The sequence below is a fragment of the Bradyrhizobium sp. HKCCYLRH1030 genome (assembly GCF_051168395.1).
GTDB lineage: Bacteria > Pseudomonadota > Alphaproteobacteria > Rhizobiales > Xanthobacteraceae > Bradyrhizobium.
Genome location: NZ_JBNPUY010000007.1, coordinates 56664 through 112944 on the forward strand (window position 1 = coordinate 56664; position 56281 = coordinate 112944).

Annotated in this window: 54 protein-coding genes (2 of these 54 only partly in view); 11 read left to right on the forward strand and 43 right to left on the reverse strand. The window is 65.8% G+C overall.

All coding sequences use genetic code 11. From position 1 onward, the window contains the following. The 10 genes from ACQR1E_RS20905 to ACQR1E_RS20950 form a co-directional block, all read right to left on the reverse strand. Window positions 1–39: the 5' end (the start) of a Gfo/Idh/MocA family oxidoreductase gene (locus ACQR1E_RS20905; RefSeq protein ID WP_315751989.1), read on the reverse strand. Its footprint begins 921 nt before the window's first position; 39 of the gene's 960 nt are visible here — the first part of the coding sequence; the start codon lies at window positions 37–39; the stop codon falls past the left edge of the window. A 1-nt stretch (window position 40) separates the two neighbouring features. Beyond that, the gene (locus ACQR1E_RS20910; protein WP_315715633.1) at window positions 41–904 is read right to left on the reverse strand and encodes a class III extradiol dioxygenase subunit beta; all 864 of its coding nucleotides are present in this window, start codon (window positions 902–904) and stop codon (window positions 41–43) included. After that, window positions 905–1294, reverse strand: a complete 390-nt coding sequence (ligA, locus tag ACQR1E_RS20915) for a protocatechuate 4,5-dioxygenase subunit alpha (RefSeq protein WP_257168873.1) — start codon at window positions 1292–1294, stop codon at window positions 905–907. A 12-nt stretch (window positions 1295–1306) separates the two neighbouring features. After that, window positions 1307–2221, reverse strand: coding sequence for an amidohydrolase family protein (locus tag ACQR1E_RS20920; protein WP_434897518.1), 915 nt, complete (start codon window positions 2219–2221; stop codon window positions 1307–1309). A gap of 8 nt (window positions 2222–2229) precedes the next feature. Beyond that, on the reverse strand, window positions 2230–3168 hold the full coding sequence (locus tag ACQR1E_RS20925; protein WP_315715630.1) for an NAD(P)-dependent oxidoreductase: 939 nt from the start codon (window positions 3166–3168) through the stop codon (window positions 2230–2232). A gap of 2 nt (window positions 3169–3170) precedes the next feature. Continuing rightward, entirely contained in the window at window positions 3171–3866 is a 696-nt protein-coding gene (gene ligK / locus ACQR1E_RS20930; protein WP_011925385.1) for a 4-carboxy-4-hydroxy-2-oxoadipate aldolase/oxaloacetate decarboxylase, read from the reverse strand. Window positions 3867–3883: 17 nt separating this feature from the next. After that, window positions 3884–4909 carry an amidohydrolase family protein gene (locus ACQR1E_RS20935; protein ID WP_008971778.1) on the reverse strand — a complete coding sequence of 342 codons (1026 nt, stop codon included), beginning with the start codon at window positions 4907–4909 and terminating at the stop codon, window positions 3884–3886. Between the two features lie 48 nt (window positions 4910–4957). Next, a complete protein-coding gene (locus tag ACQR1E_RS20940) occupies window positions 4958–6334 on the reverse strand; it encodes an MFS transporter (protein WP_434863314.1) in 1377 nt (458 codons plus the stop codon). A 443-nt stretch (window positions 6335–6777) separates the two neighbouring features. Further along, complete coding sequence (locus ACQR1E_RS20945) at window positions 6778–7677, reverse strand: LysR family transcriptional regulator (protein ID WP_315751993.1); 900 nt, start codon at window positions 7675–7677, stop codon at window positions 6778–6780. A 246-nt stretch (window positions 7678–7923) separates the two neighbouring features. Beyond that, a complete protein-coding gene (locus ACQR1E_RS20950) occupies window positions 7924–8337 on the reverse strand; it encodes a TspO/MBR family protein (RefSeq protein ID WP_315752142.1) in 414 nt (137 codons plus the stop codon). 276 nt (window positions 8338–8613) lie between these two features. On the opposite strand from ACQR1E_RS20950, the gene ACQR1E_RS20955 reads away from it, so the two are divergent. Beyond that, the gene (locus ACQR1E_RS20955) at window positions 8614–9573 is read left to right on the forward strand and encodes an AAA family ATPase (protein ID WP_315751994.1); all 960 of its coding nucleotides are present in this window, start codon (window positions 8614–8616) and stop codon (window positions 9571–9573) included. Window positions 9574–9580: 7 nt separating this feature from the next. Continuing rightward, window positions 9581–10954 (forward strand): vWA domain-containing protein, encoded by a 1374-nt coding sequence (locus ACQR1E_RS20960; protein ID WP_434872219.1) that lies wholly within the window; start codon window positions 9581–9583, stop codon window positions 10952–10954. A gap of 302 nt (window positions 10955–11256) precedes the next feature. Here ACQR1E_RS20960 and ACQR1E_RS20965 read toward each other — a convergent pair whose 3' ends face one another. The 4 genes from ACQR1E_RS20965 to ACQR1E_RS20980 form a co-directional block, all read right to left on the reverse strand. Then, a complete protein-coding gene (locus tag ACQR1E_RS20965; protein WP_315715622.1) occupies window positions 11257–11532 on the reverse strand; it encodes a hypothetical protein in 276 nt (91 codons plus the stop codon). Window positions 11533–12232: 700 nt separating this feature from the next. Further along, window positions 12233–12679 (reverse strand): RidA family protein, encoded by a 447-nt coding sequence (locus ACQR1E_RS20970; protein ID WP_315751996.1) that lies wholly within the window; start codon window positions 12677–12679, stop codon window positions 12233–12235. A gap of 21 nt (window positions 12680–12700) precedes the next feature. After that, a complete protein-coding gene (locus ACQR1E_RS20975) occupies window positions 12701–14392 on the reverse strand; it encodes a benzoate-CoA ligase family protein (RefSeq protein ID WP_315751997.1) in 1692 nt (563 codons plus the stop codon). Window positions 14393–14557: 165 nt separating this feature from the next. Further along, window positions 14558–15052: a MarR family winged helix-turn-helix transcriptional regulator gene (locus tag ACQR1E_RS20980; protein WP_315751998.1), complete on the reverse strand. Its 495-nt coding sequence runs from the start codon at window positions 15050–15052 to the stop codon at window positions 14558–14560. A gap of 305 nt (window positions 15053–15357) precedes the next feature. On the opposite strand from ACQR1E_RS20980, the gene ACQR1E_RS20985 reads away from it, so the two are divergent. Beyond that, on the forward strand, window positions 15358–16542 hold the full coding sequence (locus tag ACQR1E_RS20985) for an ABC transporter substrate-binding protein (RefSeq protein ID WP_315715618.1): 1185 nt from the start codon (window positions 15358–15360) through the stop codon (window positions 16540–16542). Window positions 16543–16562: 20 nt separating this feature from the next. Beyond that, on the forward strand, window positions 16563–17021 hold the full coding sequence (locus ACQR1E_RS20990; RefSeq protein WP_315751999.1) for a cupin domain-containing protein: 459 nt from the start codon (window positions 16563–16565) through the stop codon (window positions 17019–17021). Window positions 17022–17138: 117 nt separating this feature from the next. Here the strand turns inward: ACQR1E_RS20990 and ACQR1E_RS20995 are convergent, their stop codons facing one another. From ACQR1E_RS20995 to ACQR1E_RS21010, 4 genes are all read right to left on the reverse strand, one after another. Then, window positions 17139–18386, reverse strand: coding sequence for a flavin-dependent oxidoreductase (locus ACQR1E_RS20995; protein ID WP_434897519.1), 1248 nt, complete (start codon window positions 18384–18386; stop codon window positions 17139–17141). 53 nt (window positions 18387–18439) lie between these two features. Further along, window positions 18440–20788: a bifunctional salicylyl-CoA 5-hydroxylase/oxidoreductase gene (locus ACQR1E_RS21000; RefSeq protein ID WP_434897520.1), complete on the reverse strand. Its 2349-nt coding sequence runs from the start codon at window positions 20786–20788 to the stop codon at window positions 18440–18442. Between the two features lie 87 nt (window positions 20789–20875). Next, entirely contained in the window at window positions 20876–21712 is an 837-nt protein-coding gene (locus tag ACQR1E_RS21005) for an enoyl-CoA hydratase family protein (protein ID WP_315715614.1), read from the reverse strand. Window positions 21713–21760: 48 nt separating this feature from the next. Further along, window positions 21761–22522 carry an SDR family NAD(P)-dependent oxidoreductase gene (locus tag ACQR1E_RS21010; protein WP_315715613.1) on the reverse strand — a complete coding sequence of 254 codons (762 nt, stop codon included), beginning with the start codon at window positions 22520–22522 and terminating at the stop codon, window positions 21761–21763. 170 nt (window positions 22523–22692) lie between these two features. On the opposite strand from ACQR1E_RS21010, the gene ACQR1E_RS21015 reads away from it, so the two are divergent. The 5 genes from ACQR1E_RS21015 to ACQR1E_RS21035 are packed head-to-tail and all read left to right on the forward strand — an operon-like array spanning window position 22693 to window position 28420. Then, entirely contained in the window at window positions 22693–23520 is an 828-nt protein-coding gene (locus tag ACQR1E_RS21015) for an alpha/beta fold hydrolase (protein ID WP_316174704.1), read from the forward strand. Further along, the gene (locus ACQR1E_RS21020) at window positions 23520–24806 is read left to right on the forward strand and encodes an acyl-CoA dehydrogenase family protein (RefSeq protein WP_316193351.1); all 1287 of its coding nucleotides are present in this window, start codon (window positions 23520–23522) and stop codon (window positions 24804–24806) included. Before ACQR1E_RS21015 ends, ACQR1E_RS21020 begins: the two co-directional genes overlap by 1 nt. Window positions 24807–24808: 2 nt before the next feature. Then, window positions 24809–26323 carry a class I adenylate-forming enzyme family protein gene (locus tag ACQR1E_RS21025; protein WP_315752004.1) on the forward strand — a complete coding sequence of 505 codons (1515 nt, stop codon included), beginning with the start codon at window positions 24809–24811 and terminating at the stop codon, window positions 26321–26323. Window positions 26324–26342: 19 nt separating this feature from the next. Further along, window positions 26343–27437: an NAD/NADP-dependent octopine/nopaline dehydrogenase family protein gene (locus ACQR1E_RS21030; protein ID WP_315752005.1), complete on the forward strand. Its 1095-nt coding sequence runs from the start codon at window positions 26343–26345 to the stop codon at window positions 27435–27437. Next, entirely contained in the window at window positions 27434–28420 is a 987-nt protein-coding gene (locus ACQR1E_RS21035; RefSeq protein ID WP_315752006.1) for a 3-hydroxybutyryl-CoA dehydrogenase, read from the forward strand. Before ACQR1E_RS21030 ends, ACQR1E_RS21035 begins: the two co-directional genes overlap by 4 nt. 1105 nt (window positions 28421–29525) lie before the next feature. On the opposite strand, the gene ACQR1E_RS21040 is transcribed toward ACQR1E_RS21035, so the two are convergent. The 6 genes from ACQR1E_RS21040 to ACQR1E_RS21065 form a co-directional block, all read right to left on the reverse strand. Further along, window positions 29526–30572: a peptidase M29 gene (locus ACQR1E_RS21040; protein ID WP_315752007.1), complete on the reverse strand. Its 1047-nt coding sequence runs from the start codon at window positions 30570–30572 to the stop codon at window positions 29526–29528. Window positions 30573–30603: 31 nt separating this feature from the next. Continuing rightward, the gene (locus ACQR1E_RS21045) at window positions 30604–31365 is read right to left on the reverse strand and encodes an ABC transporter permease (RefSeq protein ID WP_315752008.1); all 762 of its coding nucleotides are present in this window, start codon (window positions 31363–31365) and stop codon (window positions 30604–30606) included. Further along, the gene (locus ACQR1E_RS21050) at window positions 31362–32138 is read right to left on the reverse strand and encodes an ABC transporter permease (protein ID WP_315715605.1); all 777 of its coding nucleotides are present in this window, start codon (window positions 32136–32138) and stop codon (window positions 31362–31364) included. The genes ACQR1E_RS21045 and ACQR1E_RS21050 overlap by 4 nt, the downstream gene beginning before the upstream one ends. Continuing rightward, window positions 32135–32980 carry an ABC transporter ATP-binding protein gene (locus ACQR1E_RS21055; protein WP_315715604.1) on the reverse strand — a complete coding sequence of 282 codons (846 nt, stop codon included), beginning with the start codon at window positions 32978–32980 and terminating at the stop codon, window positions 32135–32137. Before ACQR1E_RS21055 ends, ACQR1E_RS21050 begins: the two co-directional genes overlap by 4 nt. Window positions 32981–33146: 166 nt before the next feature. Continuing rightward, window positions 33147–34853 carry a dihydroxy-acid dehydratase gene (ilvD, locus tag ACQR1E_RS21060; protein WP_434897521.1) on the reverse strand — a complete coding sequence of 569 codons (1707 nt, stop codon included), beginning with the start codon at window positions 34851–34853 and terminating at the stop codon, window positions 33147–33149. Between the two features lie 23 nt (window positions 34854–34876). After that, the gene (locus tag ACQR1E_RS21065) at window positions 34877–35854 is read right to left on the reverse strand and encodes an ABC transporter substrate-binding protein (RefSeq protein WP_316170664.1); all 978 of its coding nucleotides are present in this window, start codon (window positions 35852–35854) and stop codon (window positions 34877–34879) included. A gap of 289 nt (window positions 35855–36143) precedes the next feature. Between ACQR1E_RS21065 and ACQR1E_RS21070 the strand changes: the two genes are divergently transcribed. After that, the gene (locus ACQR1E_RS21070) at window positions 36144–36494 is read left to right on the forward strand and encodes a RidA family protein (protein ID WP_315715601.1); all 351 of its coding nucleotides are present in this window, start codon (window positions 36144–36146) and stop codon (window positions 36492–36494) included. An 18-nt stretch (window positions 36495–36512) separates the two neighbouring features. Here ACQR1E_RS21070 and ACQR1E_RS21075 read toward each other — a convergent pair whose 3' ends face one another. The 10 genes from ACQR1E_RS21075 to ACQR1E_RS21120 form a co-directional block, all read right to left on the reverse strand. Then, window positions 36513–36749 (reverse strand): hypothetical protein, encoded by a 237-nt coding sequence (locus ACQR1E_RS21075; RefSeq protein ID WP_315715600.1) that lies wholly within the window; start codon window positions 36747–36749, stop codon window positions 36513–36515. Between the two features lie 187 nt (window positions 36750–36936). Next, complete coding sequence (locus ACQR1E_RS21080; RefSeq protein ID WP_434897522.1) at window positions 36937–38313, reverse strand: sigma-54-dependent transcriptional regulator; 1377 nt, start codon at window positions 38311–38313, stop codon at window positions 36937–36939. 12 nt (window positions 38314–38325) lie between these two features. Then, entirely contained in the window at window positions 38326–40161 is a 1836-nt protein-coding gene (locus ACQR1E_RS21085; RefSeq protein ID WP_409999234.1) for a sensor histidine kinase, read from the reverse strand. Window positions 40162–40282: 121 nt separating this feature from the next. Next, entirely contained in the window at window positions 40283–41605 is a 1323-nt protein-coding gene (locus tag ACQR1E_RS21090) for an NAD(P)/FAD-dependent oxidoreductase (RefSeq protein ID WP_434897598.1), read from the reverse strand. A 300-nt stretch (window positions 41606–41905) separates the two neighbouring features. Next, on the reverse strand, window positions 41906–43228 hold the full coding sequence (locus ACQR1E_RS21095; protein ID WP_315715597.1) for a dicarboxylate/amino acid:cation symporter: 1323 nt from the start codon (window positions 43226–43228) through the stop codon (window positions 41906–41908). 888 nt (window positions 43229–44116) lie between these two features. Continuing rightward, the gene (locus ACQR1E_RS21100) at window positions 44117–44332 is read right to left on the reverse strand and encodes a helix-turn-helix domain-containing protein (RefSeq protein ID WP_315715805.1); all 216 of its coding nucleotides are present in this window, start codon (window positions 44330–44332) and stop codon (window positions 44117–44119) included. Between the two features lie 132 nt (window positions 44333–44464). After that, on the reverse strand, window positions 44465–44995 hold the full coding sequence (locus tag ACQR1E_RS21105; protein WP_315715596.1) for a hypothetical protein: 531 nt from the start codon (window positions 44993–44995) through the stop codon (window positions 44465–44467). Further along, the gene (locus ACQR1E_RS21110; RefSeq protein ID WP_315715595.1) at window positions 44985–45875 is read right to left on the reverse strand and encodes an FAD:protein FMN transferase; all 891 of its coding nucleotides are present in this window, start codon (window positions 45873–45875) and stop codon (window positions 44985–44987) included. Before ACQR1E_RS21110 ends, ACQR1E_RS21105 begins: the two co-directional genes overlap by 11 nt. Further along, the gene (locus ACQR1E_RS21115) at window positions 45856–46314 is read right to left on the reverse strand and encodes an FMN-binding protein (RefSeq protein WP_315715594.1); all 459 of its coding nucleotides are present in this window, start codon (window positions 46312–46314) and stop codon (window positions 45856–45858) included. The genes ACQR1E_RS21110 and ACQR1E_RS21115 overlap by 20 nt, the downstream gene beginning before the upstream one ends. 628 nt (window positions 46315–46942) lie before the next feature. Next, entirely contained in the window at window positions 46943–48937 is a 1995-nt protein-coding gene (locus ACQR1E_RS21120; RefSeq protein ID WP_315828131.1) for a multicopper oxidase domain-containing protein, read from the reverse strand. Between the two features lie 574 nt (window positions 48938–49511). Between ACQR1E_RS21120 and ACQR1E_RS21125 the strand changes: the two genes are divergently transcribed. Next, window positions 49512–49814, forward strand: a complete 303-nt coding sequence (locus tag ACQR1E_RS21125) for a hypothetical protein (RefSeq protein WP_316170669.1) — start codon at window positions 49512–49514, stop codon at window positions 49812–49814. Window positions 49815–49900: 86 nt separating this feature from the next. Here the strand turns inward: ACQR1E_RS21125 and ACQR1E_RS21130 are convergent, their stop codons facing one another. The 9 genes in view from ACQR1E_RS21130 to ACQR1E_RS21170 are tightly spaced (at most 18 nt apart) and all read right to left on the reverse strand, a layout consistent with a single transcriptional unit that may run on beyond the window. Next, window positions 49901–50587: a hypothetical protein gene (locus ACQR1E_RS21130; RefSeq protein ID WP_434897523.1), complete on the reverse strand. Its 687-nt coding sequence runs from the start codon at window positions 50585–50587 to the stop codon at window positions 49901–49903. Continuing rightward, the gene (gene gspM / locus ACQR1E_RS21135; protein WP_315828119.1) at window positions 50584–51141 is read right to left on the reverse strand and encodes a type II secretion system protein GspM; all 558 of its coding nucleotides are present in this window, start codon (window positions 51139–51141) and stop codon (window positions 50584–50586) included. The genes ACQR1E_RS21130 and gspM overlap by 4 nt, the downstream gene beginning before the upstream one ends. Next, window positions 51138–52241, reverse strand: a complete 1104-nt coding sequence (locus tag ACQR1E_RS21140; RefSeq protein ID WP_434897524.1) for a PilN domain-containing protein — start codon at window positions 52239–52241, stop codon at window positions 51138–51140. The genes gspM and ACQR1E_RS21140 overlap by 4 nt, the downstream gene beginning before the upstream one ends. Next, window positions 52238–53185: a general secretion pathway protein GspK gene (locus tag ACQR1E_RS21145; protein ID WP_434897525.1), complete on the reverse strand. Its 948-nt coding sequence runs from the start codon at window positions 53183–53185 to the stop codon at window positions 52238–52240. The genes ACQR1E_RS21140 and ACQR1E_RS21145 overlap by 4 nt, the downstream gene beginning before the upstream one ends. After that, window positions 53182–53883 (reverse strand): PulJ/GspJ family protein, encoded by a 702-nt coding sequence (locus tag ACQR1E_RS21150; RefSeq protein ID WP_315828117.1) that lies wholly within the window; start codon window positions 53881–53883, stop codon window positions 53182–53184. The genes ACQR1E_RS21145 and ACQR1E_RS21150 overlap by 4 nt, the downstream gene beginning before the upstream one ends. Then, on the reverse strand, window positions 53883–54296 hold the full coding sequence (locus ACQR1E_RS21155) for a PulJ/GspJ family protein (protein WP_315828116.1): 414 nt from the start codon (window positions 54294–54296) through the stop codon (window positions 53883–53885). The genes ACQR1E_RS21150 and ACQR1E_RS21155 overlap by 1 nt, the downstream gene beginning before the upstream one ends. Next, complete coding sequence (locus ACQR1E_RS21160; RefSeq protein ID WP_315828115.1) at window positions 54265–54738, reverse strand: prepilin-type N-terminal cleavage/methylation domain-containing protein; 474 nt, start codon at window positions 54736–54738, stop codon at window positions 54265–54267. The genes ACQR1E_RS21155 and ACQR1E_RS21160 overlap by 32 nt, the downstream gene beginning before the upstream one ends. Window positions 54739–54740: 2 nt before the next feature. Continuing rightward, entirely contained in the window at window positions 54741–55220 is a 480-nt protein-coding gene (gene gspG, locus ACQR1E_RS21165) for a type II secretion system major pseudopilin GspG (protein ID WP_434897526.1), read from the reverse strand. An 18-nt stretch (window positions 55221–55238) separates the two neighbouring features. Beyond that, a protein-coding gene (locus ACQR1E_RS21170; protein ID WP_316170673.1) for a type II secretion system F family protein crosses the window boundary here: on the reverse strand, window positions 55239–56281 show its 3' portion. 172 nt of this gene lie beyond the right edge of the window; 1043 of the gene's 1215 nt are visible here — the last part of the coding sequence; its start codon lies beyond the right edge, outside the window; the stop codon is at window positions 55239–55241.

Below are 56281 nucleotides of genomic sequence, written 5' to 3' on the forward strand. Positions count from 1 at the left end.
GCCGGCGCCGGCGAGCGCGACCTTGATGGTCTTGGCCATATCAGTTGTTCTCCAGGATCAGATGGCCGACGGCCGTGTTGCTCGCCGGCACATGATAGAAGCGGTGACGCACGGTCGGCGCGTTGCCCTTCTTGGTCTCGTTGACGTCGCTCATGGCGCCGCGCGCGATCAGCCACATCACGAGCTCGATGCCCTCGCTGCCGGCCTCGCGGACGTACTCGATATGCGGCACCTTGGACAGGCCTTCCGGATCGTTGATCAGCTTGTCCAGGAACATGTTGTCCCATTCGCGATTGATCAGGCCGGCGCGCGGCCCCTGCAGCTGGTGGCTCATGCCGCCGGTGCCCCAGATCTGCACGTTGAGCGGCTCGTCATAGCTCTCGATCGCCTTGCGGATCGCCTTGCCGAGCATGAAGCAGCGGCGGCCGGACGGCACCGGATATTGCACGACGTTGACGGCGAACGGGATCACCGGGCACGGCCAGGCATCGACCTGGCCGAAGATCAGGCTGAGCGGCACGGTGAGGCCGTGATCGACGTCCATCTTGTTGACGATGGTGAGGTCGAAATCGTCCTGGATCACCGACTGCGCAATGTGCGCGGCGAGCTTCGGATGCCCGATCACCTTGGGGACCGGGCGCGGGCCCCAGCCCTCGTCGGCCGGCTGATATTCAGCCGCGGTGCCGATCGCGAACGTGGGAATCATGTCCAGGCTGAAGGCGGTCGCATGGTCGTTGAAGACCAGGAATACGACGTCCGGCTTCTGCTCCTTCTCCCACTGCTTGGCGAAGTCGTAGCCGGCGAAGACCGGCTTCCAATAATCCTCGCCGGTCTTGCCGAGGTCGAGGGCTGCGCCGATCGCCGGGACGTGCGAGGTGAAGACGCTTGCGGAGATATGGGCCATTTACTTCTTCTCCCCGGTGTAGCGGTTGCCCTCGACCGAGCGGCCGCCCTTGATCATCATCTCGCGGTACTGGTCTTCGGTCATGCCGGTCATGCTGCCGGCCATCTGCTGAAAGCTCTTGCCGTCAGTCGCGCCGATCTTGGCGAGAAAGTAGATGTTGCCGCCGAGCGCAATGCAGCGGTTGAGGTCGCGGTCGAGCACCGCCTGCTTCTGCTCCTCGCTCATCGGCCATTCGTCGAGATAGGCGCGCTCATTGGCCTTGAAGCGGGCGCGGTTCTCCGCCTTCATCAGCGACATGCAGAACTGGTTGAGGTGATAGCCCATCCGCGACATGTCCGCGTCGAAGATGGTCGTGCCGGGAACGTCGGTATAGGGTTTGTCGAGCGACATCGCTTCCCTCCTTCAGGATTCGTCGGGCCAGTACAGCCGCATCGGGTTGTCGACCAGGAGCTTGTGCTGCAGCTCCGCGGTGACGGCGATATGCGGAATGAAGTCGACCAGCAGGCCGTCGTCGGGCATGTGGTCCTTCAGGTTCGGATGCGGCCAGTCGGTGCCCCACAGCACGCGATCCGGGAAGGTCTCGACGATGCGCTTCGCAAACGGCACCACGTCGCGATAGGCGTTCTGCTCGCCATTCAGCGCCGGCGGTCCCTTGACCGAGAGACGCTCCGGGCAGCTCACCTTGGACCAGACGTTGCCGTGCTCGCGCATGAACTTCACGAACAGCTCGAACTCCGGACCGTCGACCGGCTTGGTGACATCGGGGCGACCCATGTGGTCGACGACCACGGTGGTCGGCAGCGAGGTGAAGAAGTCCCACAGCTCCGGCAGGTCGACGGCCTCGAAATAGATCACCACATGCCAGCCGAGCTTGTTGATGCGGTTGGCAATCTCGACCAGCTCGTCCTTCGGCGTGAAGTCGACCAGACGCTTGACGAAATTGAAGCGGACGCCGCGCACGCCGGCGTCGTGCATCGCCTGCAGCTCGGCGTCGCTGACGCTGCGCCTGACGGTGGCAACGCCGCGGGCCTTGCCGTTCGAATGCACCAGCGCATCGACCATGGCGCGGTTGTCGGCGCCGTGACAGGTCGCCTGCACCACGACGTTGCGGGCAAAGCCGAGATGGTCGCGCAGCGCATAGAGCTGCTGCTTGGAGGCGTCGCACGGGGTGTACTTGCGCTCGGGCGCATAGGGGAATTCGGCGCCGGGGCCGAACACGTGGCAATGCGCATCGACACTGCCGGCCGGCACCTTGAAGCGCGGCTTCGACGGGCCGTCATACCAATCGAGCCATCCCGGGGTCTTCTGGAACTCCATGAGGTTCCCTACTCCTTGGACTTGATCTTGTTGAGAATGCGATCGGCCTCGGTGCGCCAGTCCGGGCTGCGCGCGAATTCCTTGGTGCCGCGGGTGCCGAACAGGCCGCCATCGGCGAGATCGGCGACCCAGGCCTGGCGCTCGGCGGTGCCTTCCGCCGACCACGGCGTCAGCCCGATGTCGCGCACGGTCTCGGCAACCTCCCTCACCTCCTCGGCGCGGCGGCGGCCATGCTCGATCACGCGCTGAAAGAAATAGGCGCCCTGCTTCTCCCAGTCGATGCCGGGGAACGTCTCCTGCAGCGAAGCTAGCACCGCGTCCTCGACGCCATAGGCGCGCGCGGTGGTGAAGCTCTCGATCACCATCGCCTCGAGGCCCTTGATCATGATGCTGCGGCACATCTTGGTCGCCGAGGCGACGCCGAGCTTGTCGCTGGCGGGCTTGGCGGCGAAGCCAAGATCGTTGAGCAGCGGCGCCAACTCGCGCGCGCCGGCGCCGCCGAGCAGCAGCGGCACCTTGATGCGATACGGCGGCACCGAGGTCATGACCGCGCCCTCGACATAGCGGCCGCCGGCGCCGTCGATCAGCGCGGCGGCGCGCTGCTTGGCGCCGGGCGAGGCCGAGTTGAAGTCGAGGAACCACGCGCCAGGCTTGATGGCTGCAGCGCAGGCCTCGGCGACGGCCACGTCCTGGCTGGCGGTCACCGCGGAGACGATGAAGTCGGCCTCCGCCGCCAGCTCCGCATGCGATGCGGCCAGCGTCACGCCGATGCTGTCGGCGTGGTCACGCATCGCGTCGCCGCGCGAGTCGGCCAGCTTGACGTCATAGGCCGAGACGCGCACGCCGTCCTTGCGCAGATCCTCGGCGAGGATCTTGCCGACCTCGCCGTAGCCGATCAGCCCGACATGCCATCGGTTCGAAGGATTTGGGTTGGACGCCGCGGTCATGCTCAATCGATGTATTTGAGCCCGGCCTTCGCCAGCGGCTCGCGCATCTTGTACATGTCGAGGCCGAGCACGCCGGACGCGAGCTTCTCGCGCTTGTCGGCCTCGTTGGCCTCGCGCGCAGCAGCGGCGTCGGCTGCCTGGTGGGCGACCGCGGCCGGCACCACGACGATGCCGTCGACATCGGCGACGATCACGTCACCCGGATTGACGGCAGCTCCGGCGCAGACGATCGGGATGTTGACCGAGCCGAGCGTGGCCTTGACGGTGCCGCGAGCCGAGATGGCGCGCGAGAACACCGGGAACTGCATCTCAGTCAGATCAGCAACGTCGCGCACGCCGCCGTCGATCACGAGGCCCTGGGCGCCGCGGGCGCGGAAGCTGGTCGCCAGCAAATCGCCGAAGAAGCCGTCGGTGTTCTCGACCGTGCAGGCGGCGACGACGACGTCGCCGGGCTGGATCTGCTCGGCCGCAACATGCAGCATCCAGTTGTCGCCGGGCTGCAGCAGCACGGTGACGGCCGTGCCGCACATTTTCGCCGTCGGATAGATCGGGCGCATGTAGCACTGCATCAGACCGACGCGGCCCATCGCCTCGTGGATGGTGGCGACGCCGAACTTGGACAGCTTCTCCACCGCTGCCTTGTCGGCGCGGGTGATCTTCGTCTTGACGATGCCGAGATTGTTCATGGGGGTGCTCATATCGCCTGCCCTTTAGATTACTTGCCCTTGGCCTTCAACGCGGCGTCGAGCCGCGGGAACACGCGCCGTGCATTGCCTTCATAGATCTGGTGGCGCTGCTCGGGGGTCAGCTTGGCGGCCTCGATATAGCGCTTGGTGTCGTCGTAGTAGAAGCCGGTCTCCGGGTCGATGCCACGGACGGCGCCGATCATTTCCGACGCGAACAGGATGTTGTCGATCGGGATCACGCCGGTGAGCAGGTCGATGCCCGGCTGGTGATAGACACAGGTATCGAAGAAGATGTTGTTGAGCAGGTGATCCTTCAACAGCGGCTTCTTCAGCTCCTGGGCGAGGCCGCGGAACCGGCCCCAGTGATACGGCACCGCGCCGCCGCCATGCGGGATCAGGAACTTCAACGTCGGGAAGTCCTTGAACAGGTCCGACGTGAGGCACTGCATGAACGCGGTGGTGTCGGCGTTGAGGTAGTGTGCGCCCGTGGTGTGGAAGCAGGCGTTGCAGCTGGTCGAGACGTGGATCATCGCGGGGATGTCGAGCTCGACCATCTTCTCGTAGATCGGATACCAGTGCCGGTCCGACAGCGGCGGCGAGGTCCAGTGGCCGCCCGAGGGATCCGGGTTGAGGTTGATGCCGACGAAGCCGTATTCCTTGATGCACTTCTCCAGTTCGGGAATGCAGGTCTTGGGGTCGACGCCCGGCGACTGCGGCAGCATCGCGACGCCGATGAAATTGTCCGGGAACAGCTTGCTGACGCGGTAGCACAGCTCGTTGCAGATCGCGGCCCAGGTCGAGGACACCTGGAAGTCGCCGATGTGGTGAGCCATGAAGCTCGCGCGCGGCGAGAACACGGTGAGGTCGCTGCCGCGCTCCTTCATCTTCTTGAGCTGGTTGCTCTCGATGCTCTCGCGCAGCTCGTCGTCGCTGATCTTGAGCTCGGAGGCCTTCGGCATGACGGACGGATCCTTGATGCCCGCGATCTGCCGGTTGCGCCACTCTTCCAGCGCCTTCGGAGCCGTCGTGTAATGGCCGTGCACGTCGATGATCACGTCAGTCTCTCCCTCAAAGCTTCTGTGTCTTGCGGTGGCGCGCGCCGCTCAATGCGCCACCACGGCGGAGCCGACATCCTCGCCGCTGCCGCGGCCTCCCGGTCCCACGACCTGCTTTACCACAAGGGCGAGCGCCGCGATCAAGCCGGGAACCGCGATCACGGTGAAAATCTCGCTGAAGGTCAGGTGGCGCGCGGTCAGCTCGGCGACCAGGAATGAGCCGGCGATACCGCCGAAGCGGCCGATGCCCATCATCCAGGCCACGCCGGTGGCCCGGCCCTGGGTCGGATAGAAGGAGGCGGCCAGCGCCGGCAGCGACGACTGCGCCGTGTTCATGACGACGCCGGCGACGAACACGATCACTACCAGGAAGCCCATGTTGCCGACCGCCTGCCCGATCAGGAAGATCGTCACCGCGGTCAGGGCGTAGCCGACCGCGACGATGCGGTTGGCGTTGAAGCGGTCCATCAGCAGGCCAAAGAACACCGCGCCGACGCCGCCGAGCGGGAACAGCGCCGAGATCAGGGTCGCGGTCTGCGGATTGAGCCCGACATCCTTGAACAGGACCGGCATCCAGTTGATCAGCGAGTAGAAGATCACGAGCCCCATGAAATAGGTGACCCACAGCATCACCGAGCCGACGCGCAGCACCGGCGACAGCACCATGCCGATGCCAGTCGCGTTGACGCGCCGGGTGGTCTCGGCGTGCTCCGGCTCCAGCATCACGAACTGGCCGACATCGGAGGCTGCAGCCGATATCCGGCGCATCACCTTGCGGACGCGCTCGACGCTCGCGCCGCGCGACAGCAGGTAGTGCACCGACTCGGGCAGGATCGCGATCAGCAGCACGGTCAGCACCAGCGGCGTGACGCCGCCGAGCACCAGCACGCTGCGCCAGCCCCATTGCGGGATCATCCACGCCGCGAGGAAGCCGCCGCAGGCCGCGCCGAGCGGAAAGCCGCAGAACATCAGGTTGGTCATGGTCGCGCGCAGCCGGCCCGGACAGTACTCGCTGAGCAGGGTCACGGCATTCGGCATGGCGGCACCGAGGCCGATGCCGGTGACGCAGCGGAGCACGGTGAGCTCGGTGAGGTTGGTCGCGAACGCCGAGGCCAGACAGGCGATGCCGAAGACCAGCACGGAGCCGACCAGCACCAGCTTGCGGCCGAGACGATCGGCGATCGGCCCCGCGAACAGCGCCCCGCCGGCAAGACCGAACAGCGCCGCGCTCAGCACCGGTCCCAGCGCCGATTTCTCGATGCCCCACTCCTTCAGGAGCGACGGCGCGATGAAGCCGATCGCCGCGGTGTCGAAGCCGTCGAGCAGCACGATGACGAAGCCGAGCGCGAAGATCAGCCACTGGAAGCCGGAAAAGGGGTGGTCGTCGAGAAAGGCCTGGACGTCGACACGGGCGGTCGTTGGCATCGCTTCTGCTTCCTTGGGGTGCTGTTCTTGCTCGTTGACCGAGATCGGCGGGCGCACGTTTCTCGCGCGGTCGGTTCCTGCGGCTTCGGCGGCCCGACAGGGTATGTGACCGAGCGAGCCCGGACGCGCCAGCGCCGCCCGGCTTCTATCAGCTATTCCGAAACGGCATAAAATATCAGATGAGCCATGCTGATTTTAGAATGGGTCTCAACGGGTCTGGGCTGCGGATTGCGCACCACGTGGACGCCCGCTCTCCACCCTCCCCTGGAGGGGGAGGGTCGGCTCACTTGAGCGCAGCGCAAGTGAGCCGGGGTGGGGTGATCTCTCCAGATGCACCGGTGTCCATGGCTTCACCCCACCCCACCCCACCCCGCTCGCCCGCGAGCGACCCTCCCCCTCCAGGGGAGGGTGGGCACCGGTAGAGCGGATACAGAGTGCTTCAGTTACCGCGGTAGCTTCCGGATCAGCGCGGTCGCCAGCTTGATCGTCTGCTGCACCAGCGGCGTCGGGCGCTTGTGTGCCGAGGTGACGAAGCACAGCACGCTGGTCGGGGCGGGCTCGGTCAGTGGGCGGATGGCGAGCTCGCTGGCGCGGCCCGAGGCGGCGACGCCACTCGGGGTCAGCACGGCGTGGCCGTAGCCGGCGCAGACGAGATCGATGATCGAGGGCACGCTCGACACCTCCCAGGCGATGTCGAGCTTGATGCCGGCGAGCGCCGCCTGCGTCTCCAGCAGGCGCCGCATCGCGTGCACCCGCTCCGGCATGATCAGCTGGTAGCGGGACAGCTCGGCCATCGGCAGCGGCGCGGTGACGCGGCGCTTGCCCTTGGGCGCGTGGCTCACCAGCGCCAACGGCTCCTGCAGCACCGGCGTGATCTCGATGCCGGGCTGGGCTTCCGGATTGTAGACCATGCCGACGTCGATGCGTCCGGTGGTGACCCACTCCACCACATGCGTCGACAGCCCCTCGACGACGGCCAGTCGCGCCGCCGGATACTCCTTGCGGAAGCGATCGATCAGCGGCAGCGTCAATTGCCGCGCGATGCTCGGTGGCAGACCGATGGTGACGCGGCCGACCGGCGCATCGCGGCTGGCGCCGAGATCTTCGCGCGCATGCGCCACCAGCTGCAGCACGCCGACGCTGTGGTCGAGCAGCCGCTTGCCGGCCTCGGTCAGCGCCACGCCCCGCCCGTTGCGCGCGAACAGCTGCTGCTTCAACTCCGATTCCAGCGCCCGCACCTGCCGCGACAGCGCCGGCTGCGCGACGTCGAGCACGGACGCGGCCTTGCTGAACGATCCGAGCTCGGCGACCTGCACGAAATATTCGAGCTGCTTGAGGTTCATGGGTGAACGCCTCGACCATCAAGCGTCAGTCTGCCGCGCTGCCCGCCCCACCCCCGACTGTCGTCCCTGCGAACGCAGGGACCCATAACCACCGGCCCTGATTGTTGAGCACGAAAGGCAACTCGGAGTCTTTTCCGACAATCGGCCGTCCGCGGTATGGGTCCCTGCGTTCGCAGGGACCACAGCGGAGGATGCGGCGGCAGCACACCCGATTGTTGACAGCGTCGCCCCATCAGCCGCCTCATCTCAATTCAGCACGTTCACCGAGAAATTCAGCGCCGACGCGAACGCGACCCAACAGGCATAGGGCACGAGCAGCAGCGCCGCGATCCGGTCCTCGCGCCATTGCATCACGATGAAGGTCACGATCAGCACGAACATGCTGGCGATGATCGCGAACGCGACCCACATCAGATGCGCGGTGAAGAACACCGGCGACCAGGCGAAGTTCAGCACTAGCTGTCCCCACCACACCTGCATCACCGCACCGCTTTCGACCCGCTCATAGGTGCGCCAGCCGGCGACCGCGATCATGACGTAGAGCACCGTCCAGGCGATCGGAAACAGCCAGCCGGGCGGGGTGAACCAAGGCTTGTTGAGCGAGCCGTACCAGGCGCCGGGCATGTTGGAGGCGCCGATGATCCAGCCGCCTCCGACCACGAGAACCAGCAGGACGAGGAGATGCAGGATGGATCGGTTCATATTCCGCTCGGCGTGATTTGCAGGAGGAGGTTCTCGGTCCGGTCCGCTGGCGACCGGCAGCCATGCGGCCGAGGCACCCACGCGCGCACTGGACAGGGCTGCCCGGGACGCGTAGCCAGGACATAACACAATGCGAGGAAAAGTCAGGGTTTTCGCCTGACCACCAACGTCCAGGGACCGGAACGCCGATCACATCTGCGCCGGGTCCTGATACCAGGAAACGGAGTTTCGTCAGTGGCTGATTCCCCGGCCCCCTCTTCAGCCATCGCCTCGATCGCGGCCGTCGAAGCCGGCCTCGCCGCCGAGGGCTATATCGCCAGCCGCCAGATCGCCACCGCCGTCTACCTGTCGCAGGCGATCGACAAGCCGATCCTGGTCGAGGGCCCAGCCGGCGTCGGCAAGACCGAGCTTGCCAAGGCGATCGCCGCCTGGCGCGGCCTCAAGATGATCCGGCTGCAATGTTATGAGGGGCTCGACGAGGCCAAGGCGCTGTATGAGTGGAAATACGCCAAGCAGCTGCTCTACACCCAGATCCTGAAGGACAAGCTCGGCGAGGTGCTCGGCGGCGCTCAGACCTTGCATGCGGCGCTCGGCCAGCTGCACGATTTCGGCGACGTGTTCTTCTCCAAGGAGTTCGTCGAGCCGCGGCCGCTGCTGCAGGCGCTGCTCGAGCCCAACGGCTGCGTGCTGCTGATCGACGAGATCGACAAGTCCGACGCCGAGTTCGAGTCGCTGCTGCTGGAGATCCTTTCGGACTTCCAGGTCACGATCCCCGAGCTCGGCAGCATCGCCGCCGCCAAGCCGCCGACCGTGATCCTGACCTCCAACTCCGAGCGCAATCTCGGCGACGCCCTGAAGCGGCGCTGCCTGCATCTGCACATCGGCTTCCCCGAGCAGCGGCTGGAAGAGCGCATCGTCGAGAGCCGCGTGCCCGGCATCTCGCAGAATCTGCGCCGGCAGCTCGTGGCCTTCATCCACGACGTCAGAACGCTCGACCTGAAGAAGCAGCCGTCGGTCAGCGAGACCATCGACTGGGCGCGCGTGCTGGTGCTGCTGCAGGCGGCCGAGCTCGGCCATGACGTGGTGAAGGATACGCTCAACGTGCTCTTGAAATACGAGTCCGACATCGAGGTGGCGCTGCCGCAGGTGACGACCTTCGTCGCCAAGGCGCAGCGCCAGAACATCTTCGGGTGAGGCTCTCATGCAGGAGAACCTGTATCGGTTCTTTCGGGCGGCGCGCGGCGCCGGCGTGCACGTGTCGCCGGCCGAGAGCATCGACGCGATGCGCGCTGTGGCGAGCGTCGGTCTCGCCGATCGCACGGTGCTGCGCGACAGCCTGCTGCTGACGCTCGCCAAGAGCGAGGACGAGAAGAAGGCGCTCGGCGCCTGCTTCGACCTGTTCTTCGCCCATGTCGATCCGGCGCAGGCCGAGGCGAATGACGAGACGCAGCAGGACGCGGCGTCGAATGAGGCCCAGTCGGCCCCGCCATCCGGAGAGCCGATCGGCGGTGAGGCGGACGCGGAGCTCGGCGCTCTTGCCCAGATGCTGCTGGCGCAGAACACGGCTGACATCTCGGCCGCGATCGCCAACGCGTCCAGCGCCGTCGGGCTGTCGGAGATCCGCTACTTCACCCAGCGCGGCCTGTTCTCCAGCCGCATGCTGGAGACGATGGGGATCCAGCGGCTGCGCGACGATCTCGATAGGCTCACCGAGACCAATCCGGCGTTGGCGGAGCGGCTGCAGGCCGGGCTCGACGGCCTGCGCGACACCGTGCGCGATGCGGTCGCGCAGGCGCTCGCGCTGTACGGCCGCGAGGAGACCGAGAACCTTCGCCACGAGATCCTGCGCAACGCGCAGCTGTCGCGGATCGAGCCGCGCCAGGTCGCGGAGATGCGGGCGCTGATCCGGCAGATCGCGCGCCGCCTGCGCGAGCGCTATGCGAAGCCGCGCAAGCGCCAGCGCCGCGGCCATCTCGACGTCCGCCGCACGCTCCGCCGCAACGCGGCCTGGGGCAGCGTGCCCTTCCTCACCGCGTGGAAGCGCCGGCACCGCGACCGCCCGAAGATCGTCGCGCTGTGCGACGTCTCGGGCTCCGTCGCCCGCGTCTCGGATTTCTTCCTGCTGCTGATCCACAGCCTGCACGACGTCGTCAGCGATGTTCGCTCGTTCGCGTTCTCCGGCCACCTGATCGAGGTCAGCGAGATCCTTGAGCAGAAGCCGGCCGAGGAGGCCATGGCCGAGATCATGCACAAGGTCGGCTTCGGCTCGTCCGACTACGGCTCCTCGCTGGTGGATTTCGAGAAGCAGTTCATGTCGTCGGTGACGCCACAGACCACCGTGATCATTCTGGGTGATGCCCGCAGCAACAAGCTCGACCCACGCGCCGACATCCTCAAAGCCATCTCCGAACGTGCCAAGCGCGTGGTCTGGCTCAATCCAGAGGGCCGCATGACCTGGGGCTGGGGCGATTCAGAGATGCCGCGCTACCAGACCTTCTGCAACGTCGTGCGCCCCTGCGCGACAGCTCAGCAATTGGAACGCGCTGTGAGCGACATCGTCTCGGCGTATCAGTAGCACTCCGCTCTCCCCACGCGTCATTGCGAGCGCAGCGACGTGTCCGCCGAAGCCCTCTCGGGCGAAGGCGGAAGCAATCCAGGGCCGAGTGCGCGACTCTGGATTGCTTCGTCGCTGCGCTCCTCGCAATGACGCCATAAGTTCGTAGGGTGGACAAAGCCGTCGTGCGGAGTAAGCCGCACGATCGCGTGCCCACCGGCGGACCATCCGCGAACAACGGCGGGCACGGCGCGATCAGACCGTGCCAAAAAACAATCGCGATCAGGGCGCGCCTTTGCCCACCCTACGCACCGGGAGCGGAGCTACCGTCCCCCCGCGGCGCGCTTCAGCAACGCCGCGCGCTGCTGATCTGTAAAAGTCACACCCGACTTCTTCTCGACCACCCGCACGGCCCACGACCGCATCGGATCGTCATCCACCCGCGCCGGCTCGCGCAGGATGGCGACGCCGATTTCCAGCATCTTGGCGTCGGCCTGATGCTCGATGCCGCCGCCCCCGGCCGTCGCCAATGCCAGCGCGCCGGCCGCGGCGCCGATGCCGGCGGCCAGCGCCGTCGTCACGAAGAGTTTCCAGTCCAAGTCCGCCCCCTGCTCTCACCCGCCACTGCGCCGTCACGCTCGAACAGGTTGATGTCTGCGACATGGCGATCCCAAGTCGTTCATTCGGCGACAGGATCATCAGACGACCACAATTGTTCCACTAACGAAGCGACATGCCTGCGAACTGTGATGTCTTGTGTGACTGCCCGTCGCGTTACCATGTCGCAGCGCGCTGGCCTTGTGCCGTCGGGCAAATCACGACGATGCTTGCGCCCAACCTGCCCAGGCGAAGAGGGGCGTACGCGTCGTCACGATACGTGGGGCAGGCCGCGGTGGACGCCGTTGCATCATGCGCTTGTTGCGCGGACGAGTGATGTCGTGGCGTACGGTGAAGTCGTGATGTCCTGATACCCCGACGCTGGTATCACGTTCGCGACGATGCTCAGTGCATCGCGCGGATCATGGTGGCCAACAAGCCCGGCGCACCAGGGAGACCACGTATAAGCCGTCAAACATCGCGCAGGGAAGGCCGGCATGTTCGGCCCACCTGTGGTTCCTGCCCCGTGCATTTTCTGTCGCACGGGGGCCGCGGGTGTGGTGGACACCCGGCCTTCCCTGCGCCCTCGATTTTCGCCGGGGGTGATCGACCAGCAAAGCTCGGGCCGACCAGCCGCGAGAACGCGATGTCACATTCCAATTCGACCGATCAAAGACCAGCCCCTGCCGGCAGCACGCGCCCTCAGCGCGGCACCACCGCAGTCGCCTCGATCTCCACCCGCGCGGCCTTCTCGACCAGCCTGACGACCTGCACCAGGGCCATCGCGGGATAATGACTGCCAAAGATCTCGCGATAGATCTTCCCAAGCTCCCTCAAATTGCCGAGATACTCATCCATGTCGACGACGTACCAGGTCAGCCGCACCAGGTGCTCCGGACGCGCATTGCCTTCAGCCAGGATCGCGGCGATGTTTTCCAGCGCCTGCCGCACCTGCGCCACGAAGCCACCGGCGAGCGTCTCGCTCGCGTCCCAGCCGATCACGCCGCCGGTGACGACGATGCGCCCCTCGGCACTGATGCCGTTGGCGTAACCCTTCGGCATCGGCCAGCCGCTCGGCTGCAGAACGCGCATGCCCTCGGCCTCATCCTGCTTCACCACGGCCAGCGTGGGCGCCTTGGTCGTGCTCACGAACGTCTCTCCTTGTCTCTCCTACGAGGCCGCGCCGGGCGACGGCGTAGCGGCAGCCTGCGCGATCTGCCGCAGGGCGAACCGCTTCAGCTTGCCGGTCTCGGTCTTGGGCAGTTGCGTCACGAACTCGATCGCGCGCGGATATTTGTACGGCGCGATCTCGCGTTTGACATGCTCCTGCAGCTCGGCCACCAGCGCCGGCGTGCCTTCTACCCCCGGCGCCAGCACGACATACGCCTTCACGACCATTCCGCGCGCGTCGTCGGGAGCACCGACGACGCCGCATTCGGCGACCGCCGCATGCGTCAACAGCGCCGCCTCGACGTCGGTGCCGGCGATGTTGTAGCCGGACGAGACGATCATGTCGTCAGAGCGCGACTGATACCAGAAGTAGCCGTCCTCATCCATCACATAGGTGTCGCCGGTGACATTCCAGCCGTTCTGGACGTATTTGCGCTGACGCTCGTCGGCGAGATAGCGGCAGCCGGTGGGACCCCGCACCGCGAGCCGCCCCATCGTGCCCGGCGGCACGTCGTGGCCCTCGTCGTCGACGATCTTGGCCTCGTAGCCCGGCACCGGCTTGCCGGTGGCGCCGGGACGGATCTCGTCCTCGACGGCACTGATGAAGATATGCAGCATCTCGGTCGAGCCGATGCCGTCCATCAGCTTCAGCCCGGTCGCCTTCAGCCAGGCGTCGAAGGTCGGCTTCGGCAGGGTCTCACCGGCGGAGACGCATTTGCGCAGCGAGGAGATGTCGCGCCCCTCGAGCTTGCTCAGCATCGCCCGATAGGCGGTCGGCGCCGTGAAGCAGATGGTGGCCTTGTAGCGCTCGATGGCCGCGAGCAGATCGTCCGGCGAGGTCTTTTCCAGCACGACGTAGGATGCCCCGATGTGCATCGGAAACAGCACGCCGCCGAAACCGAAGGTGAAGGCGAGCGGTGCGGTGCCGATGAAGCGGTCGCTCTGGCTGGCGCGCAGCACGTTGCGGGCGTAGCCGTCGCACACCGCGAGCATGTCGCGGTGGAAATGCATGGTGCCCTTGGGATCGCCGGTCGTACCGGAGGTGAATGCGATCAGGCAGAGATCGTCGGAGGCGGTATCGACCGCGGTGAACTCCGGGCTGGCATCGGCGATCAGCGCCTCCAGCGCGTTGGGCTGGCCGTTGCCCCAATAGACCACCTGCTTCAGCGCCGGCGCGATCGGGCGGGTCTTTTCCATCTCGTCGGCCAGCTTGCCGTCGCACAAGGCCAGCGCGATCTGCGCCTTCTGGATCGGATAGGACAGCTCCTTGGCGCGCAGCAGCGGCATGGTGGCGACCACGATGCCGCCGGCCTTGATGACGGCCAGATAGGTGGCAACCATCATCGGATTGTTTGCGGAGCGGAGCAGCACGCGGCCGCCGGGCACGAGACCGAGCTTGCCGACCAGGACGTTGGCGATCCTGTTCACCAGTGCCTGCAGCTCGCGATACGTGTAGCTGATGTCAGCGCTGATGATGCATGGCGCATCGCCCCGCCCCTCCTTGACCCAGCGATCGACGAAATGCGTCACGCAGTTCAGCCGCGGCGGATACTGGAATTCGGGCCGGCTGAAGACGAAGTCTGGCCACAGCTCACGCGGCGGCAGATTGTCCTGGGCGAAGGTGTCGACGTGGGCGCTATGCGCATGCGCGCTGGCGCTCTCCGGCTGCTGAACCTTGGCGGCAGTGGCCATCACACGCTCCTGTCTGAAGGGAAGGACGCCCGGCACGTTTCAGTCCTAAACATTTTAGACTTAAAACATCTAGGCGCAAGAGCCGAAGATTGTGCACTGCCCGCAAATTGTTTGAGCGCCTGCCGCGCGTGGCAGCGTGGCCTGCGACGTCCTGTCAGGCCCGCTTCAATCCTGCCGGCGCTGCACGGCCTTCTGCGCCGACCCCTTGGTCTTGGCGAGCAGCCGCATCAACTCGCGCACGTCCTTCTCCGTGAGATCGCCGAAGATGTCCGCGATCCAGGTCTCGTGCTCGGCCGCCATCTTGCGGAATTCGGCGCGGCCGAGCTTGGTCAGCCGGATCACCTGGACGCGGCGGTCGGTGTCGGAGGTGCGGCGATCCAGATGGCCGGATTCGACGAGGCGCTCGACCAGTCCGGTGACGTTGCCGTTCGAGACCATCATGCGCTTGGAGACGTCGGACAGGGTCATGCCATCAGGCGCCTTGTCGAGCTGCGCCATCAGGTCGAAACGCGGCAGGGTCACGTCGAAACGCTCGCGCAGCCGGCTGCGGATCTCGCCTTCGATCAGGGTCGTACAGGTGAGCAGGCGCAGCCACAGCCGCAGCTCCTCGGCATGGTCCTCGGGCAGCTCGACGGCCTTGGTCTCGGAATCAAGCGTCATGACGGAATCACTTGGGCACGTTCAGCCTCGTCTGGCGAGGCTCGTGAGTTTGACCTTCAGGACCTCCTGGGAGCAAGGAAAAATGTACCGTCATTTTGCGCAGGACGATGAGACGGCAATTCCTTTAACCTTCAAGCAATTGGCGCGGCGCTTGCATGCGTGCCGAAACTGCCCCTTCCGCAAGCAGCTCGCTTGCAGCTGAGGGCGTCATCAGACTAGGCTTGTGACCAAGCTGCGGTCTGGCCCATCGTTTGGTCATGTGCAAAAAACATAAACCTGAATTTCCGCATCCCGGGGGAGTTGTCATGAAAATGAGTTCGAAGCTGGCCGGTCTCGGCGTCGGTCTTGGCATTGCCGCGAGCCTGCTCGCCCAGCCGGCGCTGGCCGACGACAAGATCAAGATCGGCGTCATCGTCACCCTCTCCGGCCCCGCCGCCGCGCTCGGCGGCCAGGTCCGCGACGGCTTCAACCTTGCCATCAAGGACCTCGGCGGCAAGATGGGCGGCAAGGACGTCGAGGTGGTCGTCGCCGACGACGAGCTGAAGCCGGACGCCGCGATCACCAAGGTCAAGGGCCTGCTCGAGCGTGACAAGGTCGACTTCGTCGTCGGTCCGATCTTCTCCAACATGCTGCAGGCGATCCACCGGCCGGTCACCGAGAACAAGACGTTCCTGATCAGCCCGAATGCCGGTCCGTCCAGCTACGCCGGCAAGGAGTGCAGCCCCTACTTCTACGTGACCTCGTACCAGAACGACCAGGTGCATGCCGTTCTCGGCAAGGTCGCGCAGGACCGCGGCTACAAGAAGATGTATCTGCTGGTTCCGAACTATCAGGCCGGGCGCGATTCCGTCGCCGGCTTCAAGCTCGACTACAAGGGCGAGATCGTCGAAGAGTCCTACGTTCCGCTCAACACGCTCGACTTCCAGCCTGAACTGTCCAAGATCTCCTCGCAGAAGCCGGACGCCGTGTTCACCTTCATGCCGGGTGGCATGGGCGTGAACCTCGTCAAGCAGTTCAAGCAGGCCGGCCTTGCCGACACCATTCCGGTGCTCTCGGCCTTCACGGTCGACGAATCCACGCTCCCTGCGCAGCAGGATGCCGCGGTCGGAATGTTCGGCGGCGCCAACTGGGCGCCCAATTTCGACAATCCGCAGAGCAAGAAGTTCGTCGCCGGCTACGAGGCCGCCTACAACAGCGTGCCCGGCACCTACGCGATGCAGGCCTATGACGCTGCGCTGCTGATCGACAGCGCCGTGAAGGCGGTCGGCGGCAACCTCAGCAACAAGGATGCAGTGGCCGCGGCGCTGAAGAAGGCCGATTTTGCCTCGCTGCGCGGTAACTTCAAGTTCAACACCAACGGCTATCCGATCCAGGACTTCTATCTGACCAAGGTCGCCAAGCGGCCGGACGGCAAGTTCCAGACCGAGATCGTGCAGAAGGTGTTTGAAAACTACGCCGACCGCTACGCCAAGGATTGCGCGGCCAAGTAACAGCAGGGAGCGAAAACGACATGAACCATCCGGAAATCGCCGGCATCACCCGGGCCAATGAGGGCATCCAGGGCATCTCCTGGAACATTCTCGGCCAGGTCTATGTGCCGAAGAACCGCACCGAGCACAGCTTCTCCTGGCACGCGACGTTCCCGGTAGGCACCTTCGTGCCGCCGCACATCCACCCCGACCAGGACGAGTATCTCTACATCCTCGAAGGACGGCTCGACTTCTTCCTGGACGGCGCCGAGGAATACGCCACCGCCGGCGACACGGTGCGGCTGCCGATGGGCAAGCCGCACGGCATCTTCAACAAGTCGCAGCAGACGGCAAAGACGCTGTTCTGGGTGTCGCCGACGCGGCGGCTCTACGAGCTGTTCTGGGCGATCCACAACATGCGCGAGCAGAACCCGGACGACGTGGTGAAGCTCGCCGCCGAGCACAACATCCACTTTCTGCCCCCGCCTCCGGGGGCGTGAGTCTGATCTGGCGCTTGTTTCGAACTGTTGCGCAGAACGTAGCGCGCTCCCTCTCCCCGTCCTCACGGGGAGAGGGCTGGGGTGAGGGGCAGCCGTTCGGGCAGTCTCAGATCGTTGCTACGACGCCTGCCGCGTTACCATCCGCGCGGCAAAGCCGGCCCGGCTCGCATAACCGCGCACGATACCCTCTCGGGCCTCGTAGTTGAGGATGGTGTTGATGTCCGTGAAGCCTTGCGGCGCGAGCTGCTCGACGGCATCGATGACGCCCTCGGGGCCGCCGCGGCGGTTCGACGCGACGATCTCGGCGGTCATCGGCAGCCGCTTCTGCTCATAGGCCATCAGCGCCTGGCGCGGATGCTCGGAGCGGGCCAAGGCATCGGCGAGCGCGCGGGCATCGAGAATGGCCTGCGAGGCGCCATTGGAGCCGACCGGGTACATCGGATGCGCGGCATCGCCCAACAAGGTGACGCGGCCGCTCGACCAGTACGACAGCGGATCGCGGTCGCAGCAGGGATATTCCCAGAACTCCGGCGTCGCCCGCACCATCGCGGCGAAGTCGACCTGGGGAATGGAGAAGCCGTTGACATGCGGCATCAGCTCATCCGTCTTGCCGAGCCGCGACCAGTCCTCACGCCGCGGCGGCGCGGTGTTGGCATCGCCGATGCGCACCAGCACGGCCCAGTTGGTGAGGCGGGTCGCGGGGCTCGAGCCCTCGGCGATCGGATAGATCACCGCCTTGGCGCTCAGGCCGCCGGCGATGATCATCGACCGCCCGGTCAGGAACACCGGCCAGTCGGTGGCGCCGCGCCACAGCATCAGGCCGTTCCAGCACGGCGCGCCCTCATTGGGGAACAGCGTCTGCCGGACCTTGGAATGAATGCCGTCGGCGCCGATCAGGACGTCCCCGCGGACGGTGTGAACATGAGCGCCGGTGCGGTCGAAGAAATAGGCGGTCACACCGCCCTCGTCCTGGGTGAACGAGCCGAGCCGGCAGCCGGTGTGGACCTTCTCAGGCCCGAGCCGCTGCATCACCGCCTGATGGATCACGCTCTGCAGACGGCCGCGGTGAATCGAGAATTGCGGCACGTCGTGGCCGGCGTCGAGCCCGCGGGTCTCGTGCCAGACCTCCTGGCCGCGCCGAGTCAAGTAGAACAGCTCATAGGTCCGGATGGCGACTTCGTCGAGCCGGTCGAGCAGCCCGAGCTGGGCGAGCTCCCGGATCGCGTGCGGCAGGGTGTTGATGCCGACACCGAGCTCGCGGATTGCATCCGCCTGCTCGAACAGCTCACAGTCGATGCCGCGCGCCCGCAGCATCAGGGCCGTGGTCAATCCGCCGATACCGCCGCCAACGATGATCGCCTTCATCGCCTCTACTCCACTCGTACTTCTCGTACCGGGCAGCAGCGTGGCACGGAGCCTTACTCCGCCGCAAGCGGCTTCGCAGCCTCTGCCGTCAGCTCGGCCCGCGTTTTCGGCTTAGCCTTAATCTTCAGCTCCTCGAAATCCTGCCGATCGCGGACGCTGTTACGGAAGATTTGCTCCTTGCCCGGAAGATATTGCGGCGGACAGAACATGTCGGCGCCGTACCAGGCCGCGGCCTTCATCGTGAAGGCGGGGTCGACCAGATGCGGACGGCCGAGCGCGACGAGATCGGCGCGGCCGGCGGCCAGGATGGTGTTGACCTGGTCGGCCGAGGTGATGTTACCGACGCACATGGTCGCGACATCAGCCTCATTGCGGACCTGATCGGAGAACGGCGTCTGGAACATGCGGCCGTAGATCGGCTTGGCCTCGCACACGGTCTGGCCGGTCGAGACATCGACGAGATCGACGCCGGCCTCGCCGAACGCGCGGGCGATCAGCACCGCGTCGTCACCAGTGACGCCGCCGTCGGCCCAGTCGGTGGCGGAGATGCGCACCGACATCGGCTTGTGCGCCGGCCACGCCGCGCGCATCGCCGCGAACACTTCCAGCGGGAAGCGCAGCCGGTTCTCCAGCGCGCCGCCATAGTCGTCGGTACGCTTGTTGGTCAACGGCGAGATGAAGCTGGCGAGCAAATAGCCGTGGGCGCAGTGCAGTTCGAGCATGTCGAATCCGCAGCGGTTGCCACGCTCGGCCGCAGCGACGAAGTCGGCCTTGATTGCATCCATCGCCGCGCGGTCGAGCTCGCGCGGCACCCGGCTGTCCGGGAAGTACGGCAGCGGCGACGCCGACACGATGTCCCAGCCGCCCTGCTCCAGCGGACGGTCCATACCGTCCCACATCAACTTGGTCGCGCCCTTGCGGCCGGCGTGGCCGAGCTGCAGCGCGAACTTCGCCCGCGAGTTCGCATGAACGAAATCGACGATGCGCTTCCACGCCGCTTGCTGCGCATCGTTCCAAAGGCCGGCGCAGCCAGGCGTGATACGCGCATCGCGGCTGACGCAGGTCATCTCGGTGAACAGCAGGCCAGCGCCGCCGATCGCCCGCGAGCCATAATGCACGAGGTGGAAATCGCCGGGCACGCCCTCCTCGGCCGAGTACATGCACATCGGCGACAGCACGGCGCGGTTGGCGAGCGTCATCTCGCGCAGCTTGAGCGGCTGGAACATCGGCGCGACCGGCTTGTCGACATCGACGTCAAAACCCTTGGATCGCACCTGGCGCGCGAAGGCCTTGTCGACCTCGGCCACGAAGTCCGGCGCGCGCAGAGTGAGATTGTCGTAGGTGATCGCTTTCGAGCGCGTCATCACGCCGAACGCGAACTGAACCGGATCGAAATCCCAGAAGCGGTCGACGTGCTCGAACCAGACCAGCGACACGTCGGCGGCGTGCTGGGTCTTCTCGACCTCCTCGCGCCGGCCATGCTCGTAAAGATCGAGCGCCGCCGGAATGTTGGGCGCGCGCTGCATGGCGTCAGCCAGCGCGATCGCGTCCTCCATCGCAAGCTTGGTGCCCGAGCCGATCGAGAAATGCGCAGTCGACTTGGCGTCACCGAGCAGCACCATGTTGTCCTTGACCCAGCGCTTGTTGCGGATCATCGGGAAATTGCGCCACATCGAGCGGTTGATCTGCAGCGGATGATCGCCGAGGAACCAGCCGAAGATCTCCTTCATGCGGTCGGCGGACTGCCGCTCGTCGAGCCCGGTCAGGCCGGCCCGCTCAAAAGTCTCCGGATCCGTCTCGAAGATCCAGGTCGAGTGCCCCGCCTCGTATTGGTAGGCGTGCGCGATGAACGGACCCCACTCGGTCTCCTGGAAGATGAAGGTGAAGGCATCGAGCGGCTTGGTCGAGCCCATCCACGCGAACTTGTTGGCGCGCAGATCCACCTCCGACTGGAAGTGATCGACGTACTTCTGACGGAAACGACTGTTGATGCCGTCAGACAGGATCAGGAGATCCGCATCAGCGAATTGCGACTCGTCCTCGAGGTCGACCTCGAACTGCAGGGTCACACCCAGCTCGCGCGCTCGCTCCTGCAGGATTCGCAGCAGCGTGCGGCGCGAGCAGCCGCAGAAACCATTGCCGCCGACCCGGTGGACCGTGCCGCGGAAATGCACGGCAATATCATCCCAGTAGGCGAACTCCTGGGTGATCCGCTGGTAGCTCGGCAGATCGTGCTTCTCGAAATTGTCGAGCGTGGCGTCGGAGAACACCACGCCGAAGCCGAACGTATCGTCGGCGCGGTTGCGCTCGTAGACCGCGATGTCGGCGCTGGGCCGCTGCTTCTTGAGCAATATCGCCGCATAGAGACCGGCAGGTCCGCCGCCGATGATCGCGATCTTCATGAGCGCCTCCACTGGAGAGCCGAGCCAATGAAAATTATTTTAGACCTAAAATATCTCCTGGCAAGTCCCTTCGGTTCCCGCAGCAGCTCAATTCCCCTGGAAGACCGGTTTGGACTTGGCGGCGAAGGCTTCGAAAGCGCGATTGAAATCCTCTGTTGTCATGCACAAGGCCTGGGCAACTGCCTCCGCCTCGATCGCCTCCTCCACCGACATCGCCCATTCCATGGCCAGCATGCGCTTGGTCATGGTGTTGGCGAAGGTTGGACCGTTCGCGATCTCGGTCGCCAGCGTCACCGCCTGGGTCAGCACTTCGGCCGGCGCAACGATACGGCTGAAGAAGCCCCAGCGCTCGCCTTCGTCCGCGCTCATGAAGCGGCCGGTGTAGAGCAGCTCGGAGGCGCGCGACTGGCCGATGATGCGCGGCAGGATCGCACAGGCGCCCATGTCGCAGCCGGCAAGGCCGACCTTGTTGAACAGGAAGGCGACCTTGGCACCGGTCGTGGCGAGCCGGATATCCGAGGCCATCGCGACGATCGCGCCCGCACCGGCGCAGATGCCCTCCACGGCAGCCACGACCGGCTGAGGACAGGCGCGCATCGCCTTGACCAGATCGCCGGTCATGCGGGTGAACGCGGTCAGGCCCTTAGTGTCCATCTTCACCAGCGGACCGATGATCTCGAAAACGTCGCCGCCGGACGAGAAATTGCCGCCTGCACCGGCCACGACGATCGCCTTGACGTCATCGTCGAACGCGCAGGCCCGGAAGAAGTCGGTCAGCTCGCGATAACTCTCGAAGGTCAGCGGGTTCTTGCGCTCGGGCCGGTTCAACGTCACGGTCGCGACGCGATCCTTGACCGCAAGCAGGAAATGGCTGGGCTTGTAGTCCGCCAGCGGCACGGTGACGGGATTGGCCGGTCTCGACATGTAAGCTCCCTCTGTTCAACTGTCTTCGTTAGGCCAGGGCGCTGCGGCTCACACTTCGCCGCCGGCAACCGCGATCGCCTGCCCTGTGATCGCACCGGCACCGCTGCCGCACAGCCACAGCACGGTGTCGGCAACCTCCTGCGGCGTGATGAGACGCCCCTGCGGATTGTGCTTGGCAAGTTCGGCGATCGCTTGCTCCCGGCTGCGGCCGGTCTTTTTCATGATGTTGTCGACGCTTTCCGCGACAAGATCGGTATCGGTAAAGCCGGGACACACGGCATTGACCGTGACGCGCGTCGCGGCCAGCTCCAGCGCCAGCGATCGCGTGAGGCCGACGACCGCATGCTTGGCCGCGGTGTACGCGCTGACATAGGGATAGCCCTTGAGACCCGCGGTCGACGCCACGGCGACAATCCTGCCATAGGGCCTGCCCTTCATCGCCGGCAGCACCGCCTGCACGGCGTGGACGACGCCCATGAAGTTGATGTCCATCATGCGGTGGAACAGCGCGGTGTCGGATTTCAGGAACGGCGCCGATTCTGCGCTTCCCGCATTGGCAATCAGGATGTCGATCGGCCGACGCGCGGCGGCGCTTGCGGCTGCGGCATTGAGCGCCGCCGGATCGGCAACATCGGCGATTGCGGCGTGATCCGCGCATCCGGCCGCGACCGCCTCATCGAGCGTTGCGCCGTTGCGACCGACGATCGTCACGGTTGCGCCCGCAAGCTTCAAGGCGCGCGCGATTTCGCGGCCGATGCCGCGCCCGCCCCCCGTCACCATCGCATGCGCGGCTTGCGGAAGTCCGGACATGCGTGCGCCTCCTCTGATTTCGTTGGCAGGTCTCGACGGGGAAGTTATTTTAAACTTCAAATTTTTGCAACAACACGCCGGAAGCGGCTTGACACCTCGGTTACCGCGACTAGCGTTCAAGGGCCCGGAGCGAGCAACGTAGCGGCCTCGGGCATATCTCGGAGGTCTGCGTGCCTGCGTCGCAAATCTTTACCACGAAGGACGGCCGCTTCGGCTACGAGGCATCGGGGACGCCCGAGCAACAGAGCGTTGTGTTCCTGCACGGCATCGGTGGTGCCGCGCGCGCATGGCGTGGTCAGCTCGATTATTTCGGCGAGCGCTGCCATGCGGTGGCCTGGGACATGCCGGGCTATGGCCGATCCGCACGGCTCGACATGGTCAGCATCACCACGCTCGCCGCTGCGCTTCAAGATTTCCTGATCCAGATCGGCGCCAAGCAGCCGATCCTCGTTGGTCATTCCATCGGCGGAATGATCGTACAGGAATGGCTGACGACGCATCCGCAGGCCGCGGCAGCCGTGGTGTTGGCTCAGACCAGCCCGGCCTTCGGCAAGGCCGACGGCGACTGGCAGAAATCGTTCATCGAGGCGCGCCTCGGCCCGCTCGATCGGGGCGCGACGATGGCGTCGCTGGCGCCGGACCTGGTCAAGGAGTTGGTCGGCGACGATCCCGATCCGCGCGGCCTTGAAATTGCAACCTCCTGCATGGCCGGCGTACCCGAGGCAAGCTATCGCGCCAGCATGCTGGCCCTGCTCGGTTTCGACCGGCGACAAGCCTTGAAGGACATCAAGGTGCCGGCGCTGGTGCTCTCGGGCTCGAAGGATCGCAACGCGCCGGCGCCGATGATGGAGAAGATGGCGAGCTTCATTCCTTCGTCCGACTACGTCGAACTTCAGGGCGCCGGTCATCTCGTCAATCTCGAACGGCCCGGCGATTTCAACGCCGCACTCGATACGTTCCTGACGGCACGTGCAACACCAGCGACAGCGGAGAGATGATGACGATCCCGGTCCAGAAGACGGCGACAGCCTCCGGCGAAGCCCTCGATGCTCCGATGTTCGATCCGGCGGCATATCGGCTCACGGCCGAGCAGGCCGACATCATCGCACGGGCCCGGGAACTCGGGCAGAGCGTGCTGGCGGGCCGCGCCGCGACCTGGGATCGCGAGGCGAGCTTTCCGACTGAGAACTACAAGGACCTGCATCGCGCGGGCCTGCTCGGCATCTCCGTTCCCAAGGCTCTCGGCGGCCTCGGTGCGGGCTACCAGACCTATGCACTCACCGCCGCCGAGATCGGCCGCTATTGCGGCGCCACCGCGCTGACCTGGAACATGCACGTCTGCTCGACCCTGTGGTCCGGACCGCTCGCCGACGATCTCGACATGGACGAGGACGTCCGCGCCGAGCACGAGCGGCGGCGCGCGATCCACTACAAGCGCATCGTCGACGACGGCGCGATCTATTCGCAGCCGTTCTCGGAGGGCGGCGCGGCGGCAGCGGGCGGCGTCGCGTTCGGCACCGAGGCCAAGCCGGTCAAGGGCGGCTGGCTGATCAACGGCAAGAAGATCTTCGCCTCGCTTGCCGGACACGCAGATTATTATGGAGTGCTATGCACCGAAGTCAGCGAGGGTGAGAAGGCGTCCCGCCGCAACACGCTCTATCTCGCTGTGCCGGCGAAAACGGAGGGCGTCTCTGTCGTCGGTGACTGGGATCCGCTGGGCATGCGCGGCACGGTGTCACGCACACTGCTGTTCAAGGATGTCTTCGTTGCGGAGGACGCCGCCTTGATGCCGCGCGGCGTCTACTTCCAGGCAGCGATGCGCTGGCCGCACATGTTCATGACGCTGTCGCCGACCTATATGGGGCTGGCGCAGGCCGCGTATGACTTCACCGTCAAATATCTGCGCGGCGAGGTGCCGGGCATGCCGCCGGTCAAGCGGCGGATGTACCCGACCAAGCAGATCGCGGTCGCGCAGATGCAGATCAAGCTGGAACAGATCAAAGGCATCTGGTTCCAGGCCGTCACTGAGGCACGCGCCAATCCGACGAAGGAGCAGGTGCTGCGCGCCTATGCGGCGCAGTACTCGGTGATGGAGGGGGCCAATGACCTGGCGGCGCTCGCCATCCGCACCTGCGGCGGACAATCGATGCTGAAGACGCTGCCGCTGGAGCGCATCTATCGCGACAGCCGTTGCGGCTCCCTGATGTTGCCCTGGACCGCGGAATTGTGCCTCGACCGCATCGGCCGCGAGGCACTGTACGAGCCCGGCGAGACGGACGACTGAGCGTGGACCTCTGCAGCCTGATCGAGCGCAATGCGGCGTTCACGCCGGACAAGCCGGCGATCCATTTCGATGGCGTAACGCAGAGTTATGCCGATTTCAGCGAGCGCATCGCGCTGATGGCGCGCGCGCTCAAGTCGGAGTTCAGCGTCGGACGTGGCGACCGCGTCGCGATTCTGAGCCTCAACCGGCCGGACTATCTGGTCCTGCTCTATGCCTGTGCGCGGCTCGGCGCGATCCTGGTGCCGTTGAACTGGCGGCTTGCAGTGGCCGAGCAGGTCTTCATTCTCTCGGATGCTGCCGCCAAGGTGCTGGTGCTGGAGCAGGCGTTCGCGCCGGTGCTGCCGGCGCTGGCCGAGAGCCACCCGGAGACAGCGCCGGTCGGCATCGACTTTGCCCCGGCCGACGGACTGACGCTCGATGAACTGCTGGCGCGCGGTCATGGCGACGACCGCAACCCGCACATCGATCTCTCCTGCCCGCTGCTGATCGTCTACACCTCGGGCACCACGGGCCGGCCGAAGGGCGCGGTGCTGCGGCAGGAGGCGCTGCTGTGGAACGGGGTGATGAGCCAGCACATGCATGGCCTGACCTCCGATGATCACGTACTGACGGTGCTGCCGCTGTTCCATGTCGGCGGCCTCAACATCCAGACCACGCCGGCCCTGCATCACGGCGCCACCGTCACGCTGCACGCCCGCTTCACGCCGGATTCGACGCTGGCAGCGATCGTCAACGACCGGCCGACATTGACCGTGCTGGTGCCGGCAACCATCCAGGCCGTCACCGAGCATCCCGATTGGAACGCGACGGACCTGTCCTCGCTGAGAGCTGTTGCGACCGGATCGAGCATCGTGCCGCCAGCGCTGATCGAGCGTATCACGGCGCGCGGCGTGCCGGTGCTGCAGGTCTATGGCTCGACCGAGACCTGTCCGATCGCGGTCTACACACGGCTCGGCGGCGACCTCTCGCGCGCAGGCTCGACCGGCCTGCCCGGGCTGTGCTGCGAGGCCAAGATCATCGACAAAGACGGCGACGAGCTTCCGGCGGGCAAAGCGGGCGAGATCGCCGTGCGCGGGCCCAATTTGTTCTTCGAATATTGGGGCAACGCCAAAGCCACGCAACAGGCGATCCATGACGGCTGGTACCGCACCGGCGACATCGCCCAGCGCGATGCCGAGGGGTACTTCTTCGTGCTCGAGCGCAAGAACAACATGATCATCTCCGGCGGCGAGAACGTCTATCCGGCCGAGATCGAGCGCGTGCTCCGCGAGCATCCCGACGTCGTCGAATGCGGCGTGATCGGCCGGCCCGATCCGCGCTGGGACGAGGTGCCGGTGGCGTTCGTCGTCAGGCGCCAGGGCTGCGCGCTCGATGTGGACACCTTGCGCGCGCATCTGCAGGCGCAGCTCGCGCGCTTCAAGGTGCCGCGCGACATCGTGTTCGTCGACGACCTGCCGCGCACTGCGCTCGGCAAGGTGCAGCACCATCTGCTGCGCCAGATCGACGGCCCCAAATAAGCGAGACGGAGACGCACTCTTGAAAATTGCAGTGCTCGGCGGCGGCAACGGCTCCTTTGCAGCGGCAGGCGATTTCGCGCTGGGAGGTCACGAGGTCCGGCTGTGGCGCCGCGATGCGGACGCTGTCGCGCAGCATCGCGCGGCGGGCTCGACGATCGTCGTCAAGGACGTCAATGGCCGGCATGAGGCGCGGCTCGCGCTGGTCACGACCGACATCGGCGAGGCTATCAGCGGTGCCGAGCTGATCCTCTGCCCGGCGCCGGCCTTCGCGCAAGCCGACATCGCCCGCCTGCTGGCGCCGCATCTCGCCGATGGGCAGGTCGTGTTCCTGCCCCCGGCGACCTTCGGCACCATGATCTTCGCAGCGGCGGCGCGCGAGGCCGGCAATGAAGCCAGCGTCAGCTACGCCGAGACCGGCACCCTGCCCTGGCTGACGCGCAAGCACGGCCCGTTCGAGGTTGCCATCACCATCCGGGCCAAGCGGCTCCCGGTCGGCGTGTTTCCTCTCAAGACGGCGGAGCACGCGCTCGCGGTGATCGGCCGCGCCTTCCCCGGCGTGATCGAGCCATGCGGCGATGCGCTGTCGGGCGCTCTGATGAATGCCGGCTGCATCATCCATCCGCCGCTGATCGTGATGAATGCCGGCCCCATCGAGCATTTCGAGCGCTGGGACATTCACAAGGAAGGCACGCAACCTTCGATCCGCCGCGTTACCGATGCGCTCGATGCGGAGCGGATCGCGGTGCGCGAGGCGCTCGGCTACGGCGCGCCGCATTTTCCGCTGGCGCATCACTATGCCAAGGAGGGCGAGATCTGGATGTATGGCCGCGGCTCGCACGATCGGTTGACCGATTCCGGCGATTGGCGCGAGCAGCTCGTGCTGACGCAGCACCGCTACATGCGCGAGGATCTCAGGCTCGGCCTGTCGTTCCTGATCTCGGCCGCCGAGCTGACCGGCACGCCGACGCCGCTCGCCCGCGCCTTCCTGGCCATCGGCGGTGCGATCTGCGGTGAGGATTTCATGGCAACGGGACGCACGCTGGCGAGCCTCGGCCTGGCTGGTCTCGACCGGACCGCACTGCAGGCGTTGCTGCGCGATGGATTTGCTCAATGAGCGCGCGCGGTCATATCGCCTGCCTCGGCGCCGGCCGCATGGGCCGCGGCATCGCCGTCGCCTTCGCCTATGCCGGCCATCCCGTGACGATGATCGACATCAAGCCGCGCACGGCGGAAGAGTTCGCCAGCCTGCAGCGCGATGCGCTCGGCGAGGTCGGCGCGACATTCGCGACCTTGGCGCGGCTCGGGATGCTGCAGGCCGCTGACGCCAACAAGCTGATGGACAAGATCGCCGTCGCGCCGGCCGGCTCGAGCGGCGATGTCCTCGCACAGACCACGCTGGTGTTCGAAGGCGTGCCGGAGATCGTCGACCTCAAGCGCGAAGTGCTGGCTGCGGCGTCGCGCGCGGTCGCGCCCGACGTCATCATCGCCTCGACGACATCGACGATCCTGGTCGACGATCTCTCTGGTGCGGTGGAGCGTCCTGAGCGCTTCCTGAATGCGCACTGGCTCAATCCAGCCTATCTGATTCCGCTGGTCGAGATCTCGCCGGGCAAGGCGACCGATCCCGATGTCACCGCGCGGCTGAAGGCGCTACTGGAAGACATCGGCAAGGTGCCGGTGGTCTGCGCGGCGACGCCGGGCTTCATCGTGCCGCGCATCCAGGCGCTCGCCATGAACGAGGCGGCGCGCATGGTCGACGAAGGCGTCGCCAGCGCCGAGGAGATCGACAAGGCGATCCGCTACGGCTTCGGCTTCCGCTACGCGGTGCTCGGCCTGCTCGAATTCATCGACTGGGGTGGCGGTGACATTCTCTACTACGCCAGCCGCTACCTCGAAGGCGCGCTGGGCAGCGACCGCTACCGCGCACCCGAAGTGATCGAGCGCAACATGGCCGAGGGCCGCATCGGCCTGCGCACCGGCGCCGGCTTCCTCGATTATTCCGGCATGGACGTTGCGGCCTATCGCGAGCAGCGGCTCGGCGCGCTGGTCGAGATGCTGCGGCATTTCAAGCTCGCCCGGCCGCCGGTGGTGGATTGAGGCGGAGCACGCGGCAGCAACGGAGCCGTGAGGTGGGCAAAGGCGCGCCACGCCGTCGCCGGATCGTGACGATCTCTCGCGCGCCGTGCCCACCAGTCGCGCCGATTGCGTGGATCTACGGTGGGCACGCAACCGCCCTGCGGGTGGCCGCTTTGCCCGCCCTACGGCTGCGGTGATCTTCGCCTCTCGCGAATGTTGACCGCAACGACATCAACGAACTCCGACGTCGTCCCGGCGAACGCCGACGGCGGTGGGTGGGGTGGGTTCACGGCTCAAACAGCGGGCCAAATAAACAGCTACGACATAACTGGTCGTTCTCGCGGCGCATCTCGCCCGAGTCATGCATCGAATGGGTCCCTCGCGAATCATGCAGAGGGCGCAGGGAATGCCGGGTGAAGGCCTCACCCATGGCCCGCCTGCGAAAAAAATGCAGGCGGCAGGTACCACAGGCAAAGCCGAACACGCCGGCATTCCCTGCGCGATGGGTCTAACGCTTATACGCAGTCTCCCTGGTGCGCCGGGCTTGTTGGCCACCATCACCGCGCGGCACTCAGGCCGACGCGACTTGATACCAGCATCGGGGTATCAGGACGCTGCGACTTCACGTCCGCGAGCGATCGTTCGTCCGCGCCCTCGTAAGAAGACGCTGCGATCTCTCGCGGCCATCGCATCCCCACCTCGCGTGTCGTGACGATCGCGCGCAACGCCCCTCCGCAGTGAGGCGGGATGCAGAGAGAGAACCATGATTTCCGAAAAATCGCAAGAAGATTATTTTTAACAGAATAGCGGGATGATTCTGTCTCGGCGCTTGTCATTTGGGCCGGCCCGCCCCGTGAGGACGGTGCGCTCCCCTCCCCCTTGCGGGGAGGGGTTGGGGGTGGGGGTCCACGAGTTGTGCTTGGAGCGACGAGCACAAGAGCCCTGCATCGATCAACCGACGGCGTGTTGCGGCCCCACGCGTCTCACAGTGGAGGTTTGGGTACGAGCAGTTGTGCCCACAACGAAGTTCAGCGTATGGGGACCCCCACCCCCGCCCCCTCCCCGCAAGGGGGAGGGGAGCGCACTACCGCCGCGGCGGCAGCTCGCCAGTAGAATGCGCAGGACTCTACCCGAACACATCCTGCAGCACGCCGTGCTTGATCACGGCGACCCCATCCAGCTCGATCGTGGTGCCCATCATCGGCAGGTCGAAATGACCCGCCGTGTAGCGGCCGGCAAACTCGTTGGCGCCGGTGGAGAACAGGAAGTTGCCGGGGACGGCGCGCAGCTCGGTGCCGTTGGTGTCGCGCTGGTCGTACATGGCCAGCGCCTCGTAGCGCGCGCCGGGGTTCATGCCCCAGCCGACATGCGACACGGCGTATGCCTCGCGGTCGCCCCAGGACGCGAGATAAGATCGCATCATCGCTGCGTCGGCGCCCTCGCCTGCCAGATCGGTCACGTAGTCGTCGCGCAGGGTCATCGTGACAGGCGAACTCAGATAACGCTTGAAGGTGAGGTTGATGTCTCCGGGCGCCATCACGATGGTGCCGTTGACCGATTTGCTCTTGGGGAAGCTGACGACGATGCCACCCGGCCAGTGCGCCAGGGTGCCCGGACGATCGGTCCAGCCCCAGACGCCGACGGTGGAGGCGCCCTCCATGATCACGTCGAGGTCGGTGCCGGCCTTCGACGTCACGCGCATCCGCTTGGTTCCGCGCAGCATCTTGGCTGCGGCGCGCACCCGCTTTTCGAGCGCCGAGTCCGGCACCATGCGCTCGAGCGCCTCGGGATGCTCGTTGGAGATCACCAGGATGCGCGCGCCGGCCTTCAGGATCTCCGGCGTCTCCACCGCATGCATCAGGCCTTCGATGGTACAGTCGACGACGAAGCCGGCCTGCTGAAGCGCTGAGACCACCGGCCCGAGCTTGCCGATCGCCTCCGACGCGCCGGTCGAACGGACGGGAACGGGATGCTTGTTGCGCGGGGTCGGCACCACGACATGGAACGGCCGCGCGCCCATCCGCAGCAACGCCAGCTCGGCGATGTGGACGTTCAGCGCCCGGGACTGCGTCTCCGACAGGATCGCAGCGGTGTCGCCCGCCTTCACGGCGCAGCGCTCGAAGATCTCACAGAATGCGTCGATCCATTTCGCCTCGATGCGATCCGCCAGCATGGTCGTTCTCCCGATTGTCGTTGTGTTGTTATCAGACCGAGGGGAAGCCGCGCAGCAGATAAGCGCGCAGGCCTTGCAGCAGGGCGTTGAGAATGAGGCCCAGCAGCGAGATCGTGATCAGCGGCACGAACATGTCGACGGCCTGGAAGGTGCGCGCGGCGGTCACCAGCACGTGACCGAGCCCGTCGGTCGAGGTGATCATCTCGGCCAGGAACACGACGATGCAGGAGATCACGAGGCCGATGCGGCAACCGGTCAGGATCGAGGGCATCGCGGCCGGCAGCACCACCTTCCACAGGACGTCGCGCGGCGGCGTCCCGGCGGCGAGCGCCGACCAGATCAGCTTCTGCTCGACCGTGGCGGCGCCGTAATAGCTCGACAGCAGGATCGGAAACAGCGCATCCGCCGCCACCAGCATGATCTTGGATTCGTGGCCGAAGCCGAGCAGCAGCAGGAAGGCCGGATAGAGCGCGACCTTCGGCAGCGGCGCCAGCACGCGCACGATCGGCTTGACGGCGGCGTTGACAGGCGGGCTCACCGCGGCGGCAATTCCCAGGGAAACACCGAGCACCACGGCGATCGCAAAGCCCGCGAACAGCCGGAACAGCGTCGCCACGATGTCCTGCTGGAAGGTGACGCTGGTGAGTTGCTGGCCCATGCGCTGGAACACCTGTCCCGGCGGCGGCAGCAGGGTCGGCGGCGCGTAGCCGAACGACACCAGCCCCTGCCACAGCAGCAGGACCAGCACGATCGGCGCGGCGCCCAGCAGGATGTCGTTGGAGGTGCGCGTCATGAGAAGCTCAGCGGCATGTCGAACTGCGGCTCGGACCAGCGCACCAGCCAGCGCCTGACGACCTCGAACGCCGCATCGAGGCAGATGCCCATGGCGCCGATGATGATGATCATCGCGAACACCGTGTCGTACTGGCCCATGTCGAGCGCGTTGAACAGGATGTTGCCGGCGCCGGACTGCCGCGCGATCATCTCGCTGGTGACCATCGTGATCAGCGCCAGCACCAGGCCGGTACGGCAGCCGGTCAGGATCTCCGGCAAGGCTGCGGGCAGGACGATGCGCAGCAGGCGCTCGCCGGCCGAGAGTCCCATCGCCGCGCCCGACCACAGCATCTTCTCCTCGACCGCCTTGGCGCCCTCGAAGCTGTGGTAGATCACCGGAAGGCTGACGCCGAGGAAGATCACCAACGTCTTGGAGATGTCGCCGACGCCGAGCCACAGCATGATGATCGGCATCAGCGCCGCCTTCGGCACCGGGTAGATCAGCATCAGCAGCGGATTGAAGAAGGCGGCGGTCGACCGGCTGCGCCCCATCAGCAACCCGAGCGGAATCGAGAACGCAAGCGCGAGCGCGAAGCCGATCGCCATCCGCCGCAGCGAGGCCATGATGTTGATCAGGGATTCCTTGTCGGTGAGGATCGGCGGGATCGCGCGCAGCGATTCCAGCGCGGTCGGGAAGCTGTCGTTCTTGAGCCCGAGCGAGGCGAGCTGCCAAGCCAGCAGCAGGCCGCAGCAGGCCAGAATCGGCGCGAGCGGCTTCGACAGACCATTCATGACGGCAGCTCGTTGTCACCGGAATCGTCGAACATGCGCTCGATGTCGACGATGTATTTCTGATAGCGCGGGTCCAGCAGCAGTTCCTCGCGGCGGCGCGGCCGGGGCAGATCGATGTCGATCACCTCGCGGATTCGGCCGGGCGAGCGCGACATCATGACGACCTTGTCGGACAGGAACACGGCTTCCTCGACCGAGTGGGTCACGAACAGGACCGTCTTACGGTCGCGCTCCCAGATGTCGAGCAGGTCGTTCTGCAGCCGCGTGCGCGTATGCGCGTCGAGCGCGCCGAACGGCTCGTCCATCAGCAGCACCTCCGGCCCGTAGGCCAGCGTGCGGGCCAGCGCGACGCGCTGCTTCATGCCGCCGGAGAGCTCCTTGGGATAGAATTTCTCGAAGCCGGTAAGTCCGACCATGGCGAGCAAAGTCCGCGCGAGCGCCTCGGCCTTCGCCGGCTTCTTGCCCTGCTGCAGCGGACCATACATGACGTTGCCGAGCACGCTCTTCCAGGGAAACAGCGCGAACTCCTGGAACACCGGGCCGCGATCGGTGCCGGGACCGGTGATCGGCTTGCCCTTCATTTTCGCGGTGCCGCTGGTCGGGCTGACGAAGCCACCGACGATGTAGAGCAAGGTCGACTTGCCGCAGCCGGAGGGACCGAGGATCGAGACGAAGGCGCCCTCGCCGACCGTCAGCGAAATGTCCGACAGCGCGGTGTGGTCGCGGCGCGACGAGGTCTTGAACACCTGCGACACGTGATCGATCTCGATGATCGGCGTGGCCGCGCGACGGCCGAGCGGAGTGCCCGCGAGCTGGCCGGGTCGGATCGGGGTCACGTCCATGTCGGCTTCTCTTTCCGATGCAGCACGCTTAGAGGCTCCGTGATATCACGCATGAAGACTGCCGCAGACGATCGTTTTAAACCACATGCGCCTCGACGATTGCCCCGGAATGACTGGGACCTGGAAAGATTAGCAAGAACCCTGCCAATCGTCCCACGCGCGCCGCTCATTGCTGCTCCTGATCGAACCAGGGCCATTCGGCCGGTCCCTCATGCGTGACGGCGCCGAGCGGCGCCTGCCCGACCAACTTGGCGTATTTCGCCAGAGCTCCGGCGCGATGCCTCGGCGGACGCTGCGTCCAGGCGGCGCGGCGCGCGCCAAGCTCGGACTCGTCGAGCAGCACATCGAGCGTGCGCGCCTTCGCATCGATGCGGATCGGATCGCCGTCTTGCACCAGCGCCAACGGACCGCCGACGAAGGCTTCCGGCGAGACATAGCCGATGCACATGCCGCGGGTGGCGCCGGAGAAGCGGCCGTCGGTGATCAGCGCGACCTTCTCGCCCATGCCCTGGCCATAGATCAGCGCCGTGACGCCGAGCATCTCGCGCATCCCAGGACCGCCGACCGGACCCTCGTTGCGGATGATCAGCACCTCGCCGGCCTGATAGTTGCGTGCGCGCACCGCGGCGACGCAGGCCTCCTCGTCCTCGAACACCCGCGCGCGGCCCTCGAACACCAGGTTCTTGAGGCCGGCAACCTTGATGACGGCGCCGTCGGGCGCGAGGTTGCCCTTGAGGACAGCGACGCCGCCATCCGCCATGATCGGCCTGGCCGGGCTGAACACGATCTCGCCGTCCGGCGCATTGGCCGCGCCATATTCCTCGGCCAGCGTGCGGCCGGTGACCGTGATGCAGGAGCCGTCGATGTGGCCGCTCTCGATCAGCGCGCGGATCACAACGGCGGCGCCGCCGATGTCGTAGACGTCCTTCGCCGTGTACTTGCCGCCCGGCCTGAGATTGCCGATCAGCGGCGTGCGCGCGAAGACCTCGCCGACATCGTCGAGCGTGAAACGGATGCCGGCCTCATTGGCGATCGCCGGCAGATGCAGCGCGGCGTTGGTGGAGCCGCCGGTGGCCGCGACAATGGCCGCCCCGTTCTCCAGCGCCTTGCGGGTGACGATGTCGCGCGGCAGCGGCCCGCCGCGCGCGAGCATCTGCACGGTCAGGCGTCCGGCCTGACGCGCGACGTGCGCTCGCTCGGCATAGACGCCGGGAATCATCGAGACGTTGGGCATCGACAGGCCCATCGCCTCCGACAGCATGCCCATGGTGTTGGCGGTGAACTGCCCGGCGCAGGCGCCGATCGTCGGGAGGCAGGTCCGCTCGATGCCTTCGAGCGTCCGTGCATCGATCTCGCCGGTCATGTAGCTGCCGACGGCCTCGTAAGAATCGAGCACCGTAAGCGTCCGGCCCTGGTAGTTGCCGGGCAGCGCGCTGCCGCCATAGATGAAGATCGACGGCACGTTGCAGCGGACCATGCCCATCATGACGCCGGGCAAGGTCTTGTCGCAGCCGCCGAAGCCGATCAGCGCGTCATAGGCGAGGCCGTGGACGACGGCCTCGATGGAGTCGGCAATCAGCTCGCGCGAGAACAGAGAGAACTTCATTCCCTCGTGGTTCATGCTGATGCCGTCGGAGACCGAGACGGTGGCGAACTCGCGCGGCGTGCCGCCGGCCTCCGAGATGCCCGTCTTGGCCGCATCGACCTGGAAGTCGTGCGTCATGTTGCAGGGCGTCTGCTCGCCCTTCTGGCTGACGACGCCGATCATCGGCTTGGCGATGTCGGCATCATCCAGCCCCATCGCGCGCATGAAGGCGCGGTGCGGGGCGCGATCGAGCCCCTCCACCGTCACGCGCGATCGCAGCTTCCTCATCGACAAGGCTCCGCGCCGGCCGCCTACTGGATCGGCGCGACGATCGTCGGATGCTTGAACTGGGCGACGTCGAGCTTCGGCAGCATGCCGGTCTCGGCGTAGATGTCGAGCATCTTCTGGATCGCCGGGAAGTTCGGCGCGGCGACCGGGTCGCGGCCGAAATCATTGTCCTTCAGCAGATAGGTGTCGATGACGGCAACCGGCGCCTTCATGACCTCCGACACCACCTTCAAGGTCTCGTCGCGGTTGGCGAGCGCCTTCTTCATGCCCGTCGTGATGTCGCGGACATAGGCCTTCACCAGCTCCGGGTTCTTGTCGACGAAGTCGGCGCGGCAGGCCTCGAGGATGTGCACGATGTTCGGCATCGCCTCGGACAGCGAGAACAGCTTGCGGGTGCCGCCCTTGGCCTCGGCGCGCGCTGCAAAGGGTTGATTCATGTTGACGGCGTCGACGCGGCCCTGGCGCAGCGCATCCTCCGACACCGCGAAGCCGACCTCGACCAGCTTAATGTCCTTGGCGGGATCGAGCCCGGCCTGCTTCAGCAGCATGTTGAACGGCCCCTGCGTGCCGCCACCGATCACGGAAATGCCGACCGTCTTGCCCTTCAGGTCGGCGATGGTCTTGATCGGGGAATCGTCCTTGACCGCCCAGTAGACCGAGAAACCGCCCGGCTTCTCATAGACGTGCTGGGCGACGATGTAGGCCTTGAGGCCGCCGCCGACCACGCCGTTCGCCAGCGACAGCGGCGCCTGCGTGGCACAGTCGAGCGCGCCGGCGGCGAGCGCCTGCGTCATCGGTGCCGTTCCCTGGAACTGGGTCCACTCGATGTTGTAGGTCTTGCCGAGATCCGGAAATTCGGTGGGCCGCTTCATCATCCAGTACTTGGATTCTTCCGCTGGGATGGTCCAGCCGACGCGGATCGTCTGCTGTGCGAATGTCGGCCCCGCGCTCGTCACCAAAGCCATCGCCGCGAGTGCCGCCAGCATCGATCGTTTCCGCATCACGCCCCTCCGCCATTTCCAAAAGCAACCTCGCGGAGAATGTTTCATGTCTCAAATATCTGTGCAAGCGCGGAAAACGCCCCGCTTTTGCCTGCCCCATGGGCAAGCCCGCCTTGCAGCGCGACAAGGGCGGATCATCGTGAAGTGCCGCGTTCCGTGTGCCGCGGTGCTGTCGACAACGCAAGGTCGCACGCCCCAAGGTGGCGAGAGTGGCCATTCGGCCGACTGGCGTTGCCGCGTCGCACGCGCTAGGGAGAGGCCCCGAATTGACCTTTTGAGGAGTTCTTCGATGTCGATCCAGCGTTTCGAAATTGGCCCGCGCATGAGCCAGGTCGTCGTTCACGGCAATACCGTCTATCTCGCCGGCGTCGTCGCGCAGAAGACGGCCGGTGAAAGCGTCACCAAGCAGACCGAGGAGATTCTCTCGATCATCGACGGCCATCTCGCCAAGGCCGGCACCGACAAGTCGAAGCTGTTGTCGGCGACGATCTACCTCACCGACATCAAGACATTCGGCGAAATGAACGCCGTGTGGGACGGCTGGGTCTCGGCCGGCAACACCCCGGCTCGCGCCACCGTAGAGGCCGGGCTTGCCGCGCCGCAATACACCGTCGAGATCATGGTGATCGCGGCGAAGTAGGCGCTGGGTCGCCGCGCACTAGTCGGTGTCGCGGCGACCAGTGTTGCGATTGAGCGGATCACGCCGCTCGCGCCTGAGCCCTTCCGGAAGCACCGGCTCGGTGCCGGGCAACGGCTCGGCCCGCACGTCGGCGCCCCACTGCTCCTGCTGGCGGGGCGTCGTTTTGTCCTTGACCTGTTGCGGCTGCGGCAGACCGTCCTTGCTGACGGGGTCGTAGGCGCCGGAGCGCAGGTCGCGGGTGTCTCGGCCTGTCATGATCCTTCAACAAGCCTTCTCCAGCATTCGTTCCTGATCGCCGGCATGGAACAGATGCCTTCCTGCCGCCACAGGACGACCGGGTCCGCGAGGAGCATAAGTCGCGCGTCGCAACATCAGATGAGCGCAGTGGTGGTCGGCGTCGACGCGATGATGATGCGGACGAGCGCTGGCGATGCAGCCACGGTCAGGACTGCGGCCGCAGCGGCGCGCCCTCGCGGATGCCATCGACCTTCACGGCGAGCCGCTTGATCTTGTCGTAAAGCGTCTGCTTCGGAATGCTCAGCAGCGCCGCGGTCGCCGGCACGTCGCCGAGCTTGCGGCGCAACGCATCCTCGATGATCGAGCGCTCGATGTTCTCCAACTGCCGTGGCAGCGACAGCTCCGAGGCTGCGGCGCCCGAGCGGTCGAGGACCTTGCGGTCGAGCACACCGAGCACGAAGCGGTCGGCGACGTTGCGCAACTCGCGCACGTTGCCCGGCCATGAGTAGCCGAGCAGCAGCGACATGGTCTGCTCGTTCACGATCGGCGCGTCGCGCTCGAACCGCTTGGCGGCCTCGAGGGTGAAGTGCTCGAACAGGATCGGGATATCCTCGCGGCGCTCGCGCAACGGAGGCAGCTCGATGAAGGCGACGCCGAGACGATAATACAGATCGGCGCGGAACAGCTTCTGCTCGCTGAGCTCGAACAGATTGGCCTTGCTGGCCGCCACCACGCGGCAATCGACCGCCACAGGCTTGTTGGAGCCGACGCGCTCGACCGAGCGGTCCTGCAACGCCCGCAGCAGCTTCACCTGCACGCTGAGCGGCATGCTCTCGATTTCGTCGAGGAACAGCGTGCCGCCGTGGGCATATTCGATCTTGCCGATCCGCTGCTTGGTCGCGCCGGTGAAGGCGCCGGCCTCGTGGCCGAACAATTCGCTCTCAACCAGTGATTCCGGCAGGCCGCCGCAATTCACCGCGACATAGTTGCCGCCGCGCCGGGCGCTGTGAGCGTGCAGGCAACGGGCGACGACGTCCTTGCCGGTGCCGGTCTCGCCATAGATCGTCACGTCGACATTGGTCGAGGCCAGATTGGCGACGAGGCGGCGCACCTCCTGGATCTGCGGCGAGCGCCCGAGCAGGCTCGCCTCGATGCCCTGGCGGTCGGCGAGCGCCGAGCGCAAGGTGCGGACTTCGAGCGTCAGGCGACGCTTGTCGAGGGCGCGGCGCACGACGGAGACGAGCTGCTCCGACGAGCACGGCTTCTCGATGAAGTCATAGGCGCCGTTGCGCATCGCTTCCACGGCCATCGAGATGTCGCCATGACCGGTGACCAGGATGACCGGCAGGTCCGGATCGAGCCGGTGCAGCTCGGACAGCCACTCGGTGCCGCTCTTGCCGCGCAGCCGCACGTCGGAGACCACCACGAACGGCATGTCGGCGCGAACGATTCCGCACGCGGCTTCGGCGGAGGCGAACGGCGTCACCGACAGGCCGGCGAGCTGCAGCGCCTGGACGGCGCCGATGCGGACATCCTCGTCGTCCTCGACATAGATCACGCCGACCGGTTGCTCAGGAGTCATGTGGGAACCTCTTCAATCGGCAAGCGGCAGCAGCACGATGAACTCGGCGCCGGACGGCTCAAGATTGCGCGCCCGCAGCTCGCCGCCGAACGACCGCGCGATGTGATTGGCGATGACGAGCCCAAGTCCGAGACCCTTGCCGGCCGGCTTGGTCGTGACGAAGGGCTCGAACAGGCGCGGCAGGACATCGGCGGCGATCGCCGGGCCGCTGTTGGCGATGGCGATGCGGCACTGCCCCTCCTCACGCACGGCGCGGATGTGGATGGACTTCCGCGCGGCGCCCTCGACGGCATCGAGCGCGTTGGCGATGATGTTGCAGAGCAGTTGCTCGAGCCGGATCTGATCGGCCCTGACACGAAGCTCGGGCGCGAGATCGATGGTCACGTCGACATGGCCGTCCTTCACCCGCGCGCCGAGGATCTTGAACGTCTCGGACAGGGCCTGCTCGACCGCGACGGCATCGAGCGGCGCGTTCGATTTGTAGGCGAAAACGCGCAACTGACCGGTCAGGCGCGCGAGACGGCGGACCATCTCGCCGATGCGGATGAGATTGCCGCGGGCCTCGCCGATCATGCCGCGATCGACGAATTGCACGGCATTGTCGGAAGCGGTCTGCAGCGCCGCCAAGGGCTGGTTGATCTCGTGCACCATGCCGGCCGACATCTGGCCGAGCACGGCAAGCTTGCCGGCATGGACGAGCTCGTCCTGCGCGGCGCGCAATTCGGCGGTGCGCTCCTGCACCCGCATTTCCAGCCGATCATTGGCGGCCTGCAGCGCGGCCTGGCTCGCCAGCCGCTGCCGGATCTCGCGGCGTCGCTGCGCCAGCAGGCCGAGCGCCAGCAGCGCCACGATGCTGGCGAGACCCGAGAGCGTGCCGATGATCAAGGCCGTCCGCCGGATCGGCGTCTCGTCGTCGAGCAGCAGCAGCTGCCATTGCCGCCCGTTGAGCGGACGCTCGTCGACGCTGTAGACCGCGCCGCGCTCGGTCGCGACCTGGCCGCCGCGATCGGTCCTCTCCATGAAGGTCCAGCCGAGCGGCGCGAGGCTGGAGCTGCCATAGGGCTTCGACGTCGCGATTTCCTCGAGCGCATCCACCGAGAGCGGCGTCAACGGGCGGAAGCGCCATTCCTCGCGCGAGGCGAGAATGGTGACGCCGCGGGCGTCGACCAGCAGCATGTCGGCACCGCGGTTGCGCCATTCGCGCTCGAAGGCATCGAGATTGACCTTGACGACGGCGACGCCGATCGTCCGTCCCTGTTGCTTGACGGCATAGGACAGGTAATAGCCGGCGCGCGCGCTGGTGATGCCGATGCCGAAGAACGCGCCGCGGCCGGTCGCCAGCGCCTGGCGCATATAGGGCCGGTAGGACAGGTTGCTGCCGACCGGCGTTCCCGGCTGATCGAAGTCGGCGGCGGCGATCGCATCACCGGCGACGGTGAGGACATAGAGGTTGTCGGCGCCGGCCAGCAGATTGATCGACTTCAGATGCAGGCTGACGCTCTGCTGCAGCGCGCGATCGTCCGGCGTGCCGAGCAGCCGGAAGACATCGGGCGAGGTCTCCAGCAGCGAGGGCAGATATTCGAAGCGCGAGAGGTAGCCGTCGAGCTGCGCGGCCTCGACCGCCAGCCGCTGCTGGGCCGCGGCGTGCCGCTGATCGAGCCCGCGGGAAAAGGCAATGGCATAGCCGAGCCATGCCGCGACGCCGACCAGCGCAGCCGCCATCACTCCGCGAACGACCAAGCCCGCGCGCCTGCGGACCACCGCGGTGACGTCGGGATGTCGCTCGAGGCCGATCCGGAATGGAAGGTCCGTCATTCCCTTTTCCAGGCCCATCATGTCCAGGCCCATCACGCCCCGGACCCATGTACCGGGCCGGGCCTGCCGTATCCGTAATTGTGCTGCAAGTCTAAGGTCTTGCCGGGCAATAGGCGACAACAAAATCGGCCGGGCCGACGCCAGGACGCCCTCGTCAGTGCAGCTTGACGTGCGGCTCGGTGCGGCGGGTGATCAGGCGCGCCAGCGTGTCCAGCGTCACCTTGGCGAGCCCGTGCAGCGCGTATTCGTGCATCTTGTAGAGCGACAGATACATCATGCGCGCGAACAGGCCTTCGAACACCAGATTGCCCCCGACCAGCGCGCCCATCATCGAGCCGACCGTGCTGAACTCGCCGAGCGACACCAGCGAGCCGAAATCGTGATAGCGGTAGTCCGCCAGCGGCTCGCCCCTGACGAAGCGCGGAATCTGCTTGTAGAGGTGCGAGGCCTGCTGATGCGCGGCCTGCGCCCGCGGGGGCACGTTGCCGCGCTCGCCCCAGGAGCAGGCCGAGCAGTCGCCAATGGCGAAGACGCGCTTGTCGCGCGTGGTCTGCAGGGTCTGCCTGACCACGAGCTGGTTGATGCGGTTGGTTTCCAGCCCCGCGATGTCCTTCAGGAAGTCGGGCGCCTTGACGCCCGCGGCCCAGACGATCAGCTCGGCCGGGATGACGCGGCCGTCGGCGAGGCTCACCTTGTCGGGCCCGACCTCGGCGACCTTGGCGCCGACGAGCACCTCGACGCCGAGCTTTGCGAGCAGCTTCTCGGTCTCGCGCGAGACCCGCTCAGGCAACGCCGGCAGCACCCGGCCCGCGGCTTCGATCAGCGTGATCCTGATGTCCTTCTCGGCGTCGACCTGGTCGAGACCATAGGCCACCACCTCGCGGGTCGTGCGATGCAGTTCCGCGGCCAGCTCGACGCCGGTCGCGCCGGCGCCGATGATCGCGACCTTCAGCTGGTGCGGCGCGATCGGCGAGGACTGCGAATGGACGCGGATGCAGGCGTTGACCATGCGCTCGTGGAAGCGCCGGGCGTCGTGCTGCGATTCCAGCTTGATCGCATGGTCGACCACGCCGGGCGTGCCGAAATCATTGTTCTGGCTGCCGATGGCGATGACGAGCACGTCATAGGGGATGGTCCGCCGCGGCGTGACCTCGCGCCCCTCCGCATCGAGATAGGGCGCCACCAGCACCTCGCGCTTGTCGCGGTCGAGGCCGATCATGTCGCCGATGCGGTAGTGGAAGCCGTGCCAATAGGCCTGGGCGAGATAGTCGACCTCATGGGCCGAGAGGTCCATGCTGCCCGCGGCGATCTCGTGCAGCTTCGGCTTCCAGACATGGGTGCGGTTGCGCTCGACCAGGGTGACGTCGAGCTTGCCCCTGCGGCCGTATCTGTCTCCGAGCCGGGTCGCGAGCTCCAAGCCGCCGGCGCCGCCGCCGACGATCACGATGCGAGGGACACCAGGCTGCGCAACGGCCATCATCGAACCTCTCCAAGGGTGACCGCGGCGCGACGGCATGACTCCGATGTCACGCCGGTGACGTCGTCCCTCCGGCACCGCCGCCCCAGCCAGCGCGACCATGTTCACGATACGCCGTATCGTCGCAATGGTCAGACCATGCCGACCTTGCGGCACCAGGCGGGATGCCTCCACGGCGAGCCCCTGCCCGCCGCTACCTTAGCAGATTATCCGAGATGTTGGCGGCATCGCGATTGGGCATGGCCGCGGCCGGCGCCACCGGCGCTGGAATGCGACGGCAGCGCCCCCACGACCGCAGGCCTATCCCGTCGTGACCGCGACTTCGACGTCGGCCGGGTCGATATCGCGATCGAGCGCGATGCGCAGCTTGTCGCGATCGAGCTCGCCTTCCCACCACGCCACGATCACGCAGGCGACGCCGTTGCCGCACAGATTGGTCAGTGCGCGGCACTCGCTCATGAACTTGTCGATGCCGAGCACGATCGCCATGCCGGGAACGAGCTCCGGCCGCACGGCCGCCAGCGTTCCGGCCAGGGTGATGAAGCCGGCGCCGGTGATGCCCGAGGCGCCCTTCGAGGTCAGCATCGCGACCAGCAGGATCGTGATCTGCTCACCGAAGGACAGGTGAACGTTCATCGCCTGCGCAATGAACAGCGTCGCCAGCGTCATGTAGATGTTGGTGCCGTCGAGATTGAACGAGTAGCCGGTCGGAACCACCAGGCCGACGACCGGCTTGGAGCAGCCGAGGCGTTCAAGCTTCTCCATCATCTGCGGCAGCGCGCTCTCGGACGACGAGGTGCCGAGCACGATCAGCAGCTCGTCCTTGATGTATTTGAGGAACTTGAAGATCGAGAACCCGGCAATGCGGGCGATGATGCCGAGCACGACCACAACGAAAGTGAGCGCGGTGAGATAGAAGGTCGCGATCAGGCCGGCGAGGTTGCCGAGCGCCTGCGGCCCGTAGCGGCCGATGGTGAAGGCCATGGCGCCGAAGGCGCCGATCGGAGCGGCCTTCACCACGAGGGCGATGACGCCGAAGATCGCGTGCGCGGCGTCGTCGATGAACGCGCGCATCGTATGGCCGCGCTCACCGAGCGTCATCAGCGAAATGCCGAACAAAATCGAGAACAGCAGCACCTGCAGGATCTCGCCCTGCGCGAACGCTCCCACCACCGTGTCCGGGATGATGTGGAGCACGAAGTCGACCGACTTCATCTCGCTCGCCTGCTTGGCGTAGTTGGCGACGGCGGCGGCGTTGCTGCTCTGGCCCTGGAAGCCTGCCCCGGGCTGAATGAAATTGCCGACGATGAGCCCGAGCGCGAGCGCGAAGGTCGAGACGATCTCGAAATAGATCAGCGCCTTGACGGCGACGCGGCCGACCTTCTTCACCTCGGAGACATGCGCGATGCCCGACACGACGGTGCAGAAGATGACCGGCGCGATCACCATCTTGATCAGCTTGACGAAGCCGTCGCCCAGCGCCTTGATCCATTCGTTCCTGCCGAGCTCGGGCCAGAGCCAGCCGACGATGACACCGAGCACGATCGCGAACAGGACCTGCACATAGAGGACCCGGTAGAACGGTTTCTGCGGCGCCGCGGCCGCTGTGGTGGTTGCAGACATCGAATTTTCTCTCCCTGATCTCACTCGGTCTATCTCTCTGGTCTGCCTATGACCCGCTTCCGCGCCGGCTCCATTGCGTGCCGGGGCAACGTCGTGCGTCTGGACGCGGGCCGCGCCGGGGGCGGACCCGAGAAGCTCGCACAGGCGGGATCGCCTGTCGCCGGGTCTCAGGTCAGGAATGAGCTGTGGGCTGGCATCCGGACGTCCCCTCGCATCTGTTGTTCTGGAGCTGGCGCTCGTTTGGCGGCTCAGTAAGCAGCAATCGTGCCAGCGGAGCGGTGCCGCATGAGGCGCCTGCATGTCCTTCAGTTTGCTACGATTTGTGAACCATCACGCGGCGCGCGACCAAGCCACAGCCCGCGACTTGTCTGGACTTCCGGAAATTTGCCGTCGCAGGCGCCCGAAACATCGGACGCGCCGGCGACATGGTTCCCACCGGCAATATCCATCCCTGCCTGTCGCGCTCGACCTGGCTGGGGCGGGAGGGATCGAACCTCCGAATGGCGGAATCAAAAGTTGCGCGGTCCGCCATACAAATCAACGCGCATTCTGAAACACAGAGAGAAACCGACCTTGGGTTTTCCAATAGGTTACATCGCTATTCGGAACGCGAGCCGGCCCACGGACTGCCAAATCGGCTCGAACCACTTCCCGGGTTGCGGGCGCGTCAGGGCAAGCGTCAAGAACAGGGCGAATGACCAATGAGCCATCATTGGCTATTCTCGCGCCTTGATCGCAAACGCGAGGCGCCCGCGGCGCCCGTCGCATCCGAGTGTTGAACTCGGCTATTGGCTTCGCCAGAAGTTGCCGCGGCTGCAGAGTAGATGATGGCCAATTCCATGGGCGGCTAGCGAGCCCAGGGCGGCTTTGGAATCTGAGCGATCGGAGTTAACTATCAGCGGCACCGGGCTGGTCGCCGTCGATGAATTGCACGCCTCCCGCCTCCAGGGCGCGCCTGACGGCCGCCAAATTGTTGATTGACGGGATCCGGCCGCCTTTTTCGAGATCGCGAATGGTACTGTCACTCAAATTGGACCGAGCAGCCAATTCAGCCTGAGACCAGTCGAGCAGACCACGAGCTGCCCGAGATCGATCGGGAGTCATCAAACAGCCATTTCATGGGACGCATCGATCGCCGGCTCGGAGAATTCCTCCATGCGGCGGTTGGCCAACTGCGAGCAAGGACGTCGTTGCCGGGATGGAGACCTGCTCGGGCCAGCCGAACGCCGGATGCGGTCAACCTACCTTGCTCATGACGTTGACCAGATCGGCATCGGCAGGCGCGTCGGCAGGAACCAGGGTCGGAGAGGTCGCACGTTGTGGCCGCACGGACTGAGCCGCGGCGACAACGCTCGAGCGGCCGACGATGATGTGGGCGGTGATGACAGCCGGAACGCCGAGCCCGAACGCAATGTGGACCGTGCTGATCCAGGGCCGAAGCGCTTCGGATCCGACGTAGTAGAGCCCGAACGCCGTCGCGATGAGCAGACCATACATCGCGAGGCTGACGATACCGGTCGCTCGATTCTTCCCGGCACGCCACGCGCGCTGGACGTGCATGGGACCGAGCGCCCCAAGCAGCATCAGCGTCACCATTGCAGTTCCGCCATGCATGCTCAGCAGGTATGCGGCGGCCTGCTGCCACATCTCGCTGTCCAGCTCCGTGCGGGTCTTCATCTGGTCGGCATAGATCCACAGCGCGCCGCTGGCGAACAAGAGCCCGAGAATTCCGTAGAGGGCGAACCGAAACAAGCCTTTAAGCCGCATGCTGGTGAACTCCTTGCCAGTCCGGTGTCGTATGAATGTCGCCGTTCGCCGCAATCAACATGGCGCTCGCCTGGAAGCGCGCCAATGACGCCGCGGACTGCTCGCCGGCGACCATGACGACCTTGGTCAGCGCGTCGGCAACCATGCAGGTTGGCGCGCTCACCGTGGCGCCGTGGGCCGCCCCTGTGGGCAGCCGGGTCGAAGGCGTGACGACCGCTGTATCCATTGTTTCCGTCGATCGAAACGGGTCGAAGCGGCGCGCCGACGACGCGAGCGCCCCATTGCTTACTTCGACCTGGCACAAAAGCCTGTCCGGGAAACGCGGGTCGCGAATGTGGACGATGCGGGCATCGGGCCCGAAGGCGGCGAGGTCCCCACCTGCATTGACCATTGCGGAGCGCACGCCGCGGCTCTGCAACGCCGCGATCGCGCGGTCCACGGCGAACCCCTTGGCGATGCCGCCGAGATCGATCTTGACGGCGGAATCGCGGAAACGGACGCGGTCGTCGGCGAGCAACTCGATCGCAGTCGACTGCGGGACATCCGCTTGCGCCGTCGAGCCCACAGACGGCCTTGCCGCGCCGGCGACGGCAACGTCGAAGGCGCCGTCGGAGTGATGGGTCACATCGAGCGCCATCTTCAGCACGGCGTAGGTCCAGGAATGCACCTTCACGACGCAGCTCGATGCCGCGCGGTTCAGCCGCGACACGTCGCTGTCGGGATCGTGGAAACTCATCAGCCGATGCACGTCGGTCACCGCGGAAAACGCCGCTTCAACGGCATTCTCCGCATCGCAGCGGCGTGCATCCGTGACGTCGATCTCGACGAATGTCCCGAGCAGAGCCCGTGCTCGTCGAAGGCTAGCGGAAGTGGCTGGCATGATACGACAGCACCTTCTTAACGCCCTCGGTCAAATGGGTCGAGGACAGCGTAGCGCCCGAGATGTTGCGAATGTCGGAGTTGATGCGAAGCTCGTTCTGACTGCTCTTGCCGACGAACTGACCGAGCCAGCTGGCATCGTGCACCTCGCCGCCATAGGATTCGCGATAGTTCAGAATGTCGACGCGACGCACCCGCCCGTCGGGTCCGACGGCAACCGTGTAGTCGATCAGGAGGTGCTTGCCAACGACGTGATCGTAATAGAAGTAGCCGCCATTGCTCGCCTTCCATACCCTGCCCGGCTGGACTTCGGAAAAGCTGGCTCCCGGAAAAGCGGCCTTCTGCGCCTCTTCGACGCTCATGTACTGAATGGCATGGGCCGGTGCGGCGATCGACATGACGGCCACGGCGGGCGCCGTCCATTTCAACCAATCGCTCATCTCGTCCACCTCAACTTTGTTTCCATGGTACGCCCTCCCTCGCCGAACGCATTTTCGTCTTCTCAGGGCATCGATCGCTGTCAACCTCTCCTGCGAAGCCGTCTAAACCGCAGCAGCGACGCTCCGAACCATCCAGTTCAGTGCGACGATGAACCCGAGCGATCGATCACACTTTGCCTCGGCAACAGCCCTACCCGTTCGCGGGTCTGCCTCCGTCCTTGCGACGTTCGCAACCACGCGCGCTGCAAATGGCTCCGAATGTCAGTCGAGAGAGTAGTGTTTCGATTGCGGCGAATTGCCGCGTCGATGTTGGCGATTTGCCGGAGCGGCTGGGGAATAACAATGTTGCTGCAGATCGCCACATCGCGGGGACCGCGCTCGCGCAGCTTGCGGCACGCGAGCCTGACATTTCAAAGTCATGCAAAGACGTTTGCAGCCGTTTAGATCGATTCAAAATGCGTAATCCCATCTTCGAACAGGAGCTGGAAAGCGCGTCGCGTTTGGCAGGCGATCGTCCTTCGCGGCGGTAAGGCGGCCGCGCAAGAGCATCGCTGCGCACAAACGAAGGTCGGCGCCGCAGATGTGGCGCCGACCCTGTGAACGGCATGGCAGAAGACCGCTGCCGCAACTACCACGGCATCTGGTTCATTGCCTCCCATGGATTGCCGCCATAGGGCGAGGGCACGACCTTGATCTTCGCCATCATGCCCCCGTCCTCATGTTCGAGAATATGGCAGTGATAGACGAACTCGCCGACCTGTGAGAACGGGATATCAACCACCACGGGCTTCGACGTGCACTGCCCGTTCCGCCACTGCTCGATGCTGCAGACCCCGCTCTGGGATTCCATTACTTCCGGGACGTTCGGAGTCGCGACGCCGAGCGGGACGTTGTCCTGCAGCATACCCCCGCCGATGCTCCTGTTCAGCGATACCGACAGCGGCGTGTTCTCTCCCGCCTTGCTGTTGACGGTCCGGAAGCGCGTCTGGTGAATGTGGAAGTTGTGATTTTCCGTCGACAGCTGCACCAGCTCCCAGGTCTCGTGGACGGGGCGCTGTCCCGGCGCGAGCGGCAGACAGACGATGTTCTGCGACGGGTCGAACTGGCTCACCGGGAGCTGGGTGCCGGGCACCGGGTTGCCGTTCTGATCGACCTCCTCATAGCCGAGACCGAAGGTGCCGTCGTCGGTCAGGTCGGCGATGCCGAAGAAGATCCGGCGGCGATGCCCCGCCGGCAGCGGACGGCAGCCGGCACGCAGCGGCGCGGCGTTCGCGTACGGCACCTTGGCATCGAGGATGCCCGACGGCTGCATGGTCGCCAAGGCGTCTCCCCTGATGTCCATGGCGTAGGCGATGTGATTGCGCCAACCGCGCTGGTGGAAGTGCACCTTGGCGAGATCGACCGCCGGCCACTGATCGCCGCTACCCATCGTCAATCCGGCCATCTTGAAGGTCGCGGAGGCGGACCGCCCAAGGCTGGCGATCGCACCTGTCGCGGGATCGCGATAGGTGACGAACACCTCGGTGCGCGAGCTCGGCATCATGACCATCTGGGTGACGCAGACCGGCTTCGAATGAAAGCCCGACGTTGGCGACGGCGGACAGGGAACGACCCTGAAGCGGGCGCCGCCGAGACGAACCATGGTGTCCATCGTCGTATCCTGCGGCAGGTTCACGCTCACGCCGTCGACCGAGATCAGCTGCATGACCATCGGCTTCTGCGTCTCGTCATCGGTCAGCTGAAGATTGTAGGACAGGCTGCCGGACGCATTGGTGAGCCGCCAGACCTCGCCATCGGGATCGGTGACCTTGATCTTCGGGAACGTCTGGCCGTTGACCGTGAAGAACCATTTGCCGCCGGAGAAGTTGGAGCCGCCATCGGCCGACAGATCGACGCCCGGGCACGCCCCCTCACGCACTTCGGAGCTGTCTGCCGGAAACTGGGCGCAGAAGCCCGGATCCTGCTGGTTGATCACCTCGCCGGGCTGGACGTCCACCGGACCGCTGTCGAACTGCACCGGGCCGCCGGGCGCGACCTGAAGATCCTTCAGGATCAGATGGCGCACGCTCGCGTCCGGAAACGGCGAATGCCTGGCATCGCCATGCGCATAGTCCGAGACCTCGCCGACCGAGATGATGCCCGCCAGGCCCTGCGAGACCTGGTTGAGCGAAATGCCATGAATGTGCGGGTGAAACCAGAACTGGCCCGACGGGTGGTTGCGCGGAATCTCGATGCGGTAATCCACGGAGTCCATCTTGTTGGAGCCGTGCTGATGGGTGGTCTGCGGCACCGGCATGCCGTTGGCCGAGTTGAAGATCTGGACGAAGACGTAGTCCCCGAACGTCTGGTCGGTCAGCGTCGGCGCGCGCGGCTCGACGATCAGCCCATGGGTATGCAGGTTGGTCGGATTGCGAAACAAATTGGCCTGGCCGGGATCGGTGTTGTGATTCACCTTGGCCGGGTCGAGTTGCGGCAGCTGGTTCACCAGCCTGATCTTCAGCGTATCCCCCTTCTGCAGCGCCAGTCGCACGCCACCATAATCCGCCACCGCGGCGCCGGCAGGACATTTGTCGCCTGAGGCCGGCCGCCGACAGATCTCGTAGACCCAGCCGGTCGGGTTCATCGGCGAGCCCCCAGGGGGCTCATAGGTGATCGTCGAGATCGGCTTGGGGCGCGCGATCATCAGCAGATCGAGCACGCCATGCCAACTCCTGAACACCGTCGGCTCGGCCAGATCGTGGGCCTGCGCCGCAGGACCCGCAACGGTCAAACCGGCCAACATCGCGGCCGCCGACGTCAGTAATCGCAGAGTTGGCTTGCGCACACGCCCAACTAACATGCCTGATCCCCATCTGGCTCGAGATACACCGGTAGGAACGATCACCGTCCCCGGGATGCGGAATTCGAATGAGCAGTCCGAACTCATCAGCCGATCTGCCGCATCGTCCCCTCGGCCTTCGTCGCCATGTCGGGTGGCTCCTTTGTGACGTTTTCTTTCGCTTTGTGAGAATTGCCGACCGGCGTTTAAGAATCGATCTAACTACACGTCCAGACGCCTGCGTTGTGCGCGTGGCGGACAGCAGCGACACAAAAACGACAACCAGCTCTCGTAGCTCGCCATGAAGCTCATGAGATCGTGTCGGACGCGAACGCTGCTGGACATGTTTGTGAGTGCCCCGCTCCGAGGAGACCGAACGATGCTGCTTGCTGTTGTTCTCGCATGGGCCTGCAACGTAACCGGCATGGCCTGTGGAGCACCGACCACCGAGATCATCCAGAAGGCCTACGAGCAGGAGGCGCCGTCATCCGGCGTCCGCCACGACAAGGGCCTCAAGATCGTCGAGGCGACCTGCGACAAGGGCGACCAGGGCGGGCGTTTCCTGTGCCAGGTCTCTTTCGTATCGGAGGACGACCCCGACAAGCGCCTGTATTTCGACATCGTCTCCGCGGCTCTCACGGACAAGGGATGGGTGCTGACGAGCGGATTGTGCAAGCGCTGAGCGCCATCGACCGAGAGCCTCATCGCTTTTGTCGGTGCGGCCTGCCGGCGCCTATCGTCACGCTTCGATCCAGATCGGATCCATCCTTACAATTGACGGCGTCCCGAGCGTTGGCGTTGATGCATCCGGAGCAGCCTCGACTCCGGCGACAGAAAGGGCGGCCCTGCTTGAGCCAGCGGAGGCGCAGTGGGGGTTGACGGCATCTGGGCAAAGCTTTCGTTAGCTGAATTCGTCGGCTGGGCCGGCGCCTGCGCCGGCAGCAGCGTGAGAACGGTGACGTCCTCGCCCCGTTGCAGCGTGACCGATCTCGCCTCGACAAGACGCAGCGTCCAACCCTGATAGTCCGCGCCGGTTCTGATCCGCAACGGCGTCTTGCTGCTCGTATCGACGAACACCGCAAGGCCGCGGTCCCCGTTCACGACGGTGCCGACGAGCGCGAGTTGCGGCCGTTCGGGTGCGGGCGGCTCCTGCATCACCGGAGCGTCCACGACGGCCGGCAGCGGAGCCTCCGTCGGCGGAGGGCGGCGAGACGGCGAAAATAGCGGGCGCTCGCGCGTCGCCGACAGCTGCTCGAGCGGAATGCCCCATAATGGGTTGCCGGTTCGCGATGGCGTTCGCTGCGCGATGGACGGGCCTTGCGCCGATCCGCTCGGCTGTTCGGCGGAGACCGCTCCCGAGACGTCCAGACCGGCCGAATGGGCGATGCCGAACGCCGACGCCACCGCCAGAACGCTGCAACAGCCGATCATGCAAAGCTTGGCGCGACTGCTCATTGCAGGCCCTGCCACTGTCCGGAGACCGTCATCAGCACGCGCAGCTTGCCGCTGGAGGACGCCGCGGGGCCGTTCCCCTCGACGACCAGCTCGTCGACGAACAGACAGGGCATGCCGGCCTCCAGATCGTAGAGGATCGACTGCAGATCGGACTGACCGGCCTCGAAGCTCGCGCTCCCGCTGATATGACCGTCCTTGGCGCGGGGGCCCTGCACATCGAGCTGCGACGACGACACGCTGCCGCCATGACGCGTCACCACGTCGCCAAGGCGCTGCAGCAGCGCTGCTCCTGCCACGGTCACGGTCGGTCCTTCGAGAAAGGCCGATCCCGTCATGCCGGCATCGCCGTTGCCGGCCTGACGCGCGGCCGCCATGCTGTGGGCGTCCAGCAGGTGGAGTGTATCGGCGAGCGAGGTCACTTCGCTGCGCTGATCGATCATGCTCTTGATCGACAGCACCGTGACCGAGATCAGCACGATCAGCAGTCCCGCATAGGCGGCGGCGGCGATCGAGGGCGATGCGGAATTGTCCGTGACGAGCTTTGCGACGCTCATGTGCCAAGTCCAAAATGGGGCTTGATGCCCGCTTCGATATGGAACCGTTGTCCGGGATCGTCAGCCGAACGCGTGGTCGGCGCGAAGAAGGTCGCGCGCGTGAAGTGCGCCGACTGCTCGATCAATTTGACCAGTGCCGGCGCATCCTGGGTCATTCCGACGATTTGCAGTCTGTCTTTCTCGATCCGCAGCTCGGTCACATACGTGTTGTCGGGCAGTATCCGGGACAGCGCCTCCATCAGCACGACCGCCGCGGGGCTTTCCTGCTTGCGTCGCATCAGGCCTCGCAGCGCGGCGTTGTCGGTGCCCTGCAGATCGAGGCGCAGCGCTGCGCGCCGCTCGGATATCCTCCGCGTGAGCTGGCCTTGCTGCTCGTCCAGCCTCTCGCCCAGCAGGCTCCCCGCCGCGAAAGACAGCGCCGCTGAGATTGCGGCGACGATCAACAGAGCGGCCAGGACCCGACTGACACGGCCGACGTCGAGCGATCCCCCCAGGCGCTGCTCGTTCAACCTCGTTGCATTGGTTGCGGTGAGCCGGTCGTCGACCGGCATCGGCGCCGTCTCAGGCGCAGCAAACAGGATGATCGATCCAGCCCGCCAGGACTCGGCGAGGCGAATGAGAGATTCCAGCTTCGGCCTTGGCGCGGCGATCACGGTTGTTTGGATGCGCTCACTCGATATCTCGACCGGCGCAGTCCTGCCGAACACGGCCTCATGCGCCGACCACGGCGTCAACCGGTCGAGCTGCGAGCGGACCATGGCATCGAGAAACTCGACGGCGCGCTTGGGCAGATCCAGCGGCCGCCAGAGAAAACGGTCCGGCCTCAGCACGACTTCGATCCGGCTGCCGTGAACGGCCGCCTTCCAGCTCTCCGGAGGCGCGGGCAGGCTCGCGTCGCCGTCCGGCAGGAGAATGCGACAATCGGGCGGGACGGATCGCCCGGGTCGCGCGAGCATCCGCATGATGAAGACGTTCCGTTCAATCTCGATCAGCCGGACAGACGGCTTGATGGTGAGCCGGCCCATCGCGGCCACCACGGCTTCGGCGACGGAGCCGATCCAGGCCGCCAGTTCGCGGCGCACGCGCGTCGACATCGTCATCTCGGCGCCTTTCCTGTTGGCCGAAGCATCCCCGGAGTGTTGACATCATCGCGCCACGCCAGGACGCGGTAAGGATCCTCACCATCGCCCAGCAGGATGACCGCTTCCGTTGCGGCCCTGCGACCGCCGTCAAAGCCGATCGTGACCCACACGCGGACGGCATCGGCGACCTCCAAGGTCGCTCCGGCGCGCGCCGGCCCCAGCGCCGCGTTGAGCGACCTGACGTCGCGGCGCAGGCCGGCCCGCTGATCGAGGAAGCTCTTCAACTGCTCCTGGGTCATCCCGGGAAGCGCGGCCACCACCTCGGGGGCGGCCTCCAGCGCGTCGATCTCGCGCCGGCCGCTGAAGACGGTGACGAAGGACATGGCACTGTCGACCAGCGGCGGCGGCAGGTTGAGCACCAGCCGAAGCTCCTCGACGTTTGCGAACGGCGCGGAACGAGGCATGTAGTCCGCGCCGGCCGTGCGGTAGAGATCGCGCTCCGCGTCCGCAACGTTGTCAGCCGGCGGCGTTCGCCAGCCGACGATCCGCTCGGCATACTCGCCGGCCTTGTCCGCGCGCGCACCGAGAACCTCGAACAGGTTGGCCAGCATCTGCCTGGATGCCTGGTTGAGATCGATTCGGGCGGCTTCCGACCGGAACGTGACCGAAACCTGCGCATGATCGAGCCGGAATGAAAAGGCGCCGGCGGCGGGGCGCTGCGGCTTCGGCGACGCGGACAATCTGTAGGCCGCAAGCTCGAGGCCTGCCGAGGCCAGCGCCGCCGATCGCAGGCGAGCATCATCGAGCGACAGGCGTTGAGAGGTGCTGACGAGATAGACGGACAAGGCTCCTGCCAGTCCAGCCAGCGAGACCAGGAGCCACAGCACCGCAATGAGTACGAAGCCGCCTTCCCGATCATCGGGATCCGGATCTCGCGGGTGCTTCTGTCGCCACATCATCATTGCTTCGATGCTGTGGAGGCGCGCCCGACCGTTGCATCGGCCGAGAGAGCGTGTCTGTCGCAGGTGGGGTCCGCGGGCCGGCAGACGCTGTCGGGCGGCGCCGAAACACGAATGACGGCGATCCGTGACAGCGACGGTGCGCTTGCGCGGCTTCCGTCGTGCACCGTCACCCGCACGGCCGCAGGCAGCCTTTCTGCATTCTGCCACGATGGACTCCAGATCCGGTCTGTCCCCGCATAGGCAAACGACACCCGGTACGGCGCCTTCAGCAGCACCACCGGATCACCGAAATCCCGGGCGGACGCACTGCCGGGCGCGAATGCCGCGCGGGTGCGGGTCAACGCCGCGCCATCGCCGCCGCCTTCGGCGATGCGGACCACGTCCAGTCCGCTGCCCCGATGCGGTCCGAGCGCCGTTCGGACGAGCGTGATCGAGGTCTCCGACCCGTCGAACAGAACGGACTTGGCCTGCCCATCCGGCTTGATGAATTCGGAGGCCGCGATATCGGCGCCGATGCGATCGAGCGCCATGCTGATGGATTCGCTGCGCTGGATGCGATACAGGCCGCGATCCCAGTTCGGCAGCCATTGCGACGTGACCGCGAGCAGCCCGGAGATCAGCAGCCCCATCAAGACCATGGCGACGAGGACTTCCACGAGGGTGAAGCCAGCTTGAGTATCGTTGGTCCGCGTCGCCATCACTCGGCCCGCCTTCGAAACAGCCGGACGGTTTCCAGCTCCATGGTCGCGCCCGATGGCGATCGCACCTGGAGCACGATCTTCTTTGGGACCCACGCCGACGCGCTGTCCGGTGCGCCGCCATCGATGGCGAATGGCTCCGCCTGCGCGCGCCAGAGATGAGCCGTCGACTCCCCTGACTGGGTCGGCGATGCCGGCGGCAGGCGGGACGGAAAGGCCAGCCACAGTGCGTTATAGGCCGCCTGTACCAGAGCGACGTGCTGCTCCAGCTTCCTGCTGCCGCGCGCCGAGGACCCCATGAGCGCGCCGATCGCGACGAGCGACACCGCCATGATCGCGAGCGCGACCAATGTCTCGATCAGGGTAAATCCTGCCGTCGGCCTATCGGCTCGACAGACCAGTGCTCGGGACAATCTCGATCCCTCCTGTCAGCCAGTTGACGCGAATTTGGTAGCCCGCATCGAGATGGGTGAGCGTGATGACGCCGCCGCACGACATGCCCGATCCGAAGAAGCTGATGGTCTGGATTGCGGGCCGATCGTCGCAACGACGCGGCAGCACCGTCTCGACCCGCACGTCCGTCGGCAAGCGAACGACCTGCCCGTTCGCGCCCGAGCTGAACGAGCGCGCCTGCGCGTCGATGCGAGTCACGACCTCCAAGCCTCGCCTGATCGCGGCGTTGCGATCGGCCTTCAACAGCGCAGCAGCCTCGATCGCATAGGCCTCGAGTTGCGGCCGCGAGGTCTGCCGCGAGACGGCGGGGACCGCGACGGACGCCAGCAGCGCGACGATCGCGAGCACACAGACCATCTCGATCAGAGTGAAGCCGGCCTCGCAGCCGTCACGGCCGACCATCGTTATTTGGCACCCATCGTGATCGACGAAGAGATGTCGGCGGCGAGATCCACGCCGCCCTCCTGCCCGTCCGATCCGTACGACACGATTTCATAGGGCACATGCTGTCCGGGCGACCGGTAGACGTAGGCGTGATTCCAGGGATCGCTCGGGACATTTCCTCCCTTGAGATACGGACCCGCCCAGCCTGCGATGGTCGAGGCAGGCCGGACCAGCGCGGTCAGACCTTCCGACGAGGTCGGATAGCGGCCGGTGTCGAGATAGAACAGATCGAGCGCGCTCGAAAAACTCTGAATTTGAATCCGGGCGGTCTTGACCCGGGATTCGTTCAGGGAGGACAGCACACGCGGTCCGATCAGACCCATGATCATTCCGATGATGGCAATGACGACCAGCATCTCGACCAGCGTGAAGCCGCTCTGAGGGTCGTCGCGCGCAATGTTGGTCCGCCGCGCGGTACAGCTGATCACTGCCTGTTTCATGCGATTGTCCATCTTGTTCTACCCGACGAGTTGCGTCACCGACAGCAGCGCGGTCATCACCGAGACGATGAGACCGCCCACGACGGTGCTGATGAGAATGATCGCGGCCGGACCGACGATGCCCACGATGCGATCGAGGCCGCGCTGCAGCTTCGCCTCGTAGAACTCGGCGATGCGGCCGGCGAGAACCGGCAGCTGTCCGGTCTCCTCGCCGATCCGGATCATCCGCGTGGCCATGGCCGGCAGAATGTTCGTCGCTGCCAGCGCTTCCGACAGCTTGCCGCCGTGACGAACGCGGTCGGCCGCGGCGTTCCACGCCGCGGCGCTGCCGGTGGCCGCCATGATGTCGACCAGGATGCGCAGCGTCGTCGTCAAGGTCAGCCCGCTGCCGAGCAGGATCGCGAGATTGCGGCAGAATACGCTCGTGCGATACGACCTGAACACGGTTGCGAGGCCAGGAAGCCGGCAGACCCGCGCGATCGCGGCAGCGCGTACGCTTGCGCGGCCAAGGAGGAGGAGAGCGGCGGCAATCAGCGCGCTCGCCGACAGCGCGATCACCGCGCCGTTGCCACGGACGAAATCGGAGATGTCGAGAAACGTGTTGATGGCGGCGTCGGACCTGGCGCCGAAATCGCGCAGCACCGCCGAGAACTGCGGAAGCACGACGATGAAGAAGAACAGCATCACCAGAAGCGCGGCGATCAGGACGAACAGCGGGTACTGCATCGCGTCGCTGAGCTTGCGACGCATCGCCTCCGCGCGCGCCCGCTCGGCGCCGAGCACATCGAGCACATGATCGAGGGTGCCCGAGACCTCCCCGACCCGCACCAGCGCAACGTACATCGCGGGAAACTGCAAGGCATGATGCGTCAGCGCTTCGGCGAAGCTTTCTCCAGCCAGGACGCTGGATCGCAACCGGCTGACGATCGGACGCAGCCGACCGATATCGGCATCGCCAGCGAGAAGCTCGAGCGAGTCCTCGAGGCGGGCTCCGGCCTTCAACAACAGCGCCAGATCGCGCGTGAAGGTCGTGACATCGCCAGGCGTCGGACCGCCGAACA

Bases quoted from the DNA above. Each gene is read 5' to 3' on its own strand.
- ACQR1E_RS20910 (WP_315715633.1), bottom strand. From the start codon at position 904: ATGGCCCATATCTCCGCAAGCGTCTTCACCTCGCACGTCCCGGCGATC.
- ligA (WP_257168873.1), bottom strand. From the start codon at position 1,294: ATGTCGCTCGACAAACCCTATACCGACGTTCCCGGCACGACCATCTTC.
- ACQR1E_RS20920 (WP_434897518.1), bottom strand. From the start codon at position 2,221: ATGGAGTTCCAGAAGACCCCGGGATGGCTCGATTGGTATGACGGCCCG.
- ACQR1E_RS20925 (WP_315715630.1), bottom strand. From the start codon at position 3,168: ATGACCGCGGCGTCCAACCCAAATCCTTCGAACCGATGGCATGTCGGG.
- ligK (WP_011925385.1), bottom strand. From the start codon at position 3,866: ATGAGCACCCCCATGAACAATCTCGGCATCGTCAAGACGAAGATCACC.
- ACQR1E_RS20940 (WP_434863314.1), bottom strand. From the start codon at position 6,334: ATGCCAACGACCGCCCGTGTCGACGTCCAGGCCTTTCTCGACGACCAC.
- ACQR1E_RS20945 (WP_315751993.1), bottom strand. From the start codon at position 7,677: ATGAACCTCAAGCAGCTCGAATATTTCGTGCAGGTCGCCGAGCTCGGA.
- ACQR1E_RS20960 (WP_434872219.1), top strand. From the start codon at position 9,581: ATGCAGGAGAACCTGTATCGGTTCTTTCGGGCGGCGCGCGGCGCCGGC.
- ACQR1E_RS20975 (WP_315751997.1), bottom strand. From the start codon at position 14,392: ATGGCCACTGCCGCCAAGGTTCAGCAGCCGGAGAGCGCCAGCGCGCAT.
- ACQR1E_RS20980 (WP_315751998.1), bottom strand. From the start codon at position 15,052: ATGACGCTTGATTCCGAGACCAAGGCCGTCGAGCTGCCCGAGGACCAT.
- ACQR1E_RS20985 (WP_315715618.1), top strand. From the start codon at position 15,358: ATGAAAATGAGTTCGAAGCTGGCCGGTCTCGGCGTCGGTCTTGGCATT.
- ACQR1E_RS20990 (WP_315751999.1), top strand. From the start codon at position 16,563: ATGAACCATCCGGAAATCGCCGGCATCACCCGGGCCAATGAGGGCATC.
- ACQR1E_RS20995 (WP_434897519.1), bottom strand. From the start codon at position 18,386: ATGAAGGCGATCATCGTTGGCGGCGGTATCGGCGGATTGACCACGGCC.
- ACQR1E_RS21000 (WP_434897520.1), bottom strand. From the start codon at position 20,788: ATGAAGATCGCGATCATCGGCGGCGGACCTGCCGGTCTCTATGCGGCG.
- ACQR1E_RS21005 (WP_315715614.1), bottom strand. From the start codon at position 21,712: ATGTCGAGACCGGCCAATCCCGTCACCGTGCCGCTGGCGGACTACAAG.
- ACQR1E_RS21010 (WP_315715613.1), bottom strand. From the start codon at position 22,522: ATGTCCGGACTTCCGCAAGCCGCGCATGCGATGGTGACGGGGGGCGGG.
- ACQR1E_RS21020 (WP_316193351.1), top strand. From the start codon at position 23,520: ATGACGATCCCGGTCCAGAAGACGGCGACAGCCTCCGGCGAAGCCCTC.
- ACQR1E_RS21035 (WP_315752006.1), top strand. From the start codon at position 27,434: ATGAGCGCGCGCGGTCATATCGCCTGCCTCGGCGCCGGCCGCATGGGC.
- ACQR1E_RS21040 (WP_315752007.1), bottom strand. From the start codon at position 30,572: ATGCTGGCGGATCGCATCGAGGCGAAATGGATCGACGCATTCTGTGAG.
- ACQR1E_RS21045 (WP_315752008.1), bottom strand. From the start codon at position 31,365: ATGACGCGCACCTCCAACGACATCCTGCTGGGCGCCGCGCCGATCGTG.
- ACQR1E_RS21050 (WP_315715605.1), bottom strand. From the start codon at position 32,138: ATGAATGGTCTGTCGAAGCCGCTCGCGCCGATTCTGGCCTGCTGCGGC.
- ACQR1E_RS21055 (WP_315715604.1), bottom strand. From the start codon at position 32,980: ATGGACGTGACCCCGATCCGACCCGGCCAGCTCGCGGGCACTCCGCTC.
- ilvD (WP_434897521.1), bottom strand. From the start codon at position 34,853: ATGAGGAAGCTGCGATCGCGCGTGACGGTGGAGGGGCTCGATCGCGCC.
- ACQR1E_RS21065 (WP_316170664.1), bottom strand. From the start codon at position 35,854: ATGCGGAAACGATCGATGCTGGCGGCACTCGCGGCGATGGCTTTGGTG.
- ACQR1E_RS21070 (WP_315715601.1), top strand. From the start codon at position 36,144: ATGTCGATCCAGCGTTTCGAAATTGGCCCGCGCATGAGCCAGGTCGTC.
- ACQR1E_RS21075 (WP_315715600.1), bottom strand. From the start codon at position 36,749: ATGACAGGCCGAGACACCCGCGACCTGCGCTCCGGCGCCTACGACCCC.
- ACQR1E_RS21080 (WP_434897522.1), bottom strand. From the start codon at position 38,313: ATGACTCCTGAGCAACCGGTCGGCGTGATCTATGTCGAGGACGACGAG.
- ACQR1E_RS21085 (WP_409999234.1), bottom strand. From the start codon at position 40,161: ATGGGCCTGGACATGATGGGCCTGGAAAAGGGAATGACGGACCTTCCA.
- ACQR1E_RS21090 (WP_434897598.1), bottom strand. From the start codon at position 41,605: ATGGCCGTTGCGCAGCCTGGTGTCCCTCGCATCGTGATCGTCGGCGGC.
- ACQR1E_RS21095 (WP_315715597.1), bottom strand. From the start codon at position 43,228: ATGTCTGCAACCACCACAGCGGCCGCGGCGCCGCAGAAACCGTTCTAC.
- ACQR1E_RS21100 (WP_315715805.1), bottom strand. From the start codon at position 44,332: ATGACTCCCGATCGATCTCGGGCAGCTCGTGGTCTGCTCGACTGGTCT.
- ACQR1E_RS21105 (WP_315715596.1), bottom strand. From the start codon at position 44,995: ATGCGGCTTAAAGGCTTGTTTCGGTTCGCCCTCTACGGAATTCTCGGG.
- ACQR1E_RS21110 (WP_315715595.1), bottom strand. From the start codon at position 45,875: ATGCCAGCCACTTCCGCTAGCCTTCGACGAGCACGGGCTCTGCTCGGG.
- ACQR1E_RS21115 (WP_315715594.1), bottom strand. From the start codon at position 46,314: ATGAGCGATTGGTTGAAATGGACGGCGCCCGCCGTGGCCGTCATGTCG.
- ACQR1E_RS21120 (WP_315828131.1), bottom strand. From the start codon at position 48,937: ATGAACCCGACCGGCTGGGTCTACGAGATCTGTCGGCGGCCGGCCTCA.
- ACQR1E_RS21125 (WP_316170669.1), top strand. From the start codon at position 49,512: ATGCTGCTTGCTGTTGTTCTCGCATGGGCCTGCAACGTAACCGGCATG.
- ACQR1E_RS21130 (WP_434897523.1), bottom strand. From the start codon at position 50,587: ATGAGCAGTCGCGCCAAGCTTTGCATGATCGGCTGTTGCAGCGTTCTG.
- gspM (WP_315828119.1), bottom strand. From the start codon at position 51,141: ATGAGCGTCGCAAAGCTCGTCACGGACAATTCCGCATCGCCCTCGATC.
- ACQR1E_RS21140 (WP_434897524.1), bottom strand. From the start codon at position 52,241: ATGACGATGTCGACGCGCGTGCGCCGCGAACTGGCGGCCTGGATCGGC.
- ACQR1E_RS21145 (WP_434897525.1), bottom strand. From the start codon at position 53,185: ATGATGATGTGGCGACAGAAGCACCCGCGAGATCCGGATCCCGATGAT.
- ACQR1E_RS21150 (WP_315828117.1), bottom strand. From the start codon at position 53,883: ATGGCGACGCGGACCAACGATACTCAAGCTGGCTTCACCCTCGTGGAA.
- ACQR1E_RS21160 (WP_315828115.1), bottom strand. From the start codon at position 54,738: ATGGTCGGCCGTGACGGCTGCGAGGCCGGCTTCACTCTGATCGAGATG.
- gspG (WP_434897526.1), bottom strand. From the start codon at position 55,220: ATGAAACAGGCAGTGATCAGCTGTACCGCGCGGCGGACCAACATTGCG.